The organism is Hassallia byssoidea VB512170 (assembly GCF_000817785.2).
In the GTDB taxonomy this organism is placed as follows: Bacteria; Cyanobacteriota; Cyanobacteriia; order Cyanobacteriales; family Nostocaceae; genus Hassallia; species Hassallia carrinoi.
Window position 1 is genome coordinate 1 of sequence record NZ_JTCM02000046.1, and the last position, 49,131, is coordinate 49,131.

Annotated in this window: 46 protein-coding genes, 2 pseudogenes and 1 riboswitch; of the genes and pseudogenes, 28 read left to right on the top strand and 20 right to left on the bottom strand. The window is 42.1% G+C overall.

Annotated elements, in window-relative coordinates:
• The coding region (locus PI95_RS36050; protein ID WP_236117113.1) for a GxxExxY protein at positions 1–252 on the top strand (252 nt) is incomplete at its 5' end.
• Between the two features lie 180 nt (positions 253–432).
• On the opposite strand, the gene PI95_RS19160 is transcribed toward PI95_RS36050, so the two are convergent.
• Positions 433–2,391: an NACHT domain-containing protein gene (locus PI95_RS19160; protein ID WP_052324634.1), complete on the bottom strand. Its 1,959-nt coding sequence runs from the start codon at positions 2,389–2,391 to the stop codon at positions 433–435.
• Between the two features lie 260 nt (positions 2,392–2,651).
• Positions 2,652–3,074, bottom strand: coding sequence for a hypothetical protein (locus PI95_RS19165; RefSeq protein ID WP_039737389.1), 423 nt, complete (start codon positions 3,072–3,074; stop codon positions 2,652–2,654).
• 721 nt (positions 3,075–3,795) lie between these two features.
• Here PI95_RS19165 and srmL point away from each other — a divergent pair.
• Complete coding sequence (srmL, locus tag PI95_RS19170) at positions 3,796–4,797, top strand: PheS-related mystery ligase SrmL (RefSeq protein WP_039737391.1); 1,002 nt, start codon at positions 3,796–3,798, stop codon at positions 4,795–4,797.
• 156 nt (positions 4,798–4,953) lie between these two features.
• On the opposite strand, the gene PI95_RS19175 is transcribed toward srmL, so the two are convergent.
• Positions 4,954–6,213: an FGGY-family carbohydrate kinase gene (locus PI95_RS19175; RefSeq protein ID WP_039737392.1), complete on the bottom strand. Its 1,260-nt coding sequence runs from the start codon at positions 6,211–6,213 to the stop codon at positions 4,954–4,956.
• Between the two features lie 169 nt (positions 6,214–6,382).
• On the opposite strand from PI95_RS19175, the gene psaM reads away from it, so the two are divergent.
• From psaM to PI95_RS19205, 6 genes and pseudogenes are all read left to right on the top strand, one after another.
• Entirely contained in the window at positions 6,383–6,481 is a 99-nt protein-coding gene (gene psaM, locus PI95_RS19180) for a photosystem I reaction center subunit XII (RefSeq protein WP_163519007.1), read from the top strand.
• Between the two features lie 340 nt (positions 6,482–6,821).
• Complete coding sequence (locus PI95_RS19185) at positions 6,822–7,229, top strand: slr1601 family putative cell division protein (protein ID WP_039738222.1); 408 nt, start codon at positions 6,822–6,824, stop codon at positions 7,227–7,229.
• A gap of 734 nt (positions 7,230–7,963) precedes the next feature.
• The gene (locus tag PI95_RS19190; protein WP_052324692.1) at positions 7,964–8,995 is read left to right on the top strand and encodes a CobW family GTP-binding protein; all 1,032 of its coding nucleotides are present in this window, start codon (positions 7,964–7,966) and stop codon (positions 8,993–8,995) included.
• A gap of 27 nt (positions 8,996–9,022) precedes the next feature.
• Positions 9,023–9,719, top strand: a pseudogene (locus tag PI95_RS19195) (FAD/NAD(P)-binding protein); the annotation flags it as partial.
• Positions 9,713–10,111, top strand: a pseudogene (locus PI95_RS19200) (metallophosphoesterase family protein); the annotation flags it as partial. The pseudogenes PI95_RS19195 and PI95_RS19200, both read left to right, overlap by 7 nt.
• A gap of 167 nt (positions 10,112–10,278) precedes the next feature.
• Positions 10,279–11,022 (top strand): metallophosphoesterase family protein, encoded by a 744-nt coding sequence (locus PI95_RS19205; RefSeq protein WP_039737393.1) that lies wholly within the window; start codon positions 10,279–10,281, stop codon positions 11,020–11,022.
• A 186-nt stretch (positions 11,023–11,208) separates the two neighbouring features.
• On the opposite strand, the gene PI95_RS19210 is transcribed toward PI95_RS19205, so the two are convergent.
• A complete protein-coding gene (locus PI95_RS19210) occupies positions 11,209–11,757 on the bottom strand; it encodes a protein-tyrosine phosphatase family protein (RefSeq protein WP_039737394.1) in 549 nt (182 codons plus the stop codon).
• A 158-nt stretch (positions 11,758–11,915) separates the two neighbouring features.
• Positions 11,916–12,089, bottom strand: a complete 174-nt coding sequence (locus tag PI95_RS19215; RefSeq protein ID WP_163519006.1) for a hypothetical protein — start codon at positions 12,087–12,089, stop codon at positions 11,916–11,918.
• Between the two features lie 101 nt (positions 12,090–12,190).
• Between PI95_RS19215 and hemB the strand changes: the two genes are divergently transcribed.
• The 5 genes from hemB to PI95_RS19240 all read left to right on the top strand — a co-directional run bounded on the left by hemB (position 12,191) and on the right by PI95_RS19240 (position 19,180).
• Positions 12,191–13,189: a porphobilinogen synthase gene (gene hemB, locus PI95_RS19220; RefSeq protein WP_039737395.1), complete on the top strand. Its 999-nt coding sequence runs from the start codon at positions 12,191–12,193 to the stop codon at positions 13,187–13,189.
• A 99-nt stretch (positions 13,190–13,288) separates the two neighbouring features.
• Positions 13,289–13,434, top strand: a riboswitch (cobalamin riboswitch).
• 267 nt (positions 13,435–13,701) lie between these two features.
• Positions 13,702–15,750 carry a TonB-dependent receptor plug domain-containing protein gene (locus tag PI95_RS19225; protein ID WP_052324635.1) on the top strand — a complete coding sequence of 683 codons (2,049 nt, stop codon included), beginning with the start codon at positions 13,702–13,704 and terminating at the stop codon, positions 15,748–15,750.
• 112 nt (positions 15,751–15,862) lie between these two features.
• Positions 15,863–16,735: a (2Fe-2S) ferredoxin domain-containing protein gene (locus tag PI95_RS19230; RefSeq protein ID WP_039737396.1), complete on the top strand. Its 873-nt coding sequence runs from the start codon at positions 15,863–15,865 to the stop codon at positions 16,733–16,735.
• A gap of 79 nt (positions 16,736–16,814) precedes the next feature.
• Positions 16,815–18,026, top strand: coding sequence for an ABC transporter substrate-binding protein (locus PI95_RS19235; protein WP_039737397.1), 1,212 nt, complete (start codon positions 16,815–16,817; stop codon positions 18,024–18,026).
• Between the two features lie 95 nt (positions 18,027–18,121).
• The gene (locus PI95_RS19240) at positions 18,122–19,180 is read left to right on the top strand and encodes an iron chelate uptake ABC transporter family permease subunit (protein WP_039737398.1); all 1,059 of its coding nucleotides are present in this window, start codon (positions 18,122–18,124) and stop codon (positions 19,178–19,180) included.
• A 233-nt stretch (positions 19,181–19,413) separates the two neighbouring features.
• On the opposite strand, the gene PI95_RS19245 is transcribed toward PI95_RS19240, so the two are convergent.
• Together PI95_RS19245 and PI95_RS19250 are read right to left on the bottom strand one after the other, a co-directional pair.
• Positions 19,414–20,292 (bottom strand): metal ABC transporter permease, encoded by an 879-nt coding sequence (locus PI95_RS19245; protein WP_039737399.1) that lies wholly within the window; start codon positions 20,290–20,292, stop codon positions 19,414–19,416.
• Positions 20,292–21,020, bottom strand: a complete 729-nt coding sequence (locus tag PI95_RS19250; RefSeq protein WP_039737401.1) for a metal ABC transporter ATP-binding protein — start codon at positions 21,018–21,020, stop codon at positions 20,292–20,294. The genes PI95_RS19245 and PI95_RS19250 overlap by 1 nt, the downstream gene beginning before the upstream one ends.
• 80 nt (positions 21,021–21,100) lie before the next feature.
• On the opposite strand from PI95_RS19250, the gene PI95_RS19255 reads away from it, so the two are divergent.
• Positions 21,101–22,093 carry a metal ABC transporter solute-binding protein, Zn/Mn family gene (locus PI95_RS19255; protein WP_236117114.1) on the top strand — a complete coding sequence of 331 codons (993 nt, stop codon included), beginning with the start codon at positions 21,101–21,103 and terminating at the stop codon, positions 22,091–22,093.
• A gap of 56 nt (positions 22,094–22,149) precedes the next feature.
• Here the strand turns inward: PI95_RS19255 and PI95_RS19260 are convergent, their stop codons facing one another.
• Positions 22,150–22,860, bottom strand: coding sequence for a tetratricopeptide repeat protein (locus PI95_RS19260; RefSeq protein ID WP_039737404.1), 711 nt, complete (start codon positions 22,858–22,860; stop codon positions 22,150–22,152).
• Between the two features lie 503 nt (positions 22,861–23,363).
• On the opposite strand from PI95_RS19260, the gene PI95_RS19265 reads away from it, so the two are divergent.
• Both PI95_RS19265 and PI95_RS19270 read left to right on the top strand, forming a co-directional pair.
• Positions 23,364–23,828: a hypothetical protein gene (locus tag PI95_RS19265; protein WP_039737405.1), complete on the top strand. Its 465-nt coding sequence runs from the start codon at positions 23,364–23,366 to the stop codon at positions 23,826–23,828.
• A gap of 12 nt (positions 23,829–23,840) precedes the next feature.
• On the top strand, positions 23,841–24,392 hold the full coding sequence (locus tag PI95_RS19270; RefSeq protein WP_039737406.1) for a glutathione S-transferase family protein: 552 nt from the start codon (positions 23,841–23,843) through the stop codon (positions 24,390–24,392).
• Between the two features lie 128 nt (positions 24,393–24,520).
• Here the strand turns inward: PI95_RS19270 and PI95_RS19275 are convergent, their stop codons facing one another.
• The 6 genes from PI95_RS19275 to PI95_RS19300 all read right to left on the bottom strand — a co-directional run bounded on the left by PI95_RS19275 (position 24,521) and on the right by PI95_RS19300 (position 28,572).
• Positions 24,521–25,012: a YajQ family cyclic di-GMP-binding protein gene (locus PI95_RS19275; protein WP_039737407.1), complete on the bottom strand. Its 492-nt coding sequence runs from the start codon at positions 25,010–25,012 to the stop codon at positions 24,521–24,523.
• Between the two features lie 211 nt (positions 25,013–25,223).
• Positions 25,224–25,619: an MAPEG family protein gene (locus tag PI95_RS19280; RefSeq protein ID WP_039737408.1), complete on the bottom strand. Its 396-nt coding sequence runs from the start codon at positions 25,617–25,619 to the stop codon at positions 25,224–25,226.
• Between the two features lie 251 nt (positions 25,620–25,870).
• Complete coding sequence (locus PI95_RS19285; RefSeq protein WP_039737410.1) at positions 25,871–26,374, bottom strand: DNA-processing protein DprA; 504 nt, start codon at positions 26,372–26,374, stop codon at positions 25,871–25,873.
• Between the two features lie 227 nt (positions 26,375–26,601).
• Positions 26,602–27,696, bottom strand: a complete 1,095-nt coding sequence (locus PI95_RS19290; protein ID WP_039737411.1) for a DRTGG domain-containing protein — start codon at positions 27,694–27,696, stop codon at positions 26,602–26,604.
• Positions 27,697–27,902: 206 nt separating this feature from the next.
• Positions 27,903–28,277 (bottom strand): type IV pilus biogenesis protein EbsA, encoded by a 375-nt coding sequence (gene ebsA / locus PI95_RS19295; RefSeq protein ID WP_039737412.1) that lies wholly within the window; start codon positions 28,275–28,277, stop codon positions 27,903–27,905.
• Positions 28,278–28,314: 37 nt separating this feature from the next.
• Complete coding sequence (locus PI95_RS19300; RefSeq protein WP_163519008.1) at positions 28,315–28,572, bottom strand: hypothetical protein; 258 nt, start codon at positions 28,570–28,572, stop codon at positions 28,315–28,317.
• Positions 28,573–28,720: 148 nt separating this feature from the next.
• Between PI95_RS19300 and PI95_RS19305 the strand changes: the two genes are divergently transcribed.
• The 3 genes from PI95_RS19305 to PI95_RS36885 are packed head-to-tail and all read left to right on the top strand — an operon-like array spanning position 28,721 to position 31,201.
• Positions 28,721–29,695, top strand: a complete 975-nt coding sequence (locus tag PI95_RS19305) for a radical SAM protein (protein WP_039737413.1) — start codon at positions 28,721–28,723, stop codon at positions 29,693–29,695.
• Positions 29,649–31,103, top strand: a complete 1,455-nt coding sequence (locus PI95_RS19310) for a glycosyltransferase family 2 protein (RefSeq protein ID WP_039737415.1) — start codon at positions 29,649–29,651, stop codon at positions 31,101–31,103. The genes PI95_RS19305 and PI95_RS19310 overlap by 47 nt, the downstream gene beginning before the upstream one ends.
• Positions 31,067–31,201, top strand: coding sequence for a hypothetical protein (locus tag PI95_RS36885; RefSeq protein ID WP_268896795.1), 135 nt, complete (start codon positions 31,067–31,069; stop codon positions 31,199–31,201). The genes PI95_RS19310 and PI95_RS36885 overlap by 37 nt, the downstream gene beginning before the upstream one ends.
• Before the next feature lie 74 nt (positions 31,202–31,275).
• Here PI95_RS36885 and PI95_RS19315 read toward each other — a convergent pair whose 3' ends face one another.
• Positions 31,276–33,171 carry a DNA polymerase III subunit gamma/tau gene (locus PI95_RS19315; RefSeq protein WP_039737416.1) on the bottom strand — a complete coding sequence of 632 codons (1,896 nt, stop codon included), beginning with the start codon at positions 33,169–33,171 and terminating at the stop codon, positions 31,276–31,278.
• 295 nt (positions 33,172–33,466) lie between these two features.
• On the opposite strand from PI95_RS19315, the gene PI95_RS19320 reads away from it, so the two are divergent.
• The gene (locus PI95_RS19320; protein ID WP_039737419.1) at positions 33,467–34,186 is read left to right on the top strand and encodes a hypothetical protein; all 720 of its coding nucleotides are present in this window, start codon (positions 33,467–33,469) and stop codon (positions 34,184–34,186) included.
• Here PI95_RS19320 and PI95_RS19325 read toward each other — a convergent pair.
• On the bottom strand, positions 34,180–34,398 hold the full coding sequence (locus tag PI95_RS19325) for a hypothetical protein (RefSeq protein ID WP_039737421.1): 219 nt from the start codon (positions 34,396–34,398) through the stop codon (positions 34,180–34,182). The two genes, PI95_RS19320 and PI95_RS19325, sit on opposite strands and share 7 nt — an antisense overlap.
• Before the next feature lie 110 nt (positions 34,399–34,508).
• On the opposite strand from PI95_RS19325, the gene PI95_RS19330 reads away from it, so the two are divergent.
• On the top strand, positions 34,509–38,285 hold the full coding sequence (locus tag PI95_RS19330) for a CHAT domain-containing protein (RefSeq protein ID WP_063842286.1): 3,777 nt from the start codon (positions 34,509–34,511) through the stop codon (positions 38,283–38,285).
• Between the two features lie 159 nt (positions 38,286–38,444).
• Here PI95_RS19330 and PI95_RS19335 read toward each other — a convergent pair whose 3' ends face one another.
• Positions 38,445–38,984: a hypothetical protein gene (locus PI95_RS19335; RefSeq protein ID WP_039737422.1), complete on the bottom strand. Its 540-nt coding sequence runs from the start codon at positions 38,982–38,984 to the stop codon at positions 38,445–38,447.
• Positions 38,985–39,033: 49 nt separating this feature from the next.
• Between PI95_RS19335 and PI95_RS19340 the strand changes: the two genes are divergently transcribed.
• On the top strand, positions 39,034–39,459 hold the full coding sequence (locus PI95_RS19340; protein ID WP_039737423.1) for a DUF3574 domain-containing protein: 426 nt from the start codon (positions 39,034–39,036) through the stop codon (positions 39,457–39,459).
• Positions 39,459–40,100 carry a DNA-3-methyladenine glycosylase family protein gene (locus PI95_RS19345; RefSeq protein ID WP_039737424.1) on the top strand — a complete coding sequence of 214 codons (642 nt, stop codon included), beginning with the start codon at positions 39,459–39,461 and terminating at the stop codon, positions 40,098–40,100. The genes PI95_RS19340 and PI95_RS19345 overlap by 1 nt, the downstream gene beginning before the upstream one ends.
• Before the next feature lie 19 nt (positions 40,101–40,119).
• On the opposite strand, the gene PI95_RS19350 is transcribed toward PI95_RS19345, so the two are convergent.
• Positions 40,120–40,824, bottom strand: a complete 705-nt coding sequence (locus tag PI95_RS19350) for a class I SAM-dependent methyltransferase (protein ID WP_039737426.1) — start codon at positions 40,822–40,824, stop codon at positions 40,120–40,122.
• 121 nt (positions 40,825–40,945) lie between these two features.
• Between PI95_RS19350 and gatB the strand changes: the two genes are divergently transcribed.
• The 5 genes from gatB (at position 40,946) to PI95_RS19375 (ending at position 46,508) form a co-directional block, all read left to right on the top strand.
• Entirely contained in the window at positions 40,946–42,421 is a 1,476-nt protein-coding gene (gatB, locus tag PI95_RS19355; RefSeq protein WP_039737427.1) for an Asp-tRNA(Asn)/Glu-tRNA(Gln) amidotransferase subunit GatB, read from the top strand.
• Positions 42,422–43,119: 698 nt separating this feature from the next.
• Positions 43,120–44,433: a bifunctional ornithine acetyltransferase/N-acetylglutamate synthase gene (gene argJ / locus PI95_RS19360; protein ID WP_039737428.1), complete on the top strand. Its 1,314-nt coding sequence runs from the start codon at positions 43,120–43,122 to the stop codon at positions 44,431–44,433.
• A gap of 41 nt (positions 44,434–44,474) precedes the next feature.
• Positions 44,475–45,350, top strand: a complete 876-nt coding sequence (locus tag PI95_RS19365) for an RpnC/YadD family protein (RefSeq protein WP_039737429.1) — start codon at positions 44,475–44,477, stop codon at positions 45,348–45,350.
• Complete coding sequence (locus tag PI95_RS19370) at positions 45,347–45,898, top strand: NB-ARC domain-containing protein (RefSeq protein WP_039737430.1); 552 nt, start codon at positions 45,347–45,349, stop codon at positions 45,896–45,898. The genes PI95_RS19365 and PI95_RS19370 overlap by 4 nt, the downstream gene beginning before the upstream one ends.
• Complete coding sequence (locus PI95_RS19375) at positions 45,891–46,508, top strand: Uma2 family endonuclease (protein WP_039737431.1); 618 nt, start codon at positions 45,891–45,893, stop codon at positions 46,506–46,508. The genes PI95_RS19370 and PI95_RS19375 overlap by 8 nt, the downstream gene beginning before the upstream one ends.
• A 198-nt stretch (positions 46,509–46,706) precedes the next feature.
• Here PI95_RS19375 and PI95_RS19380 read toward each other — a convergent pair whose 3' ends face one another.
• The gene (locus PI95_RS19380; protein WP_039737432.1) at positions 46,707–47,393 is read right to left on the bottom strand and encodes a PHP domain-containing protein; all 687 of its coding nucleotides are present in this window, start codon (positions 47,391–47,393) and stop codon (positions 46,707–46,709) included.
• 324 nt (positions 47,394–47,717) lie between these two features.
• The gene (gene purM / locus PI95_RS19385) at positions 47,718–48,746 is read right to left on the bottom strand and encodes a phosphoribosylformylglycinamidine cyclo-ligase (protein WP_039737433.1); all 1,029 of its coding nucleotides are present in this window, start codon (positions 48,744–48,746) and stop codon (positions 47,718–47,720) included.
• Positions 48,747–49,131: the final 385 nt, after the last annotated feature.

Below are 49,131 nucleotides of genomic sequence, written 5' to 3' on the forward strand. Positions count from 1 at the left end.
AATAAAGAACCCCACCCCGCATTTGAAGAGCGCAAACGCTCCCCTCCCCGCAAGCGGGGAGGGGTTGGGGGTGGGGTATTAGGGAATGAGTGCAAGAGGTCTATTGAATTGAAAGCCGTTCAAAACCTAGCCCCCATCCACGAATCTCAAGTAATGTCCTACCTGAAAATGACCAAACACCCCCTTGCCCTCCTCATCAACTTCAACGTCCCCATCCTCAAACAAGGCATCAAACGCATTATCCTCTTCTAATCTTCTCTTGGCGCTCTTGGCACCTTGGTGAGTCCAGCCCCCGTCTTCTCCCAAGGGGAGACGCTAAAAGCGAAGGCGGTTTCCGTCACGATGGGGGACTGGCGAACCCAAAGGGCGGTTCGTTCTTACTAAACTTAATCAATTTATTCATATGTATATTTTGTCTTTTTATCAAGATGATTAAATACTCATGTCAGCAAAGTGGTCGAGTAGCAAGCGGTGGATAAAACGATAGCGACCACCGATTTGTTGGATAATCCGACGTTCTGCCGCACGACTAAGGAATTTGGCATAATTCCAGGGAATGTAGTGGTTATACCGAAGTACCAAGCGGAGGGAAAAATGTTGTATACAGGCAAGTCCACCACCATACAAAAATGCCAGAACAACTATCAAAGCTTGAGAACCACTTAAAATTATAGTGACTTCAGTTGCTGAAATAAATTGAAGTAAAAATGGTTTTAACCAAATTTGTCCAAAGAGAAAAATAAAGCTAAATAAAATTGTCAGCACAACCATATTTTTAGCAGAAGCCCTAATACCTTGATTGGGAATTGATTTGTTTACAATCTCTCCTTTTAGCCCAGAAATTAGCCCTAAAATCAGCCCTAAAATCAGCCCTATAATCAGCCCAAAAATCAACCCATAAATCAGCCCAGAAATCAGCCCTATAATCAGCCCTAAAATCAGCCCTATAATCAGCCAACCAATAAAACTTTTAATAAATTTTATGAATGTCGTAACTGTAAATGAAAATTGAATTGTTTCCACCATTTCAATACTACTTTGCCCAATAATCAGCCCTATCAGCCCAAAAATCAGCCCAGAAATCAGCCCAATAATCAGCCCTATCAGCCCAAAAATCAGCCCAAAAATCAGCCCAAAAATCAATCTTTGCCGACGATTCTGCAACCAATTCGGCTGCATATTCTCAATTAAAAACTCCGTTTGTGTTCCTCGCAATCGTTTCGCTAAAAACACCAAAAAATGCATAATCTTCTTGCGCTGTGGTTCCCCTTTCCCTACAGGCAACAACTCAAATCTACGCTCAATATAGGCATCAAATAATTCTTCCTTCGTCTGTATTGCCCTTCCTTGATAGGCAACCAACATCATCGACAATAACAGAGGAGTCCTTGCCAACTCCAAAAACTCCGCATTATTTTGAATACTTTGCCACAAATCCCCTCGCTGCAACTGAGTTAAATAATTTTGAATTTGTCCATCTAATAATTCTTGCAAACATACCGCACCATGTAACCTCGAAAGTATTTCCTCCCCCGCAAGATATTCCTCCTCCCGACAGCAAACCACTAAATCCCGCGTTGCATCTTCCTGCAAATATTGATTAATTGCTCGAATACATTTTCTCTGTTTTTCCAAACCCAACTCATCCAACCCATCCAACAACGGTAAAATCTCACCCTGTTGTAACCAAACCCGACTTATCCCTGGTGCGAGGTTATATTCCTGCTTGATTTGCAAAATCATCCAATCTAAAATACTCACACTATCATCCCGCCAAGTCGAAAGCTCAAAAATCATCGCTATCGGTTGATTGTTGTCCTGTTTGGCTATATCGAGTAATTCCTTTGCCAAATTCAACAAAGTCGTAGTTTTTCCGCCTCCCGGTTGCCCTAAAATTAATAAACGTCCGCTAATATCACCCCGTCGCAATACATCCACCATCTTGTCGAGTACCTGGGGCTGACTCGTAGTATTGTTAACCGAGACTGTATACAAAGTTTGTAACGGCTTTCTACCAACTTGTTGGGGTTGTTCCTCCCGCATCAAATCCAGCATCAACAAATTATGCAAGGAATCGTCCAACCGTTGTTTTACCTTGGTTGCTTCCGCTTCGAGTAACCTGGGACGAATTGTCGGATCGATATTTGCAGGTGCATCTTCCGGTTGTTGCTTTATTTGCTGGTAGGTGAGCCAGATAAACACCAGCCCGATGATAATAAAAGCAGCGATCGCAATCTTGTTTTCAGCGAAGATTTTTGCAACATCCTGGGAATTCTTTGCTTGCAGTAAATCTTTCAGCGCTGGTAATTGGTTGCTGATATAGCCAACGATAAGGGTAGCGATCGCAATACTAATAGCTAAAAATGCTGGTTTTTTAAGCAGCTTTTTCATGTAGGAGACTCAAGAGCAGAGCTTACTTGGATTAATTATTACCACATTTCTCTATTAGTACCCTTTGAGTTAAGCATATTTCGAGAATCACTGATTTATTTATGCCCTAAACCCCAATACTCACTAATTACGCACTTCGATCGCTGATACTTTGTGCGATCGCCAAGTGCGTAATTACAGCTTCTCATCAAAGCGATGTCTACGAAAAGCTCGCCTACGCAAGATTTGCACTTTACAAAATTTGTGTCATAGTGTGCATCCTAGCTTGTCGCTACTCGTTTGTTTCCATTTCTGTTACCGTCTACACTGGCAATAAATGACGGTTGCTGTGAACTAGAAGACTCACCTCGCAGTCCTTTGCGGCGTTGGGTCTTAGGAACTCCTCCCGCCATGCCATATTCTATACTGCTTTTGCCATATTTAGCACCAACTCCCATCAGCATGTGCTCTGTCATATCTCCCAATTCACGCTCTGTTTGGAGCATTTCACTGTACAATTTATCCACGTTAGAAAGGGCGCTGTTGTATGCGTTCTCCTTAGTTCGCATCGTCTCAATTAGAGTTGAGAAAGCTCTTAGAGTGAGTCCATTGCCCACATCTAAATTTCGCTCAATTGAGTTCATACCAGCCGCACGCCGCACTGCTTTTTCTAACACCGGAGAGCTTCTTTTTCTACGCGCCATAATATACACCTTGTAACATAGTACCGTTAACATTCTTTACCTTAAAAAATATCCGTACGATCAGCCTGAGAGAATTCCGGCAAATCTACAACGGCTTTTGCTACAAGCGATCGTTGTTATAAATGCGCGAATTACTGAAATGAGAAAGCATTTAAGCCAAATGAATAAGCAAACTCCGGTTTGCTTGCGGAAAACACTAAAATGAGAAAGCATTTAAGCCAAATGAATAAGCAAACTCCGGTTTGCTTGCTGGAAAACACCTTTAGGAGAAAGTAATTAGGCATTTTGAGAAAGATTAATTTTGGGGGCTGCGAGATGCCCGACGAAAGGAAAGGTGGGCACTCTGTACGATCGCATTTCTGATGATGGGGTTGATATAGGCGATCGCACGCTTCGCAACTGTGTCAAATAAGCGATGTAGCAGCGACAAGAAGCAGTAGATGCATTTCAATAAAGGAAAATAGAAAGAGATGGTTGTGAAACAAAAATTTCAGCTTGACAAATTAAATAAAATGTGATTCAAGCATATTTATTCGAGCTAACTCTTTTATTTAACCTACAATTTACTACTCATCTGCACCATATCCAAGTTATCCAGGCTATTAAAAAGCCATATTCACGTTAATTTAGGAATTTTGAATAAGCGCATGTAGTATAGTTATAATACAAAAACATTTAACGAGAGGCAAAAAATGAACCACCTGGACTTCTAAAACCGGACTTGACGAACCCGGCAAATGGCATTCATGTCATAAATCTTATCGTCTACAAAATAGCCGAAGTTCTTCAAGCGTCCGGATATGCACAACCAACAATTTGGCAATCTTCTCCTATCACCACAGTCGCCAATAACTTCGACAAGCTTTATATCCCTGCTGAAAGTTTGTCTCGTTCCCCAAAATACACGCGCTACCTTAGTGATGGTAGGCTGTTAAGAACTCACACCAGTGCAATCATACCAGAGTTACTTCCCCATTTAAAGGGGGAACAACTGATTATCCACCCAGGTATCTGTTATCGTCGCGATGTGGTGGATAAACGCCATGTGGGTGAACCGCATCAAATGGATGTTTGGTTGATAAACTCATGTAACGTCTCTACAGTTAAATTCATCGAAAGCATTCTTTATGCAGTTCTTCCAAACGTAACTTACCGCTTGAATGAAACCGCACACCCCTACACTCGCAATGGTGTAGAAATTGAGGTGTTAGTTAATGGTAACTGGTTAGAAGTTGGAGAATGTGGGGAAGTTCACCCAGGTTTACTGCAACCAGGTTACAACGGTTTAGCATCAGGTTGGGGATTAGATCGTTTGGCGATGTTAATAAAGGGGATAGATGACATTCGCTTATTGCGAAGCACCCATCCCCAAATTGCTAACCAAATGACGAACCTGGAACCCTATTGTTTGGTGTCCAATCAACCCACTATCAACCGAGATATGTCGATTGTCACCCGGAGAGATACTGAATTAGAAGACATTTGTGAAAAGATAATTGAGGTGTTGGGTAATGATGCTGAACTATTAGAGTCAGTGGAAATATTAAGCGAAACTGACTATCAACAACTTCCCGAAAAGGCAATTCATCGCTTGGGTATCCAACTTCATCAGAAAAATCTTTTAGTGCGGATGACTCTGCGAAGTTTGCACTCGTCAATTACGAATCAACACGCTAATATCTTACGCGATTTAGTTTATCAGCGAATTCATCAAGGTGAATAACGCAAGTAGAAAGATACTCTCGTTCTCTCGTTCCCACGTTCCACCTGGGAATGCCTACAAGTGGGCTGCTGCCTCCTGTATGCTAGAGGCAGAGCCTCTAAGAATCTGTTCCCAGGCTGGAGCCTGGGAACGAGTGAAACTCCTAACTCCTAACTTTTAACTTTTAACTTTCTCCACTCCTCGCATCGCTAAAAGCGCTGTCCCATAGGCTGCTTGCGTATTTACCGAATACGGCATGTCAACTTGCAAACATTCTGCTCTCATCGCCGTCCAAGTGTCATTTGCCGCACCACCTCCAGCGGTGTAAACACGCTTTAACTTATCTGCTCCAAGCCGCTGTAATAATTCATACGCCCGCGCCTCTATTCGTGCCATACTTTCCAACAACCCATGTAAAAATTCCACCGGATTATCTGGACGCGGTTCTAATCGCGGTGGTAAATTCGGGTCATTAATTGGAAAGCGATCGCCAATTTTCAACAACGGATAATAATCCAACCCGCTTTCTTCTTCTAAATCAATTTCACGACTGTATTTTTCTAACTCAGCATCCGTGAAAAATTGCCGCAACACTGCACCCCCAGTATTGGAAGCACCCCCAGTTAACCACAAATCCCCTAAACGGTGGCTGTAAATTCCATACCTTGCATCTTCAACGCGAGTACGACTCAACAGCTTTAACACCAGCGTCGAACCCAGAGAAGTCACCGCATCACCGGGTAATTTTGCACCACTGGCGATAAAAGCGGCGATACTATCAGTTGTACCAGCACATACTAAGCAATCTTCTCTTAAACCGAATTTAGCCGCAATTTCTGGAAGTAATTGAGCGATCGCACTCCCAGGAGTTACTACTTTTGGTAGATGAATTGGTATTTGCAGTTCTTCTAGCCATTCCGGGTATCGAAAATTTTCCACGTCATAACCCAACTTCAAAGCGTTGTGGTAATCGCTTATACCCAACTCCCCATGCAATAAAAACGCCAGCCAATCTGCCTGATGCATGAAATATTTAGCTTCTGTGAAAGATGGTTGTAAAGACATCCACAGAAGTTTAACTAAGCTGGAAGTAGCGCTTAATACGGTATGATTTGCGGGTGCGACATTTTGCAAGCGTTCCAGCATGACTGCACCCCGCGCATCATTGTACAACAGCGGTGCGTCTACGGGCTTTCCAGCGGCATCGCACAGCATGACGGTAGAGGAAGTTCCATTGATGGCGATCGCCTTTATTTTAAGGCGCAATTCTGAGGGGATTTGTTCTAACAAGGTAAACAAAGCCGTTTGCCAGCAAGTCGTCTTACCTTGATTTGACATTTCCCAAGGATACCGCACCTCTGAAAGTATATTCCCTTCAAAGTCAATCACCACAGCCCTAGCACCAGAAGTCCCAAAATCGATACCCAGATAAAACATATATTAATTTTTTCTAAAAAAGCTTGACTTTTGACTTTTGACCTTTGACCTTTGACCTTTGACTTTTGACTACTTTTTGTAACAAGTTATTCCCCAATCTTGGCAAAACAGGGAAAAGTAGTAAACGAACCGATCAAAATTCCGATTCTATTTGGAGGATTCGATAGAGATGCATATATCAGATGTTCAAGTCTACATAGCTCTAGTTGTGGCGCTGTTTACAGGGATTCTGGCTTTGCGTTTAACAACAGAACTTTACAAATCTTAAGTTGCCTGATATTGGGACTGTAAATTAGGGATTAAGAAAAAATACCATAAATTTTTCATCATTAATCCCTAATCGCTAATATCCCCATCTGCCATCCCAGGCAAAGTATCAAAAAGCTAATAATCCTGGCAGTACGAAAGCAGTTTCCATCTTGCGGCTTGATACCGTGGATTGTCGGCAACTGACTACTTACGTTTGCCAGGTTTATTTTTAACTATTAACATACGTGTAGCAATCTCGAAAAAATGAAGTAATATGACAGCTAAATAAAACCGTAATTAGTCTTGGTTAGATTTTTACGGTCAGTATGACAGCAGAGCGCGAGGTTATTTTTAATACTATGAATGCATTTCAACCTTCCAGACCCCCACTAGAACCTATACAAAAACGTCGGGTTGCTCCAAGACCACGCCGACATCTAAGACAACGTTCTTATCAGGTAATGGCATTGGAAACTACGGTAAAAATAGGGGTTAATGTTGTCATTTCAGTCGCCGCAGCATCTGCCTTGGTACAACTTTTGCCTTACCATTGGTTACAGCAAGACAAATTAAGAGAAATTGGCACTGAAGTCAAGTTGATGGAAGTACGTGTCAACACTTTAAACACAAAATTTAGCCGTAACTTCGATCCGCGCGAAAATAAAACTATTATGCAACAACAATCTTATCGATTTGACCCCAGCCAGCGTCAGGTCGTGATTATAAATAAAGATGGCTCAGAAGTCGAACAATTACCTGATCGCTAATCACCAACAGTTAATAGTTAATAGCTATTAGTTTTAAAACTATATAGTTATTATCTATTAGCTGTTAGTTCAATATTATTGCTTTGTTATTATTAAAAATTAGCAAATTGTTTGGAAATTACTTGCACCCACATCAACTTATTTTTTCTTTCACAAGCAAACGCAATTTAAGTATAATATGCTATGCGACGTGCTTTGAAAATTAATAGATTTTTGAAATACACGTAGGGTCCGGCTTAAAGGAGTGTGGATGTTCCTCCCCCTTTAGAGTCCGTTGTGCGAGGACGAAGTCCGTAACGCACCAAGAGCTATTGATGGTGCGTTAGGCTCTGAAGAAAGCACCCTACAAGACTACTAAGTATAATATGCGACGTGCGGCAAAATGAATAGACACGCTCTATTAGACATAAAAGTCGTAGGGACAATTCATGAATTGTCCCTACAAAGGAATTCGGGCAACGCATAATTGTTTTCCACGACGTTTGTCTATTGCACTTCGGTCTCATCTAAAACGATCGCAACTTTTTAGCAATCCCTAGCATAAAGCGATCGCTATTACCCTAAACATCGCATATTTACATCATTTTACAATTTGCGGTTTTTTAGTTACAATGATAACCGTTATCATTAAAGTTCGGCATTCGCTTTTGCAACAAGCGATTGATGAAAAGACTCGTTTATCACTTCCAGAGTACAAATTTAACTCACTACACCTAAAGGAAAAAGCAGGAAATATGACTAACACAGCGATTAAAACCCAAACTGATACTGAAGTACTCGACATTCCTAAGCAGGGAATGCCAGTCACAATTATTACAGGATTTTTAGGTAGTGGTAAAACCACGCTGCTTAACCAAATTCTCAAGAATAAGCATGACTTAAAAGTTGCCGTCCTCGTCAACGAATTTGGGGACATTAATATAGACAGTCAGTTGCTCGTATCAATGGATGAAGATATGGTAGAACTGAGCAATGGCTGTATTTGTTGCACAATTAACGATGGCTTAGTTGATGCTGTTTATCGAGTTCTAGAACGAGAAGATAACATCGATTATCTAGTGATTGAAACGACTGGTATTGCCGATCCACTGCCGATTATCCTTACCTTTCTCGGTACAGAACTTCGAGATTTAACTAAAATCGATTCTATCATAACTGTGGTAGATTCCGAGGCGTTTACCCCAGAACATTACGAAAGTGATGCAGCATTAAAACAAATAACTTATGCAGATGTAATTCTGCTGAATAAAACTGACATCGCAACTCCAGAAAAGTTGGAGGAATTAGAAGCTTATATTCAGGATGTGAAAGGGGGAACCAGAATTTTGCATACTAGATATGGGGAAGTAGCGTTACCTTTAATTTTAGATGTGGAGTTGACTCCAATAGATGAGTATACTTCTAAAGTGTCAGAAGATACTCACGAGCATCATCATCATCATGACCATGAGCATCATCATCACCATCACTCCAATCATTTAGAAAATGATGGATTTGTATCTGTATCTTTTGAAAGCGATCGCTCTTTTGATATCCACAAATTTCAAACATTTCTCACCGAACATTTGCCGCAAAATGTCTTTCGTGCTAAAGGTCTACTTTGGTTCAGCGACAGCAACTTAAGACATATTTTTCAACTTAGCGGATCGCGTTATCAATTAGATGCAGATGAATGGAAAACTCAGCCGAAAAATCAATTGGTTTTGATTGGTAAGCATCTGGATAATAGCAAAATTCACTCTTTACTAAACGAATGTTTAGTATAACCTTGTAATGATTATCATTATCTACAAATGGAAAATACTCCGCCGTCCTTACCGAATAAAATTGACTTAGCAATTATCGGTGCTGGTCTTCATGCATTAACATTGGTAACTCACTTGCTGCAAAAGCGGCAAACTATGCAGGGTAAGTTTCTCGTGTTTGACCCTAGTGGTAAGTGGATGAGTCGGTGGCAACATCAATTTGCGGCTTTGGAAATTCCCCATTTGCGTTCGTGAAACGTGCCGAAGGCAATCGCCTGCCGTTCATCATCCCGACCCAAATCATTTTGGCTTGCGTAAATTTGCTGAGAATCGCTCAACTGAATTACACGTACCTTATGATTTACCGGGAACTCAGCTATTTGCAGATTTTTGTCAGGATGTAATTCAGCGCTTTGCATTGCAACAGCGAGTAATTCCCGGTTTGGTAACTCGCATTGAACCTTTGCCTCACCTAATTCATCCTCGCTTGCGTTTGTGGTTGCAAGATGGACAATCAATTATTGTGCGGCGGGTGGTACTGGCAACCAATAGCGCTAAAATTCAGATACCCGATTGGGTAAACCAAATTGAGTCAGCGTATCCTGAAGATAGACTTTGCCACTCAAGCCCCGTAGATTTACGCAAGTTAACCTTAACGGGTGAAAAAGTATTAATCGTCGGTGGTGGGTTAACCAGTGGACACTTGGCTGTAGGTGCCATTTCTCGTGGTGCAAAAGTTCACTTGTAGCATTAGAACGAGTACTTTCTTCAGGGGCAGATGTACTATTTTGCGGTCATACTCATGTTCCTTATGTCCGTACTTTAGATGCGGGAAACTTACAAATTCGTGTTAAAAGTGAAGGCAAAGAACAGGAAATTAGTTTTAACGCACCTTTAAAGCGAATTGTCAACGTTGGTTCAGTGGGAGAACCCAGACATGGGCGATGTTTGGCAACTTATGTAATTTATGACACCGAATCTCAACAAGTAACCCTGCGAGAAGTTCCTTACGACTACCAAAAAACTTGTGCAGCGATTATCGGAAAAGGCTTACCAGCAATTTTCGCATGGCGTTTAGCGCAAGGCTTAGAATATGCAGAAAAAGCTGACGATCCGACTCATGTTTGTAATCGGTAATGGGGAATGGGGAATGGGGAATGGGGAATGGGTAATGGGTAAGTAGTATTTTAACAACCATCAACTATCAACTATCAACCATCAACCATCAACAAATATCAACTATCAACCATCAACCATCAACAAATATCAACTAACAACTAACAACTATCAACTATCAAAATAATATGAAATGGGCGATTTTAAGTGGAATCGAAGGTAATCTAGCGGCTTATGAAGCTGTGCTGGCAGATATTAAACGTCAAAGTCGCTCTTATGAAGCATTGTATATTCTTGGTGATTTAGTCGGACCAACACCAGAATCTGAAAAATTGGTAGAACGGGTGCGTAAACCCTTCAGGGGAGAATTAGAACCTCTCGTTTGTAAGGGATGGTGGGAAGAGCAATGTTTAATTTTACACGGTCTTGGTGCTAATGGAGAACCGACTGAGTTGTTAGAGAAATATGGAGGAGAAACGGTAAAACTATTATGGGAATCTGTTTCACGTCAGACAGTGCAATGGATTAGAAACTTAGATTTTGGCTTCTTTGAATTGGATTGTTTATTAATTCACGGAACAAGCGTATCTGTGAGCGAAAAATTAACACCTGAAACTTCGCCAATTATTATGTGCGATCGCCTGTCCCGAATGCAAGCCAATAACTTATTCTGTGGTCGTTCTGGTTTATCCTTTCAATACCAACTACAAGCAGGTTCCATCACCACAGCAGTTACTACCCTCGATAGTCAAGCTTATAGTAAAACCATAAAAATGACCCAAAGTCAAATTATTGGCGTAGGTAACGTAGGACGCACTCCTGGAGAAGCAACCTACACCCTCTACAACCCAAACGCAAATCAAGTCGAATTCAAAACTGTGCGCTACGGGCAAAGCAAAGGTTTTGCAGTCAACAAAATTAAAGCAATTTAAAATTAGATAAACACGTAAACAGTGCAAATCCGACAAACACCTATAGCAATCCTAAATAAAAGCGTGAAACTCTCTCCTTCCTCTTCCTCTGTGCCGCGCCAGTCGCTACAACGGGGGGAACCCCCGCAACGCGCTGGCTTCTCTGTGTCCTCTGCGGTTCGTTTCTCAAAAGCCTTTTTTCACAAATCAAATAGAACTGCTATAAATAGCGTCACGACAACTATCCAAAAGTGCGTTGAGTTTCCTTTTAACTTTCCACGGATTTCGACCTATTAGCAAAGCCACAATCACAGCTTCATCAGGATTTCTCCCAGTCCGCTTCACAGACGCGATCGCATCAAAATTAGATAACCCTCGACTGTAGACTAACCAAGCAGCAAGTACATGTCCCGTGCGTCCAACTCCACCAGAACAATGGACAACTACTTTCTCACTTTCTTGATTTGCTATGGCTAAAAATGGTAAGATTTTATTAGTCAAAGTTTCCAACTCAGCAAGCTGGAAATCCTCAATTGGTGTCCAACATACTCGCTCCATACCAAATTCAGACTGATATATCTCTAGCAGATTTTCATAACGAGCCAACTGAGAATTTGAAAGCAAACAACAAACTCGTTGAATGCCTTGTTGCTTCATAAAGTTAATCCAATCAGAAACTTGCTGCTGAGATTTTCCAGGCTTCGCTGCACCGAATACAATCATCTCATTCTCGTCAGCCGCAGCAAATTTGTACATATTGTGCATTCACATTTCCAACAATCATCCTTCTTTGTAGATGCGACCTGCACGCCCATCGACGAACATAGCGATCGCCAATTTTCAAGGGACCAGATTTGTGCATCTGGACACCGAGCTTCAAGACGCATCGAGGCACTGACTTCATTGATGTCGATTTACCATGCACCCGTCTCAATGTCGATCGCCACAATCTTACCATGATTGCCTGCAACAAATGCGCGATCGCACGCTCGAAAAGTAGATTTCATCACCGCGTCTCGCAAATTCTTCTTTGCTGTAGCGGGGTTGTCGTACTGCCATAATCTTGTTCGGTTAAGCGTGAATGGCATCAAAATTACTTCTATTTTATTTCATGCTGCTAACTAAAACCAAAAATATTGTATGATAACGATTATCATTATACTCAAGCAAAAATCACGCATCCAATCCCATGTCATCAGAAATCACTACTACCACCCCAATTCATCGTCCCCGTCGTCTGCGTCGCACTGCTACCCTACGTCGGTGCTGTGTGGAAACTACGCTGACTGTCGATGACCTAATTTATCCCATGTTTGTGATGGAAGGAGAGGAACAGAAAGTTGAAATCGCTTCGATGCCTGGGTGTTACCGATATACTTTAGATTTGTTGCTCAAAGAAATAGCAGAAGTTTATCATTTGGGGATAAATGCCGTTGCCTTATTTCCCGTCATCCCAGAAGCTAACAAAGACGACACTGGCACAGAAAGTTACAACCCAGAAGGCTTAGTACAACGAACAGTCAAGGCAATCAAGCAAGCTGTGCCAGAGATATTAGTAATTACCGATATTGCCCTTGACCCTTTTACTACCCACGGTCACGACGGCATCGTTGATGAAAACGGCGTAATTCTCAACGACCCTACAGTAGAAGTTCTGGTGAAAATGGCAGTTTCTCAAGCCGCTGCCGGGTCAGATATGGTCGCACCTTCTGATATGATGGATGGTAGAATCGGGGCAATTCGCAAAGCATTAGATGCACAAGGTTACATCGATGTGCGAATTCTGGCGTACTCTGCAAAATACGCTTCCGCATATTACGGACCATTTCGGGATGCATTAGATTCGGCACCCAAGTTTGGCGATAAAAAGACGTATCAAATGGATGCGGCAAATGCCAGAGAAGCTATCAAAGAAGTTGCTTTAGATATAGCCGAAGGTGCAGATATTGTTATGGTAAAGCCTGCCTTAGCATATTTAGACATCGTTCGCCAAGTTAAAGATTACACGAATTTACCTGTAGCTGTCTACAACGTTAGCGGTGAGTACGCAATGATTAAAGCTGCGGCTCAAAATGGCTGGATTGATGAGAAAAAGGTGATTTTAGAGACTTTAACCAGTATGAAAAGAGCGGGTGCTGATTTGATTTTGACTTACTTTGCTAAGGAAGTGGCTTTAATGCTCAAATAACATCCATTTTAGTAAGAATATTTCTTATTAATTGAGGGTGTAAAATTCTAGCGATCGCCAAATTTGAAAAAATGTAGTGTAAATGTGAATAAAGTGGTAAGCTACTTTGATGCGATCGGTTCTGATGGAAAGCCATCAGACGCAAGGGGGAAAGTTCGGTGTAAATCCGGCACTGTCCCGCAACTGTGATGAGACGTGGAATCTAGCCTCAGAGTCAGAATGCCCGCCGATAGTAACATTAAACACACATCTGCGAGGTACGGATGATACATCAGAATTTTCGATTTGCAAGCTACAGGTATCAGTTCCAATTCAGGCATTACTTCCAATCAAATACTGTTTTGATTTGTTAAGAATTATTCTTATTAGTTATTTAGTGTCTTGGTAATTATGCTTTGAAGCATTAAGACACTAACAGTCATTATCGTCATAAGTCTGCTTTATCGAAAGCAGATTGAAATTTTGTTTGCGAATTAGCCGAATAACCTTCTTAACTCACAGCGAGGAGTCTGATGTATACTTTTCGTGCAAATATTTATTGGGAATTTTTCTTAATACTCAACTTGATAGCTATATCTACAATATTCAACGGGGGGAAGGTTTCTGCACAGAATACCCCATCAAATGAAATACCGACACCGGAAAAAGAAGCAGACATTGAATTAAACGTCATCGACAAGCTACTGAATCAACCAGTCTTCTCTCCCTTCCGTACTGAAGGGACAGTGAAAGACTCAACCCGTCCTGTGTACGTGATTACAGGTCAAGAAATCGAAGCGCAAGGTGCTAGAAATGTCCGAGAAGCGATACGATTTCTTCCCGGAGTTCTTCCTGATGGAACCGTTGGTACGGAAGTTCAAGCATTCAGCGGTCAATTCATTCGTGGTTCTAACAGCAGTCAAGTCTTGATTCTGTTGGATAGTAAACCGATTAATAACCTGGGTTCCGGTGGGTTTGACTTGTCAGAAATTCCCAGCAATATCATCGAACGCATAGAAGTATTACCGGGTGGTGGTTCTACCTTGTATGGTTCTGGTGCGATCGGTGGGGTAATCAATATCATCACCCGTCGTCCGACAGACAAACCCACTACCGAAGTCAAGGTAACTGCTGGTGCTTATGGATTGAATCAGCAGAGTATCCAAACTACCGGAAAAGCTGGGAATCTGGGATATTCTATCGGGTACAACCGCACTCAAGCTGAATACAATTATCCTTATTCAATTCCGGAAGCAAATTTTGAGGGAACAAGAAAGAATAATGATGTTCTTGCTAACAATTTCAACCTCAAACTCCAAGCAGATTTAGATAAGCGCAATACCCTGACATTTTCCGCGCTTTATTTGGGTAAAGAACAGGGAATTCCCGGAGGTGTCCCCATTCCCCTACCTAGATTTGGTCAGGGATATTTTAACAGCTTGACTGACAATAATCGCAAATACACCGACCAAGTTCTCACAGATTTAACTTGGAATTCTAAACTTGGACAAGGTGAAGATTCGTTACTTACCGCCAAATTTTACGCTGATTTTATCAACAGTAAATCTGAGAATCTGACATTACCAGCTTCATCCCAAAGGAGGTTTGATAATCAGCAAGATTCCTATGGAGTTCAAGTTCACCACAACTGGAAATTTGCCAGAAATCAAACTTTAACTTATGACTTTGATTATCGCAGCGTTGCCGCAAAAAATAGCACCTTCAATTATTCCACAAATCTCAACAGCATTACCTACAACGATAGTATTGAGCAAGGTGCAATATTTGCTCGTTATGAAGTAGATTTAACACCAAATTATAGTCTTAACTTTGGTTTGCGACAAGATTTTAGCAGCTTAACTAACGGTTCATTTACCTCACCATCTGTCGGTACAAAACTTGCACTTTCTGATACCACCATCCGCGCTAACTATATTAGAAATTTTCAAGCACCCAGCCTTTTCAACTTATACGCAAACGGTGGTACTTATGTAGGCAATCCCAATCTTAAACCAGAAAAAGGTGATAGTTACGATATTGGAATTGACCAAAAATTAGGTAAATTTGGCTTGTTGCGTTTGACTTATTTCAACAACACCATCTCTGACTTAATCGCTTATAACTTCGCAGTTCCCGTAGCGACTTACGAAAATATTGGCTTAGTCCGCACACAAGGAATTGAGGCTTCATTAAATCTGCAATTAGCCAATAATATCTACGCATTTGTGAATTATACGGCAAATGACCCCCGGATTCTCGAAAGTACAAATTCTGCGGAGGAAGATAAAGAATTAAGATTTGCCGATGCAGATAGTATCAATGCGGGTATTTCCTATGAGAATTATAAAGGATTATATGCAGGGTTCCTCATGCACTCATTAGGTGCATATCCGACGAATAACACCAACACTGAATCACTATCAGGGTACACAACATTTGATATAAAATTGCGAATACCTTTGAGTGAACAATTAACAATTAATGGTAACGTAGATAATATCTTTGACCAAAGATATCAGTTATTTGCCGGCTATCCTGATGCGGGGAGAGTTTTTCAAGTCGGATTTCACTGGAAATTTTAAGTTGTTTTTACTTTTTCTCATGTTTTAGCAAAGAAATTGTCATAAAAACTCCGCGTTACTTTGCGCTTACCTTAGCGTCCCTCTGCGTTTAAATCTTCTCCTTGAAAAAATCATGAATGAATTCCAAACCTGGGTAACACCATTAAACAACATCGTCACTGAAACTACTTTGACTGGCTGGAAAATTGAATACGAACACTTTGATTGCAATAGTGATACTCTCGCTTGTTTACTTTACACTTTATTCCAAGAAAATTGGCATCAAGTAGGGTTAGGACATATCGAACAAGGTAGCGTATTAGAATTAGAATTTCACGAAGCACCAAAAAAATGCGTTCTTTACGATGGATATCTGACAATCATCGCTAATGATTGGCACTTTCATTTATGTATTGAAGAAAATTTCGGTGGTCCAAATTCGGAAACACCTATAGAACTACGACAACAACGTTTAATTAATAAAGGTGCATTTTATCGTCGTCTTAACCCTGAAGGAACACCAAAAACATGGGGAATTCAACTTTGGAATGGTGCGGGAGAACAAGCGATGACAATTTTCTTACCCAATCCTTACGTTGAAGATGAAAATCTCTTACCTGAAGGGAAAGCTAATTTTACTAAATTAGAACTTTATCACGAACTTAGGGACATTTATGTATTAGGTAAAAAATCGATACCATTTGATAAAAATCCACTCAAATGTCCTTATATTGCAGTTTGTACTTCCGGACGCTGTTACCCTTCCCGAAATTGGCAACCTATATTTGAAGCGTTAAAATCAGCACTAACCAAAGCAAAGTTAAATATTGATGTGAGAACTTCTGGTTGTTTAGAAGTTTGTCAACTTGGTCCTGTAGTTTATCATTCAGTTGATAGAACTTGGTACACTCGGGTTAAACCAGAAGTAGCAGAAATAATTGTTAATGAACATTTAGTTCAAGGTAATAAAGTTACTCAACATATATATCCACCAGATTCGGTTTAGGAATTATCTCACGCAAAGTTTTCTCAACTTTTAGTGTTGAAAACGGGAGAAATTTTTACTTAGTACATTCTTTCATATAATGACTTTAAAAATTTGCCTAGGTCAATGGAGTATCTTTTTTTCTTTAATTTTATGTGTAGCTACTTTCATCGTCTCCTGTAACAATATAATCAATCCTCCTGAGAAATTAGCAGATGCAAAAACTTGCCGGCAAAACTATAATCCAAATACTGATTACTTCCCGAATAAGTTGACAGTGAATTACGCCATCGGTTTTACTGTAGAATATAATAAAAATTATAAACTTATTACCGTAAAAAATCCTTGGCGCGATGCTAAAACTAGTTTTCAATATGTTTTAGTGCAATGTGGGACACCTGTACCAGCAGGGTTTGATAAAAGTCAAATAATTACTGTTCCCGTAAATTCGGCTATCTCGCTTTCCACAACTCATCTACCTCACTTTGCTAAATTAGGAATAGCCGATAAACTACTTGCTGTCAGCGATACTAAAAAAGTGAATACACAAGCAGTACTTGAGAATATCAAAGCAGGAAAAATCGCTGAAGTCGGGAGTAATGGTAATTTGAATATTGAGCGAGTTTTAGAACTTAACCCTGATGTAGTGATAACATATGGTACAGGGAACCCTCAAACAGATAGTCATCCCAAATTGTTAGAAGCCGGTTTAAAAGTAGCGATAAATGCTGAGTATATGGAAACTTCTCCGTTGGGACATGCGGAATGGTTAAAGTTTACGGCTTTATTGTTTAATAAAGATGAGATTGCAGAGAAAGTTTTTCGAGAGACATCGCAAAAATACAAAGCTGTAGCTGCAAAAGTAAAATCTCTCAAAAAACGTCCCACCGTCTTTACTGGATTTAACTTTAAAGGGACTTGGTATGCACCAGGATGTAAAAGTTATGCTGCCAAATATTTAACTGATGCAGGTGCTGATTATCTTTGTGTAGATAATTCCTCTGGTAGTATACCTTTATCGTTTGAAGATGTATTTGCACGCGCTATCAAAGCAGATTATTGGTTAAATGTTAGTCAGTCATGGCAAACTTTAAAAGATGCAATAACCGAAGATAATCGCTATGAAGAATTCAACGCAGTTAAAAAGGGTAATGTTTATAATAATAACCTTCGCGTAAATTCTAATGGTGGTAATGACTATTGGGAAAGTGGAACTAGTAACCCCGATGTAGTTTTATCCGATTTAGTCAAAATTATGCATTCAGAACTATTACCAAATCATCAACTAATTTATTACCAAAAATTGAATTAACTCTCTTTCTTCTCTTCTCTGCGTTCTCCGCGTTCTCTGCGGTAGCCTGCGGCAAGCCACTTCGTGTCTACGTTTTCCTAATTCTCAACAATTTAATGCCCAAAATAAAAAATAAATTTAAAACCCATATCCCTGTAATATTCCTCGGTTTAACTAGCATATTAATTCTCGCATTTCTACTCGATATTGCCTTTGGTTCCGTCCAAATTCCGCTCAAAGAAGTCATCACCATCTTACTTGGTGGAGAATCTTCCCAACCCACCTGGACAAATATTATCCTCAAATTTCGTTTACCTAAAGCATTAACTGCAACCTTTTCTGGTGCTGCTTTAGGTGTCAGCGGTTTACAAATGCAAACATTATTTAGAAATCCATTAGCAGGACCATTCATATTAGGAATTAGTTCTGGTGCTTCCTTGGGAGTCGCTTTAGTTCTCCTCACCGTTAGCGCAACTGGTGGAGGTTTATTATTCAAAAATTCCGGGATACTCGGTGATTTAAGTTTAGTAATAGCTGCTTCTTTTGGTGCTGCTGTCGTGTTGGGAATAGTGTTAATTGTCTCGCAGCGGGTATCAGATACAATGACGTTATTAATTTTAGGATTATTATTTGGTTACGCAACTTCTGCCATTGTGAACATTTTACTAAATTTTAGCGATCGCACTCAAATTCAAAGCTACTTAATCTGGACTTTTGGTAGTTTTTCCGGTGTCACTTGGAGACAACTAACAATCCTTATACCCATAATCATTTTCGGTTTATTAATAGCATTATTGCTATCTAAACCTTTGAATGTTCTAATTTTAGGTGATACCCATGCTCTCACTCTCGGTTTAACTGTCCAACAAGCACGATTCTGGATTATTACCAGTGCCTCTATCTTAGCAGGAGCGATTACTGCTTTTTGCGGTCCTGTGGCATTTTTAGGTGTAGCTGTTCCTCACTTATGTCGCAGTCTATTAAATACTTTAGACCATCGGGTGTTGGTTCCAGCAGTCACAATTATGGGTGCAATTTTAGCATTAATTGCAGATTTACTAACGCAATTTCCCGGAAGTCAAACAGTTTTACCTTTGAATTCAGTTACTGCTTTGATTGGTACACCGGTGGTAACGTGGGTGATTTTGCATCGGAATTCGCGATCGCACTTGTGATTTATATAAGTTAGGACTTACGCAAAAATCGCTTATAATCTTAATTTATCGAACCGCCAAGACGCCAAGAACGCCAAGGAGTAAGAGTTTGAGAGAGTTTTTGCGTAAGTCCTATAACTTTTAAGAAAGCAAATTATAAGAAGACCATTAATGGTGCGTTAAACTACCCTTCTCCTGTCGGAGACGCTCCGCGAACGGGTTCCGCGTCAGCGGTACGTTATAACGCACCCTACTTATTCTCCTCGTTTTAAAGACCGAAAAATTCTTGCTGAATTTTTGACAGTATTTGGACGAGTCAAAATTCCTTGAGAGGGACTCAATAGCAACGCTAGAACAAATAAACTAGAAACGACTAATACAATCGCTGCCCCTGATGGCACATTTAAATAGTAGCTGATATACATCCCCGCTATACTGCTAATTATACCAATAATTGCTCCTAACATCATCATTTGGTGTAATTCTTTAACTAATAAATAAGCTGTGATAGCTGGACCAATTAACAAGGAAACTACTAAGACCACACCCACAGCTTGCATACTCGCAATGATAGTCAGGGTGATGGCAGAAATTAAACCAACGTGAATTAAGTTTACGGGTAATCCGATAGCTTGAGCCGCTAAAGAGTCGAAAGTGTAAAATAGCAACTCTTTGTAAAATAACTTTACGCCCAGCAAAACAATAACAGTAATAATTAAAGTTCGCCAAACATCAGATTCAGTAACTCCTAAAATATCACCAAAGAGAAAGTGATGTAAATCAAGTTTGCTTTTTAAGAGAGTAATTAGCATAATTCCCAATGCCAAAAACCCAGAGAAAACCATTGCCATCGCGACATCTACTTTGACACGCGATTGAGATTGAATCCAAGCAATAATCAAGGTGCTAAATGTCCCGGAAATAAACGCACCTAGGAAAATATCGACACCAAAGAAAAAGGCGATCGCTAAACCTGGTAAAACTGCATGAGCAATTACATCTCCCAGCAAACCCATGCGTTGCACAATCAAATAACTACCGACAACTGAACACAAAACCCCCAACATAATCGCTGTAAATAGCGCATTCCGCATGAATTCAAAATCAAGCGGTTCTAACAGCAAATTAAACATCAAATTATTTCCCTTTGCAACAAAAATACTCCATCTCCATAAGCTTCTTGAATATTCTTAGCAGTAATTACCTCAGAGCGAGAACCATCAGCAATAATTGTTTTATTTAATAATAAAAATCTGTCATATCTTCGCGAAGTTTCACCTAAATCATGACCGACAACCAGCAAAGTTTTACCTTGCAATTTCAATTCGTTAAAAACTTCAAAAATTATCGCTTCCGTTTTTTTATCAACTCCGACAAATGGCTCATCAAAAAAGAATAACTCAGCTTGTTGAGCAAGCGATCGCCCTAAAAATACCCTTTGCTGCTGTCCCCCCGACAACTCCCCAATTTGACGCTTTCGCAACTCCCACATTCCAACTCGCTCTAACGCTGTTCTCACTATTTCTTGAGATTGACGAGAGTGCGAGCGAAACCAACCTGTATGACGAGTCCGAGACATCATCACCACATTCTGCACTGTTATCGGATAATCCCAGTCAATTTGACTTCTCTGAGGTACATAAGCAACTTGTGCCAGATGCTGTTTCAAAGAACCGTTACGAAACTTAATCACCCCACTTTCACAGGGAATCAAGCCCAGAATTGCCTTCACCATCGTGCTTTTACCCGCACCATTCGGACCTATCACACCGACGATTTGCCCAGGTTCCAAGCGAAAACTGACATCATCAACCGCAGAAACACCTCTGTAGTTGACAGCTAGATGACGAACTTCTAACATGATTATCCATGTGCATGATAATCATTATCATAAGCTAAAAAAATCGTCTACTGGCATCAAAAATGTTAAAAAATCTACACATGAAAAGTATTGCTGTCTTGGCACTTAGCCTCGGCTTACTTGGATGCGAGACTACCCCGCCAACAAGTCAACAAAATAATACCACGTCTGGTGATGCTTCTAGTGTTCCCACATCCACCCCAGCATCTACATCTAGCGAACTTCCGTTAGTTGTCGCAACTAACACTGTAGTGTGTGACTTAACAAAGCAAATTGCTGCGACTACCGTTAATCTTAAATGTTTGATTGACCCTGGTGCCGACCCCCATGTTTACCAACCCAAGCCAGACGATCGCAAAGCAATAGAACAAGCTAAGTTGATTGTATACGGCGGCTATGACTTTGAACCTGAGTTGATTAAGTTAATTAAAGCAACTTCCAACTCAGCTACGAAAGTCGCAGTCGATGAACTTGCGGTTCCCAATCCGCTTTCATTCGAGGAAGACGGCAAAACTGTCATAGATCCGCACGTTTGGCACAATGCCCAGAATGGTGCAGCGATGGCGAAAGTAATTGGTGACAACTTGAGTATATTAAAACCGGAAAATACTCAAAATTATAGTGATAATACGCAAAAGGTAATCGGGGAAATTAGCCAAATAGACACTTGGATTAAATCGCAAGTTGCCACAATTCCCCAGAAATCGCGCAAGCTGATAACTACTCACGATGCTTTAGGTTACTACGCTTCATCTTACGGAATTCCTGTAGAACAAGCGCTAGGAGGCATTAGTACCGAAGAAGCACCAACAGCAGCACGAGTCAGTGGATTAGTAAAAGATATCAAAAAAGTCGGTGTACCAACGATTTTTGCGGAAACAACGATTAATCCCAAGCTAATTACAGCGGTAGCCAAAAACGCAAATGTTAAGGTTTCACCACGAGAACTATACGCCGATGGTTTGGGTGAAAAGGGCAGTGAAGGCGAAACTTACCAAAAAATGTTAATTGCCAATACCCAAACGATTGTTGAGGGGTTGGGAGGCAAATACACCCCGTTTGCAGCTAAGTAATTTGTAGTAAGCACTCGTGTGTGCTTAAAATAGGCGTTAAAACGCCTACTACGAATTTAAGAACACAGCAACTCACCCAACCAATTTTCGACTTTTAAACGCAAACGCGAGCTACGTTCATCCTTACGAGTGCTTAGGAGTGGTAGTTGATTTAAAGCACGGCGATAATCAGCGATCGCACAATTCCAATCGCCCCACAGATGATAAGTTCTGCCTCGTTCAGCTAAAATGTGGTCTTCAAGTTGACCGAAAAGTAGTGCTATCTCAAAAGCGTCAATTGCTTCTTCGTATTGTCCCAAATCCCGTAAGGTAATGCCTCGGTTAATTTGTGCCCGAACATGGCTGGGGTGCAAATCAATCGCCCGATCGTAGTCGGCGATCGCCGATGTTAATTCTCCACAAGCTGCGTAGTAATTTGCGCGATTGTTATAAGCGCTGGCTAACTTGGGGTTGAGGTGTAGTGCTTTGTTGTAATCCCAGAAGGCTTTTTGTCTTTCACCACTTTGAAAATAAATCAGCCCCCGGTTATTGTAGTCTACGGCATTGTGGGGATGACGGTTGATTAGTTGACTTAACAGGGCGATCGCTTCGGTGTAATCTCCTTGTTGGGCTAATCTCAAAGCACAAGAGCGTAAGTAACTGTCTTCATTAGCAGATTCCCCGCTACTGTTAGCCTGATGCTGTTGAGCATAACTTGTGTTTTTTAAAACAGCTTTTTTTAAGTAAGTTTGCTCACTCTCAGATGCTAAAAATGGGTTTGTATTCATATTTTCCTGCCTGAGCCTCTTGCTCTGTAAGATCAACTTATAATTTTCTTGTCAAGAGTGGTTTCGTCCCTGTGTCACTTGTTAAGGTGTCTATGAGTACTTGGGTACAAGTATCAAGAACAGGTGGGAGTGTTCGCCCTATACCAATAATTGATGCTTCAACCTGATAATAGATACGTCATCCCCAAGTCCAATTCCAGAAACAGCTTTTTATCAATCCAATAGACTAGTCAACAAGTGAGAGCGACAACTTGGTAGAATGCCAACAAGCCCTTAACTAGGGATTGAGGGGTACTGGGGAATGTGAAAACTCCGAATCGAACTTAAGAACCCTTCTTTTTCAACGGCTTTAGGCGAACCTCAAAACCTCGACGGTTTATTATTCCCAAAAAATTTGCGAATTTTCACATCAATGAAGAAATTTTTGCTTTGAAAAGTAAGAATTTTCTTGACAGTACCCAATTTCTGAATCTGACTTTTAAATTAAGAGCGAAGATTTTCTTATGACAACTGCAATTTCCTACGCCAACGCTCCCGATTTAGTCGGTGATGATTACATCGTTATCGGTTTGGCTACGTGCTTCATCAAAGAAGATGGAGAAGTTCATCAAGTCGAAGTTATAGAACCTATTCCCTCTGCGGCTTTAGAAGCGATTTTTAAAGGTATTCCCACTTCCTATAAGTTGGCTTGCGGAACAACTTTGGCATCTGTGTTGGACCAAGATACGCAATATTTACCAGATGGCTTTCCTGCCAACGCTCAATTTGGAGAGGAATTTGTGCCCAGAGCGTTTGCAGCTGCTCGCACTTACAAGCGTCGCGAAACCGCAAAATCCCTGATTCCTCTAGGTACAACTTATACAGAGTTCAAGTATTCCACCGAGCGCAAGCGGGTACTAAATGCCAAACGAGTTGTTAACAAGGAAGATAACGTTAAACAACATTCCCACACGCACAAAGTTCTTTAATTTTTGGTGATTATGTTGAAGCTTTACGGTGGCGATCGCAGTCGCGCATCAATTGTCAAGTGGTATCTAGAAGAACTAAGTATTCCCTACGAATTTGTCAAGCTTGATATGCAAGCTGGAGAACACCGTCAGCCCGAATTTCTGGCAATCAATCCGATGGGGAAAGTCCCGGCAATTGTAGACGGAGATTTTCAGCTTTGGGAATCAGGAGCAATTTTGCTGTATCTCGCCGAAAAGTATGGCAAGCCACCTTCAGTAGAGGAACGCGCAATAATTGCCCAGTGGGTGTTATTTGCCAATTCCAGCTTGTCTACAGGAGTTTTTGTCGAAGCTAATCGAGAGCGAGAAATGCCGCGCTTGATGACTCCCCTGAATCAAATTCTAGAGCAGCAACCTTTCATACTAGGCAATGAATTCACCGTTGCTGATGTAGCAGTCGGTTCTATTCTGGGTTACATTCCCATGATGCTCAAATTAGATTTGAGCGCTTACCCAGCTGTGTTGAACTACATCAAGCAGATAGCTCAACGTCCAGCATTTCAAAAAAGCATCGGGGGTGGATAGTGGATAGTGGATAGTTGTTAGTGGATAGTGGTTAGTGGTTAGTGGTTAGTGGTTAGTGGTTAGTGGTTAGTGGTTAGTGGTTAATTGTTGATTCCCCCCATTACCCATTACCCATTACCCATTCCCCATTACCGATAGTTCGTAAATTGTAGAGCCACCGGGTAATCTTCTTGCTTCAACCGCTGAATTACAGTTTGCAAGTCATCTTTATTTTTAGCGCTAACTCGTACAGCGTCACCTTGAATTGACGCTTGTACTTTTTTGAATTCGTCACGAATCAATTTAGAAATTTGCTTGGCAATTTCCTGGCTAATGCCTTTTTGGAGTTTGATTTCTTGACGGACGCGGTTTCCGCTGGCTGATTCAACTTTGCCAAAATCAAAGATTTTTTGAGAGAGACTGCGCTTGGCGGCTTTTTCGCGCAGGATGGTGTGTACAGACTCTAAGGTAAACTCGCTGTCGGTGCCGATGGTAATGTTGTCTTCGCCCAGTTCGACAGTAGTTTGAGAGTCTTTAAGATCGTAACGGCTTTTAACATCTCGGACAACTTGATCGACGGCGTTGACCAATTCTTGTCTGTCAAAATCGCTGACAATATCAAAGGAATAGGTAGAAGCCATAGAACATTTTGGATTTTAGATTTTGGATTTTGGATTGGAATGGTTAGTGGTTGGTGAACCACTGCGCTATCGCGCTCTGCCGACAGTCACGCAAGTGGTGAACCCGAAGGGTTGATAGTTGTTGGTTGATAGTTGCTGGGTTGGAAAAAGTACGCTCCCGCTAACTATGCTCCCACTAACCACTAACTACCAACCACTAACTATTACCAAACTAGCCATTAACTTGAATGATGCTGAGGGCGAAAAGAGTACCCCAACTGAGGGAGCCAACAGCAAACATGAGCGATCGCAAAAGGGGTATATTCAAAATATAAAAGATTGAGTATAGCAACCGAGCCGCAACGAAAGCGATCGCTGCGACTACTGCGATAGGAGAATTCACATTCGTTACGTATGCCATCAAAGCTGCGGCAGCAAAAATCATAAATCCTTCAAAAGAATTTTGATGTGCCCAGGTAGCTCTTTGCGCGTAGGCTGGTAGCTTATCAAACATAGCGCGGGGAGCAGACTGATCGTATCCCACACGCAAACGACTATAAGCCACCACCAAAAACGGCAGATAAATTAGCACCGCAGCGGCTGCGATAGAGTACAAAAAAATAGTCATTGGTTATTGGTCAAGAGTCATTAGTCATTAGTCATTAGTCAAGAGTCATTGGTGAGCCAGTGCGTTGGGGAGGCAGTGCGGTCTTGGGGTTTCACGCCACTCCCCTCAAGTCGGGAAACCCGCCCACGGGGGTGGCTCCCCAAGTGGAGCATCTGCCGTCGGCTGTGCCGACTTGAAGCACCTGGCGAACCCCGAAGGGGTCAGTGGTCAAAAATACACATACCAACGACACTCGTACAAATAACTAATGACTAATCAAAGTAGAACAATGTCACCACTTTTCTTTGTTCTTCTGCCTCACCACAAGTTTGCAACAAAGTGCGACTGTCGTGAAAAGCAAAACAAATTAATTGTTGACAACGAGAAACAATTTCCTTGTTACACAGGTAACTAGCTTCAGCAAGAGACAGATGATCGTTACTGGGATTTTCAACCAGATGCATTACCTGTTCTAATTGCTGTCGCGATTCATTGGGCTGGCGTTCCAAGCTTTGGGGTAGAATCACCGTTAATAAATTAGCATCAGCCCGCATTGCTCCCCGGATGGCAGCTGAATTGGTACCTGTGGCACCAGAGGTGATGATTCGATTCCCTGATAAAACCAGGGCATAAGTCATCATCTCAATGAGGCTCTGATGCGTAATCGGAACGTGGCGCGAACCTAGCAAGGCGATTCGTTTAGAACCTGTTTGCTGGATAGTTGCCAGTTCTTGGGCTAATGTATCGAGGTTAATAAGGTCTATGGACTGACTCAAAGATGGACAGAATCAGATTAAACAACCCAGATATTCTACCAAACAGAGTGTAGATACGAATGGCTTGTGGTGAAACATTAATACAATTTTTTGCTTGCTGAATTTAATAGCTGGATGGTTTGGGGTTGGTAACTGTTACCAAACCATCCTCAATACTTCATAGATAACGCCATTCAGGAGGATTTTACCTTGTCTTCCATCAGCCTAGCTGCGTTCTTACACTAGTTTCACTGCATTGCCACTGCGGGATTTAAGCCGAGTTGAGACAACAAGCGGTTAATATCGAAATGTTCAGCCATCAATTGGCTAATGCAGTGAACTTTAATCGGTTCGTGGACGCGCACTTGACCGAAAGTGCGGTCAACAATTTCTACAGTGGTGAGGGTATCCAAATCAACTGACAAAATGGGTATTTCTAGTTCTTCAGCGCGATTGAGGATGAACGAAGGTGGTGGGAGTTGTCCGGTAAGGATAAGACATTGAGTGGAAGTTTCCAAAGCAGCTTGTTGAATTTCCACACGATCGCCTCCTGTAACTACCGCCATATTTCGCCGTTTGCGGAAATACTTCACTGCGGAGTTGACATTCATCGCCCCAATTGCTAAACTCTCAACCATTAAATCTAGGCGATCGCTACCACAAAGAACTTGGGCATTTAACTGCTTTACCAATTCGCCAACGCTAACACTGCGTAGCAAGTCGTTTTTCGGCAACATTCCCAGTACGGGAATACCTTGTTGTTCCAAAAACGGACGCAACTGAGCATCAACTTCTTCTATTTGGGTTCCGGGGATGTCGTTGAGGACAACACCAATTAAGCGATCGCCTACCCGCTGTTTCGCTCCTAACAGTGCCTCAACTGAAAGCAGCGATTTATAACGACATACCAACAACACAGCTGCATCAACAACATCAGCCACTTGCAGCAAAGACAAGTCAAATAAATTGCCTTCTGACAAATTGCCAGGACCTTCTAACAATACCAAATCGCCGCCAAAAATTGGTAAATATTGCTGTCCTAAAGTGGCACGATAATCAGTTTTGTCTTCTCCACGCAAGCGTTTTTGTATAGCTACTTCATCTAAAGCAAGCATTGTCGGTGCAATCCGGTTTGAAGGTAAATTGAGGCTGTTGGCAATAAATTGCACATCTTCCTCAACTACGCTTCCTTCAAATTCACTTAAACTTGTACCTAACGGTTTACCGTAGGCAATATCTAGTCCTTTTTGCTGTAACTGATGCGACAAACCTAAAACTGTAGCAGATTTGCCACTGTAACTTTCAGTTGAGCCAATGAGCAAATACTTAGCAGATTTTGGCACACATGCACTCCTTATTTCAAAAGAAAGTAGAATCCAGCTAGATCCTAATTCTAGGTCGAAGTTCGCGTTCAAGGTTGCTACCAAACTGATTGACTGAAGCGATCGCCCAAATTTAAAGGATACTTTCTAGCTTGAAATCCTACCTTTTTTGGGCGAAGTTGCTAAAACCGAGAATTATTGAATTATATTTCCCCGCTTTGCTTTGTTTATTCCTCTACACGCAGCAGTTTGCGGTAAAATGCTTGTGAAAAATCAGTTATGCGATAGCGCTTATAATTTTCCATCAGTTCAATTAAAAAATTAATAAACTCGAAACTTGCCATCATCAGTTCATAACTTAACTCCGCGTCGCCATCAAACTGCAATCGGCAACGAGTTAAGTCTGAGGGTAGGGTGGCAATATTCCAAGTAGCGACAAAGGGAACGTGTTCGCTGCCCTCTATTTTGCGTTTTCCCTCCAAAACGCCTTTTTGATAAAGACCAATGGCATAACGCAAAAAATCGCGTTTGCTGCCTTGAACGTAAGGTAAGTACACACTTGCTTGTTGTTGAGTCGCTGGCTGGAGTTGCTCAAAAGACATAATTTAATACTCCTCTAGTTAGTTGACAACCGGAGATTTAGGTAGCTTTGAATAGTGTTCCCAAAAAATTGTTATGCATAACTATGGGGGAGTGGGGAATGCGGAGTGGGGAGTGGGGAGTGGGGAATGGAGAGTGGGGAATGGGGAATGGGGAGTGGGGAGTGGGGAGTGGGGAGTGGGGAATGGGGAATGGGGAATGGGGAGTGGGGAGTGGGGAATCGGTAATTGGTAATTGGTAATGGGTAATGGTTGTAGAATAACCACTAACAACCAACAACCAACCACTAACAACCAACCACTAACAACCAACCACTAACAACCAACCACCAACAACTAACCACCAACAACTAACCACCAACAACCAACCACTACCAAAAGAATGTTGACTGTTGGTTAACTACGTTTAAAGATGTCTTAAGGAAAACTTTTAGTGGGTTTACACTATGGCTCCGCTGGTTGCAAATTATTACTTGACGTATCGCTGTAATGCCCGCTGTCACTTTTGCAACATTTGGGCATTAGAACCGGGAAAAGAAGCTGATTTTGAAACGATTAAGCGTAATTTAGAAGATTTACGCCGTTTGGGGACTAAATATGTAGACTTTACGGGTGGCGAACCTTTATTGCGACATGATGTCGGGGAGATTTATACAGAGGCAAAACGTCAAGGTTTTTATACCAGCATGACGACGAATACCATTTTGTATCCGAAAAAAGCCAAGGAAATTCAAGGTTTAGTAGACTTTTTGAATTTCTCTTTGGATGGTGCGGATGCGGAAACTCACGATCACTCGCGTGGTGTGAAGATTTTTGACAATTTGGTAGAGTCGGTAGCGATCGCTCAATCATTAGGAGAGTACCCGGTACTAAATCATACCGTTACTGCCCAAAATTACGATCGCATTCAAGAAGTCGCAGCATTAGGACAAAAACTAGCTGTTCGCGTCTGGCTGAACCCTGCCTTTACTGCCTATGACCAATACAACTCTAATAAGAATCCCACCCCGGAAATGGTAGCGGCAATCGAAGCTGCTGCAAGGAAATATAAAAATGTCGGCTACAATAAGGCTGCATTGGCTTTTATTGAAGCTGGGGGCAATGATACCAAAAATCCCCGCTGTAAGGCGGTGGATGCCGTGATTGCGATTTCTCCCAATGACGAGCTGCTATTACCTTGTTACCATTTTGCCCAAACCGGAGTTCCGATTAACGGACGACTTTACGACCTCTATCGTGAGTCTGAAGAAGTGGAACAGTATCGGCAATCTCAAGGTAAGCTAAAAGTGTGTGAAGGTTGCACAGTTTGGTGTTACCTGATACCCAGCTTCTTTATGGGTGTAGACAAATACTGGTTATTGAATCAAGTAACTTATGCCAGCGAATTCCTGGCCCGAAAACGATTCTTACAACGAGCTTGATCCGCTCAACTCTTTATTTTCTGATTTATCGGGAGATGACGAGTTGGAGATAGAAGAGGTAGAAACCGATCCTGTGTTTCTACCATCCCGGTTTCAAGGTCGGAGAAAAAAAGCCGCTCTAGTTTTGACTGTTGTCTGGAGCGGCACGATCGCTTTACATTTAGTTTCTTGGGGTTCTATTTTTATCCTAGGATTGACCACTATCCTAGGAATTCATGCCCTGAGAATCGTGTTTGCTAGACCGGGCAAAGAACACTTAGTAGGGGAAAGTAATTTCTTCCCCTACCAAGAGGAAATGCTGGGTGATTTACCAAAAGTATCTGTATTAGTGGCGGCTAAAAATGAAGAAGCAGTTATTGCCAATTTAGTCAAGAATCTTTGTAGTCTAAAATACCCGCAAGGTAATTACGAAGTCTGGATAATTGACGATAATAGCAACGACACAACGCCGCAGTTATTAGCACAACTAACGGAAAAATACAATAACCTAAAGGTATTAAGACGTTCAGCAGAAGCGAGTGGGGGTAAGTCAGGGGCATTAAATCAAGTTTTGCCACTGACGCAAGGGGAAATTATAGCGGTGTTTGACGCTGATGCGATTGTGTCGCCAGACTTGCTGCTGCGGGTAATACCCTTGTTTGCCAAAGAAAAGCTGGGGGCAGTGCAGGTGCGAAAAGCGATCGCCAACGCAAAAGAAAACTTTTGGACAAAAGGTCAAATGGCAGAAATGGCAGTTGATGCCGTTTTCCAAAAGCGGCGGATTGCCATTGGTGGAATCGGCGAACTGCGGGGAAATGGTCAATTTGTCCGGCGCGAAGCTTTGGAATGCTGCGGTGGCTGGAATGAAGAAACCATCACCGATGACTTGGATTTGACATTCCGCCTGCATCTAAACGACTGGGATATTGATTGTGCTTTTAATTCAGCGGTGGAAGAAGAGGGCGTGACAAATGCGATCGCTCTTTGGCATCAGCGCAACCGTTGGGCAGAAGGCGGATATCAGCGCTATTTAGATTACTGGGATTTGATTCTTCGCAACCGCATGGGGAGAAGTAAAACCTGGGATTTGCTGATGTTTTTGCTGATTATGTATATTTTACCGACAGCAGCAGTACCAGATTTATTGATGGCGATCGCTCGGCATCGTCCACCAATATTAAGTCCAGTCAGCGGCTTGACAGTCACCATGTCGATGGCGGGTATGTTCGCAGGTCTAAAGCGGATACGTCAAGATAAAGAGAAAAAATTTCGCGTTTCTAGCTACTTTGTGCCCCTGCTTCAGACATTACGCGGAATTATATACATGTTCCACTGGTTTGTAGTCATGAGCAGCGCCACTGCCCGCATGTCAGTCAGACCAAAGCGCTTGAAATGGGTGAAAACACTGCATCAGGGGACTGGGGATTAGGGACAAGGGGACAAGGGAGACAAGGGGGACAAGGGAGACAAGGGGACAAGGGGACAATTTCTTTCTATTACCTATTCCCCATGCCCAATGCCCCATGACGGCAGATGCTTCAAGTCGGCAGAGCCGCCCAACGCACTGCCTCCCCCATGCCCAATGCCCCATGCCCAATTCCCTAATCTTCTTCCGCTTCTTCTAACAAATCAGGTGCAGTTGTATCTGACACTTCTACAGCTTCTTCTGTGAAGCGGATAATTTGACCATCAAAAAATTTCGCGAGACTTCGAGCTGAATTCGCCACTTGATCGGCATTTTCCATATCAGCGACGGAGAAAGGTGGTGCAGGCGATCGCGGTGGAGGCATTTGCACTGCTTGCCCAACTGAGTCCGATTCCGTTCTTGCGGATCGGTTTTTTGCTGGCTGGGAAACTTCTGCTGGCGGGGTTATATTATCGCTTTGATTATTAATTTGAGAACTCGGCGGAGGTTGCGCTTTTACGCCGTTAGGCTTTGGGGGAGTAGAAGGTGGTGACGACCCGCTGATTAATTCTAGATTTACTTTTATCTGACGCTGGAAAGCCTTTTCAAAGGCTGTGGCAATTATAGGCTGTTCTGTCTGAAGCCTTTTATACCAAGCTGGTGATTTAATTCCAATTCGGGCAACATTACCATCAAACTCAATCAGATGGCACATTTGACGCAGCAATGAACCTGTAGAAACTGGTAGGTAAGTCACTACCTTTTGCCAAGTTTCTGCAAGTGAAGCATCGTTGGATTCTGGAGGGGTTTCTGCTGGAGGAGTGGGGGAAGCGTGATGTGGGGGAGATGGGGGAGATGAGGAAGATGAGGAAGATGAGGGAGTGGGGGGAGATGGGGGAGATGGGGGAGTGGGGGAGGATGGGGGAGTGGGGGGACGATGATTGCTTGGCGATGCTGTTGGGGTAGTGATGGGTGCTAGGCTTGGGGCTGCGGATTGGGTGTTGGCGCTGGGTAATAAGCCTAGCAATGTGACTTCTAACCACAAACGCGGCTGAGTGGTGTTTTTGATTTGCACTTCAGCGGTTCGCAGGTGTTGCTGTCCTGTCAAGATTGTAGTTATGTCTAACTGTTGGGCGAATTCAACGATCGCTTTCCAAGTTTGGTCTGTACAAGTAACTAAATCTTGGCGTTTGGGCGCAGTTTTGGCGATGAGTAAATCGCGGTAGAATGCAGCAAGATTCTGAAGAATAGTTAAAGGTTCGCGACCACGGTCAAGGATTTTGCGGGTGCTGTCAAGAACCGCTTCGGGATTATTTTGAGCGATCGCGTTCACCAATACCAGTAAATCTTGTTCGCTTACCGAACCGACTAAATCCCAAACTCGCTCTGGTGTCACTTCACCGGATAATAGTGCTAATTGGTCGAGCAAACTTTCTGCATCGCGCAATCCACCTTGAGCAATTTGGGCAACTAATTTTACAGCGTCATCAGAAATATTGATATTTTCTCGGCTGGCGATCGCTTTCAAATGCTTCACCATCGCCTCTACCTGAATTCGCCTAAAATCAAACCTTTGACAGCGAGAAATAATTGTTGGTAAAACTCTTTGCGGGTCTGTTGTCGCCAAGACAAAGACAACGTGTCTCGGTGGTTCTTCTAATGTCTTTAGTAGCGAATTGAATGCCGCATTACTGAGCATGTGACACTCATCAATGACATAAACCTTATAGCGACATTGAACCGGGGCAAACTGCGCCTTTTCAATTAGTTCGCGGATATTATCGACACCAGTATTGCTGGCGGCATCGATTTCTATTACATCTAGAGAATAGCCTTTAGTGATTCCCTGACATACATCGCAGATGCCGCAAGGTTTTGCTGTGGGTTTGTCACTATTAAGACAATTGAGGGATTTGGCGAGAATTCTCGCACTAGAGGTTTTCCCCGTACCTCGCGGACCAGTAAATAAATATGCTGGGGCTATTTTAGCTGTACGAATGGCGTTAGTGAGAGTCAAGGCGATCGCCTCTTGACCCACCAATTCAGCAAAACTCTTTGGGCGATACTTGTGGTGCAGCGGTTCGTAAGACATGCAATTGAAACGTCAATGCCAAGAAGATTGGTTAATTAGTAGCACTCAATCATAGTTTGCCATAAAACTATTTTAAACTTACCGCCCTTTATTGTGGATAGCGAAATTGCCGCTTCTAATTGTCTTCCTTCTAATGGTTGATTTTATCGTCTGCATCAACATAAAAATTCATATAGACTGTTAAAATTTATGAATTTTTAATTTATAATTTCTAATTCGCAAAGCGCTTAAGCGATCGAGTATGTCGTAGACATCGCTACAATCTTAAAATAATCAACACTCAGGGGTGCAGCAGATGCTCAATAGGCTCCTTCACTGGCTTAAAAGGTTTTTTCAACGCTTGTTTGGTAAAAAACAGACTTCATCCTCATCAGTGGCTGACGTTCAAAAAGAACCCGCTCCACCCCTGAGCGATACGGATCTAGAATTTCTCTTCAGCGAACTTTTAGAAGGAGTACATCAAGCACGAGGGCAAGCTTGGGCGCTGAAGTGGCTGCATAATATTGAACATCGCATCTCGACTCAACGTTGGCTGGAATGGTTACAGCGCTTTAGTGAAAAATTGCTTGCATCATCAGCACCTAATAATGAATTAGCATCCCGGATGGTGGATCTGGGTGAGTTGGAAGTCGGCGAAGTCGGCGATGCTGCCTATGATATTGGAATGCGACTGTTGACACGCAATGTCAGCGAACCAGTATGGGAGTATGAGGGACCAGATACTATCAAGACCACTCCTGGACTCGAACAAACCACTTCTGCGCCAACAGCACCAGCAGTAGGAGAAGAAAACCCTCCGAAAAAAGAATTATCAACCGATCCTGCACCCGCAGCAGAGTCAGAAACTGTGCCGGAGGAAGAATTGCAAACCGTCACCCTAGACGAGTTGTTTGTGATGTTGCAGCAGGATGAAAGCTTACGCCAGCAAATTTCCCAACAGTTAGGAATTGAGACAGACGATCCGCAATTAATTGTCCAGGAATTGTTTAATCAATTTCAAGCTGCGAATCAATAGGACTGGGGAATAGGGAATTGCGAATGGGTAATGGGGAATGGGTAATAGAAAGAAATTGTCTCCCTTGTCCACGCCAGATGCTTCAAGTCGGCAAAGCCGCCCAACGCACTGGCTCCCCTTGTCCACGCCAGATGCTTCAAGTCGGGAAACCCGCGCAACGCACTGGCTCCCCTTGTCCCCCCACTCCCTATTCCCCACTCCCCATTCCCCATTCCCCATTCCCCATTCCCCTTGATAATCTACTAGGTTTTTAAGTAATGCTTACTTTTTTTAACACAGCGCTCGTTAAAATCTATGAGAAACAACATCCAGAGTGCGGCAGATGCTCAAGCGGCTAGTTCAGTGGCTTAATAAATTTTGGAAACGCGCCTTTGGCACGAAACGGACTCGTTCTCAAAACCGTATAAAAAGACAAAATGTGGTGCATCAAGCACCGGAATTAACAAACGCCGATCTTGAAGTTTTGTATAACCAACTGCTAGAAGGCGTACATCAGGCACGAGGACAACAGTGGGCGCAGAAATATCTGCAACGAATGGAAAATAGAATTAGTGTTGACCGCTGGCTTGATTGGTTGCTGAGTTTTGGCGAAAAATTGTTAGCATCACCCGCACCGAATAATCAGTTAGCAACGCGAATGGTGCAACTGGGTGAACTTGGTGTGGGCATAATTGGCGATCTTTCTTATGACATTGGTATCCGGTTGTTGACGCGGAATTTAGGAGAAATTTATTCGGACGAAAACGAGGAAAATGCTGAACCTACAACGTCTACAGCAATTCTCACTGCTATTGAAGTTGGGGATGCGGAAAACTTTGAAGAACTCGAATGGCAGTATGAAGCGCCAGAAACTGAAACTAGTACTGAGGATGTGCCAAGCGCTGACGCAAATCGGGAAATACAAAACGGCGAATTAGTATGGGAGTTTCAAGCGCCATCCGCTGAAAGTATAACGCCGACACCAGAGGAAACTCAAAGCGAAGAAGAATTGATAGAAAACTTGAGCGAACTGGTATGGGAGTTTCAAGCGCCAGAAGTTGAAAGTATAACGCCTGCACCAGAGGAAACTCAAAGCGAAGAAGAATTGACAGAGAACTTCGGCGAATTGGTATGGGAGTTTCAAGCGCCATCCGCTGAAAGTATAACGCCTGTTGTGGAAGAGGTATTACCCGTTAGCCTTATGTCTGTTGGCGAAACGTTGGTCGAAAACAGCCCAGAAGCATCTACACAAACAACTTGGGATGAGTCGCTGGCAAATTTAGAACCAGATGTAGCCCAGACGCTAGATGAGTTGTTGGTCAGATTAGACCAAAGTACCAGCTTAGTCCAGCAACTCGCTTCCGGATTGGCAATTCCAAAGACTGAACCACCACTATTAGTTAGTACTGATACTCAGGCACAAGAATGGTTTTATCAAGGACTTCAGCAAGCCAAGACTGGTGATTTGTCAGGTGCGATCGCTTCTTACAATCAAGCTTTACAAATTAACCCGTCTATGTATGAAGTTTGGTTTAATCGAGGTTTGACATTATTTCACTTAGGACATTTTGAAGATGCGATCGCCTCTTATGATAGAGCCTTAGAACTTAAACAAGACTTTTATAAAGCTTGGTACAATCGAGGCGGCATCTTAGGCGAATTAGGACAATTCTCGGAAGCGATCGCCTCTTTTGATGTCGCACTGGAAATTCAGCCAGACTACGAAGAAGCTTGGGCTAGCCGAGGTTTCGCCCTGCTGAAATTAGGAAGGTTATCAGAAGCGGTTTTTAGTTACGACAAAGCACTCGAATTGCAACCAGAAGACCCGCAAAACTGGTATTACCGAGGAATTGCCCTCGCCGTAGATCAACGAAACTCGGAAGCGATCGCCTCTTACGACAATGCATTAGAAATTTATCCAGATTATCCCGAAGTTTGGATCGACCGAGGCGTAGTGCTAGGACAATTAGGACAATGGTCAGAAGCAATTGAGTCTTGGGATAAAGCTTTAGAAATTCAACCGCATTTTTACTTAACTTGGTTCAATAGAGGTATTGCCTTAGACAATTTAGGACGGCGAACAGAAGCGATCGCCTCTTATGACAAAGCGATAGAAATCAATCCGGAATTTCACTTAGCTTGGTACAACCAAGCTTCTTCGCTGTTTCATATCGGAGAATTTGTAGAAGCGATCAAAGCTTATGATGGTGCTTTGCAACTTCAACCAGATTATTGGGAAGCTTGGATTGGTCGAGGTACATCCGCAGGAATGGCAGTAAATCCGATTTTGAAAGAAGGCGATTATGATGCAAAATTGATCAGTTACGAAGCTGGATTGGACTATGTTCGCCAAGATACACACCAAGAAGGTTGGGGAAGATTGCATTTAGCGATCGCCAACGCACACTACGACCGAGGAAAAAGACATCCCGCACCCCGCTATTATTGGCGTGAAGCCGTATCAGAGTACGATCGGGCGCTTTTAACCCTCACACAAGAAGACTTTCCCCAACTGCATCTAGAAGTATTGCAAAACTTTATCAAAGCGCTTTTAGGTTTGGGGGAAATCACACTAGCCCAAGAATTATTACAACACGCTACAGATGCATGGCAACGTTTATTAAATGAACCAAGTTCTGAAGAAAGTAAAAAACAACTAGCTTTGAAATTTGCTGGTTTTGGACAGTTAGCAGTTGATTTAGCCATACAATCTGGCGAATGGCGACAAGCTTTAGAAATCGCCGAATACAACAAAAATGCTTGTTTAACTTGGCTGATTTTTGGTTGGACTGATGACATCTCTTCACCTAATTATCCAGAAATTCAACAACTTATTAATCCGACAACCGCAATCATTTACTGGCACATCAGCCCTTACGCTTTACGCACCTTCATAATCAAAGATAATGCCCCAGAACCCATCCCCGTCTTTACACCCATAATTAGTGCCGCAGTAAGTGATGAATTTCCCCTACCTGAAGCGGTGCAAATTTTGGTGGAATTAGAAGATTGGTTAGACGATTGGAATCAACAATATCAGGAATATCGCACTTTAGATCAAGACAAACAAAGCAAAGATAATCATTCCTGGTTAGTGGATATGGAACAGAGGCTTTTGCATCTGAAAAATATCCTTAATATTTCCACCATCGAACACGAACTTGAAGGCATCAACCAATTAATATTAATTCCCCACCGCGACTTACACAGATTCCCTCTTCATGCCCTTTTCAATATTTCTTCTGAGTCAGAATCGCCGAGAAATGCAAATTACACAATTACCTATTTGCCAAGCGCTCAAATCGGCTTATCTTTAAATTACCAACTAGAACCCCAAGCAAATGAAGAGAAATTATTAAGTATTGAACATCCCAACAGTACAGATTATCCGCCACTAAAATTTGCCAAACTTGAATCGGAAACTATTAGCCAAATGTTTGATAATCCCAAACGATACCAAGGAGCGCAAGCTACTAAAAATGTAGTAGAATATGCCATATCTTGTGATTACAATATATTTCATTTTACAGGTCATGGAATCGACAATTTTATTGACCCGAAAAAATCACAACTGGTATTATCAGGTGAAGATAAACTAACCTTAGAAGAAATCTGCCAAAAGACACTTACAAGCTACAATCTAGTTACTCTCTCAGCTTGCGAAACTGCTATTACTAGCAAGCAAACTATTAGCAGCGAGTATCTAGGTTTAGCGAATGGTTTTTTAAGTCGTGGTTCGGCTCATGTAATTAGTACCTTGTGGACTGTAGAATCAACAGCAAATGCCTTATTGATGATTGAGTATTATCGACGACGACAGCCAAACAAATTAGAAGCAACAGCCTTAGCAGAAGCGACAAAATGGCTAAAAGAACTAACAGTTGGAGACTTGAAAAAATGGTATGAAGATTTGCTAAACACTTTGCCCGCCGATGAATTCAGAATTAAGGCGTATTTAGCGACAGAAATGTATAGAACTAGAAAACTCGCAGCAGATGAAAAGCTGTACAATCATCCTTACTATTGGGCAGCATTCACAATTGCAGGTAAACTAATTGCCAAAGCGAAATCAGACGACCTAGAAAATTTTTACACCCTAATACTCGACCAAGAATTTTAATAATTTCTTCTTCGTAGTGAGCCAGCGCGGTCTTGGGGGTTTCCACGCCAGATGCCTCAAGTCGGGAAACCCGCCCACGGCACTGGCTCCCCATGAGCGACTGGCGAACCCGAAGGGTGAGCGATTCATCGCTCAATCGCTCACTACAAGATTAAATCTCTAATACAACGGTTTTTTTATCTGCAAGTGTGCCAGTAGTTCTGTGGCTGATCTGCCAATTCCAAAACCCACTGGATCATAACCCTCTCCCCCAGAATTGACTTGCCAATGAACTAAAGTAACTTTTGGTGACTGCGCGATCGCTACAATAAGTGAAGTGCCAATTTCGTTATGCGTGCTAGTTATCCCACCATAACTACATTCAATCCCAAGTTCGTTACCACAAACACTAATGATATTCAACTGTGAGTGTGGACAAGTAATTTTATGTTTGCCACTTTCTAGAGGCGATATAAAATCTTCAGAATAATTATACTCGTCAATATACAAATCGTAAGCACCTTGATAATTGCAGCCTCCACATGGTGCATTGATTAAGTTGCCAACAAACTGGCAATGTACAAACCCAGATAGCGAATGCTGCCGCACCAAATTAACAAGGCATTCAGCATCAGACAAAGCAAAAGTGGCATTGAAGTAGTAGTGAGGACCTTGCCCGGATTCTTGAATTTCCCAGAACCAGTTTTGATATTTACTCATATAAAAGCATGATTTCCCTTAAAGACATGCACAAAGGCATAATGATTGTATGTCTATCATTATTCTTACAAGCTTACTTTTTATCGTCCCCGTTCACACAAATACATTTGTTCGCGCTCAGTCACCACAGACATCTACTCAAAATTCCACTGAAAAGATTTTCACCAAAGAGGAGTTATACTTTGGTTTATCCAAACCAGGAGGAAAGACAATATCAGAGTTAGAATGGCAGCTATTTTTGAACCGCGTAATTACACCCCGCTTTCGTGAAGGACTAACTGTAATAGACACCCACGGGCAATATTTAAATAGTTCTGGCAAACTAACCAGAGAAAAGACCAAGTTAGTCATTTTGATTTACGAAAATAGCCGTACTAAAAATCAGATGATTGAAGAAGTGATAGCAAGTTATAAGCGAAAATTTCAACAGGAATCTGTTTTGCGGGTAACTAGCACTGTTAAGGTATCTTTCTAATGATATTCCCAAAAATTTTAACTGAGGATAATTTTGCTGATGGTTTGAACTTTCTGATATCACGAGATTCAGACTTGGCGGAAATTTTCACTCGCTTTGGTAAACCACCGCTTTGGATACGCGAACCCGGTTTTTCTACACTTATTCAAATTATTTTAGAACAACAAGTTTCTCTCGCATCAGCAAAAGCAGTTTATACTCGTTTGCAAGCAGCTATATCTCCAATTACTCCAGAGTTATTTCTGCAACTTGATGATGTGGAAATCAAACGAATAGGATTTAGTCGGCAAAAAACTCTTTACGCACGCACATTAGCACAATCTATCATTGCAGGACAGCTTGATTTATCTAGCCTCAGCACGATGGATGATGAAGAAGTACGCAGTATCCTGAAAAAGCTCAAAGGTATCGGCGATTGGACAGTTGATATATATTTAATGATGGCACTCAGGCGACCTGATAGTTTACCCAAAGGTGATTTGGGTTTAATATTAGCTATACAGAAAGTTAAACGATTAGAACATCGACCTTCATCGGCAGAAATTGAACTTATAGCTGAAATTTGGCGACCTTGGAGAGCAGTAGCCACGCGCTTATTATGGCATTATTATCTCAGTGAGCGATTACTCCGACAGAAATAAAATTTTACTCATCCTGAAGCTAACGCTTTTGGCAAATATACTCAGCATATTCAGTTGTTGGGTAATCTTTTTCTATAATCTCAAAGCCACTTCGCGTTAACATACTTTCTAGAATCCAAGCAAAAGTGCTGTTTTCTTCACGCACATGCATTTCAAAGTCTGCTTTAGTGAAACCTTCACCCGCAGGTTTTGCTACACGATTTATCCAAGCGTCGATACTTGAACAATACTCGTTAGGTTTAAAAGAAAAAACTACATCTCGCAGATACAGCACTCCTCCCGGTTTCAACATTGACTGCATCCGCAACAATCCCACCATCTTCCAAAAATCGGGCAAGTGATGAAAGGCAAACTTCGTTACAATATAATCAACTGGTTCGCCTTGGTGTTCGTAAGTAAGAAAACCAGCACGATAAAACTCGATATTTTCAGCATTGGCAGCACTGGCTTTGTGTCGAGCATAAGATAACATAGCATCAGACACATCCACAGCATATACGTAAGCCCCTGCAACTGCTGCTTCAATGGCAAAAGTAGCCGTTCCTGTTCCTATTTCAATTACAGTATGTCCTTTTGAAATGCCCAGACGTTGAATTAATGCCTGATTGACTTCGGGAGTATTTGATGTTTGTTTGCGATCGTAGGATTGCACTTGTGCAGCATCCTCAAAATCAACGCCAATCTGTTGCAATTCATCATAATACCACCCAGGAATCATAGTCATTTGACTGCACCGCATTTTTTAACAGGTTTGGCATTCTCACCCCAATAACCGTCTTCAGGGCAAGTAAATAGCAGTCTACAATAGTAGCCTAAAGAAGGATTATGCCCAAGCAAGTGATTATATGACTTCATCTGCTCTTGTAAAAACTGAGTACGAAGCGATTATTGGTCTAGAAACCCATTGTCAGCTGAGTACTAACACCAAGATTTTCTCTAATAGTTCTACGGCTTTTGGTGCTGACCCCAATACTAACATTGACCCGGTTTGTATGGGTCTACCTGGGGTATTACCCGTACTCAACGAAAAAGTATTAGAATACGCTGTGAAAGCGGGTTTAGCGTTAAATTGCCAAATCGCTAAATATAGCAAGTTTGACCGCAAACAGTATTTTTATCCGGATTTACCGAAAAATTACCAAATTTCTCAATACGACTTGCCGATCGCTGAACATGGCTGGTTAGAAATTGAGTTAGTCGATGCTGATGGTAATCCAATGCGGAAAAAAATCGGCATCACCCGCTTGCACATGGAAGAAGATGCCGGAAAATTAGTTCATGCGGGAAGCGATCGCCTTAGTGGTTCTACTTATTCTCTGGTAGACTACAATCGAGCAGGTGTGCCTTTGGTAGAAATTGTCTCCGAACCAGATTTGCGTTCCGGACAAGAAGCTGCTGAATATGCTCAAGAATTACGTCGCATTGTCCGCTATATCGGCGTGAGTGATGGTAACATGCAAGAAGGTTCTCTCCGCTGCGATGTCAACATCTCTGTGCGTCCGATTGGACAAAAAGAGTTTGGCACGAAGGTGGAAATTAAGAATATGAACTCTTTTAACGCCATCCAACGCGCGATAGAATACGAAATTGAACGCCAAATAGCCGCAGTAGAAGCAGGCGATCGCATTATTCAAGAAACTCGTCTTTGGGAAGAAACTTCTCAACGCACTATTAGTATGCGCGTTAAAGAAGGCAGCAGCGATTATCGCTACTTCCCAGAACCAGATTTAGCACCGATTGAGGTAACAAACGAACAATTAGCATCTTGGCGTAGTACACTACCAGAGTTACCAGCAGCAAAACGCCATCGTTATGAATCTGATTTAGGACTTTCACCTTACGATGCACGAGTGTTGACTGAGGAAACTACTGTTGCTGCGTATTTTGAAGAAGCGATCGCACTTGGTGCAAATCCCAAACAAGCTGCTAATTGGATTATGGGCGATATCGCCGCATACCTCAATAAGCAAAAACTCAGCATCACCGAAATTGCCCTTACTCCTACCAATCTAGCAAAAGTCATCACCCTCATTGAAAAGGGTACCATCGGCAGTAACAAAGCAAAAGAGAAATTACCAGAGTTGCTAGCTGGTAATTCTCCCGATGAAGTATTCAAAGGTGAAGAAAAAATCTCTGACGCTAGCGTACTCGAACCGATTATAGACCAAATTATCGCCGCCAATCCCAAAGAACTAGAAAAATACAAAAGCGGTAAAACCAACCTCAAAGGCTTTTTTGTCGGACAAGTTCTCAAACAAACCGGTGGACGCGCAGATCCAAAACTGACTAACGAATTAGTAGACCAAAAGTTGAATAACTAGTGAAGGGGACGCTTGGACTGGGGATTGGTGACTGGGGACGCTTGGACTGGAAAAAGAATTATTACCCATTACCCATTCCCCTTTCCCCTTCATAAAAGATGGGTGCAACACCTCAGCCCCAAAATGCTATACTGTGATAATTAGATGCACCCTGATGATCTGGAGAGCTGCCCAAGTGGCTCTCCTTTTTCATTTTTGTGGTTTTCAGAGAAATTGCGTCGAACTGATTTTCCGAAAAAACTTGCTAGGGGGTATTGCACCTCACCCCAGATGTGGTATTATATGTTAAGTAGATGCACCCTGATGATCTGGAGAGCCACCCAAGTAGCTCTCCTTTTTCGTTTTTATGGTTGCCAAAGAAATTGCTTACACTTATATCTTGCACATACCACAGTCAACGCAGAAAATAGAAAGTGGTCTAATCGGTGTATGTGTAATTCCAAATCTCAAATCAAAAATAAAAAACTTTTTAGGGGGTATTGCACCTCACCCCAAATGTGGTATTATATGTTAAGTAGATGCACCCTGATGATCTGGAGAGCCACCCAAGTAGCTCTCCTTTTTCGTTTTTGTCCTAAACTTGCCAGCGTTGCAAATAGGCAAGTTATTAATAACTAACAAATTATCACTCTTTGGGTAACGAAGACTTGATATAATCGCCCCTCAAGCAAAGAGTAATAGTTGAAGGGATACGAATAATGAATGACTGGCAGGAAATTACTGGTGGTGTGACAGCACCTAGAGGTTATCGGGCAGCAGGAATTACCGCAGGTTTGAAACCTTCGGGATTGCCAGATTTGGCTTTGATAGTATCAGATGTAGAGGCGATCGCAGCTGGTGTATTCACCACTTGCCAAGTAAAAGCCGCTTGTGTAGATTATTGTCGTCAACGTTTGCAAGCAAAGCATAGCGCTCGTGCTATACTCTGCAACGCGGGACAAGCAAATGCAGCAACAGGTAACGAAGGCTGGTTAGATGCTTTAGAATGTGCGATGCTATTAGGGCAAGAGCTAAATATGCCTTCAGAATCGATTCTGCTTGCTTCTACAGGTGTAATCGGTCAGAGAATTAAGATGGAACCCTTGCGGAGTGGGATTGGTAAGCTGGTGGCAGCATTATCAGAAACAGGTTCAGATGCAGCAGCTGGGGCGATTATTACTACCGATTTAGTTACAAAATCAATTGCATTAGAAACAAGTATAGGCGATCGCCCGGTGCGAATTGGTGGCATTGCCAAAGGTTCGGGAATGATTCATCCGAATATGGCAACGATGTTAGCATTTGTTACTTGTGATGCCGCAGTTGCACCTACTCTGTGGCAACAAATGTTAAGTCGCGCAGCTGATAGAAGCTTTAATTCAATTACCGTGGATGGTGATACTAGTACCAATGATAGCTTGATAGCGCTTGCCAACGGTCAATCTCGCACCCCAGCAATTACGGAAATGGGTGCAGAAGCGGAAAAATTAGAAGCGATGTTAACAGCAGTATGTCAGCATTTAGCGAAAGCGATCGCTCGTGATGGTGAAGGTGCAACTTGTCTGATTGAAGTGCAAGTTAGTGGGGCAACCGATGAACAAGCAGCGAATCAAATCGCTAAAACCATCGCCGGCTCATCTTTAGTTAAGTCTGCCATATTTGGACGCGATCCAAACTGGGGACGCATCGCTGCTGCTGCTGGACGTGCGGGTATTCCTTTTGAGCAAGAAAACCTGCAAATTAAGTTAGGGGATTTCTTAATGATGGAGAATGGTCAACCTTTAGCTTTTGATCGCAAAGCAGCGAGTGCTTATTTAAAACAAGCAGCAGCGAATGCTTCTAAACCACAAGATATGATGGCTACGAATATGAGTAATGATTTGTCGGGGGATAGAAGTACAATCAAGGCTCAAAGTTTAGATAATCCGGTGATAATTGCAGTTAGCGTTGGTAATGGACACGGTTCGGGTAAAGCTTGGGGTTGTGATTTGAGTTACGACTATGTGAAAATTAACGCCGAGTATACAACTTAAGAGTAACGAACCGCCAAGGACGCCAAGGACGCCAAGAAGAGATGCCGAAAGTAGCAGATATCGGTGGGAAGCGTTTAATTAGTTTAGCGCCAGATGCTTGGGTAAAATGGGTAACGCAGTCCCCCGATGTCTTGGCTAGAGAAATTCTGGCTTCGGAATTTCAGTGGATTAGCCGAGAAAGCGATGTTGTAGTTAAAGCTTACCATCCGCAAATTAAAGATTTTTTGGTGTTGAATGAGTTACAATTGCGCTACAACACCCGCTTACCTCGGCGAATGCGTGCTTATGCGGCACTGGCAGAGGAAAGATATAATTTACCAGTTTACCCGGTACTGATTAACATTTTGCCTCCATCGGAGACAATGGAAATTGTCAGCGGCTATGAATCCCAGGTTTTAGGGTTACAAGCGCGTCAAGATTATCGGGTGATTAATTTGTGGGAAGTTGACGCACAGATTGTTTTTCAACAACCTTTACCATCCTTACTTCCTTTTGTACCTGTGTTGAAAGGTGGGGATGAGGTAGCGGTGGTACAGCAAGCTGTACAAGCTTTACGTGCTGATGAACAATTAAATGAACTAGAACCGCTGTTAGCCTTTTTTGCTAGCTTTGTATTGTCTAGTCCTTTAGTGCAGCAAATTATGAGGTGGGATATGGCTGTGTTACAAGAATCTCCTTGGTATCAAGAAATTTTGCAGCAAGGAGAGATACGAGGAGAAACACGAGGAGAAACACGAGGTTTACTCTCTGCTATTGAATTGGGTTTGGAACTGAAATTTGGCGCTGAGGGGTTACAGTTAATGCCAGAAATCTCTCAAATTACCGATTTAGATGTGTTAAAGACGATTCGCGAAGGATTGCGGACAATGAATTCTCTAGAGGAAATTAGGCAAATTTATACAATAAATGAAACATGAATTTTCTCGAACATCCGCAACGCATTTCTGTAGTTGGGACTAGCGGTTCTGGTAAGACGACTTTGGCGAAGCAAATTTCACAGCGTCTTACCATTCCTCATATAGAACTAGATTATCTGCACTGGCAACCGAATTGGGTGGAAGTGCCGAATGATGTGATGAGAGAAAAAGTTTCTCAAGCGCTGTCGGGCAATGCTTGGGTAGTAGATGGAAATTATAGCATGGTGCGCGATATTGTTTGGGGAAAAGCTGATACAGTTGTTTGGTTAGATTATTCTTTGTCGGTGGTAATAAGTCGTGTAGTTTTGCGGACATTTCAGCGGGTGGTGAAGCAACAAGAAGTCTGCAATGGCAACCGTGAAACTTGGAAAACTACTTTCAGCCGTGAATCAATAATTTTATGGGCGCTTCAAACTTATCATAAAAATCGTAGGCAATATGCGCTGCTATTGAAAAAACCTGAGTATGCACACCTTAATATTGTACATTTGCGATCGCCTGCATCTGCACAAAATTGGTTGTCACTAATTCCAACGTATTATGAGTAACTTACAAACCAAAATAGCGACTGATACATGGATACCCGCAACTTGGGATGAATACATCCAAGAAATTGAAAATCCGGCACGCGAAAAAGCCAAGGGTTACTACTACAACGGCAAAATGAGGATTGAAATCGAAGCAATCGGTAGTGACCATTCGCGAGACCATACAATTATAATTGTTACTGCTAGCAGCTACGCAGCTATTAAAAACATTCCCATGAATGGCAAGGATAACTGCACCTACCGAAAAACAAACTTTAATGAGGCGCAACCTGATGTATCTTACTACGTTGGTGAAAATGCTGATGTCATTCCTTGGGGAACTTCTATCATCAACCTCGATAACTATCCACCGCCAAATTTAGTCATTGAAGTTGCAAATACTTCTTTAGCAGATGATAAAGGTGAAAAACGTCTGCTGTATGAAGAATTAGGAGTAGACGAATACTGGATTATAGATGTGCGGAATGTCCAAGTTATTGCTTTTGCGGTAGAAAATGGCGGTAGTCGCAAAATTACTCAATCTCTGGTTTTACCTGGTTTAGCAATTTCTGTTTTAGAAGAAGCTTTCCGGCGTACTCGACAAATGAATCAAAGCCAAGTTGTAGCTTAGTTATTATCGCAATTTCAGCAATAATTTCTAAAAATTTATATTACAGCAATTTTCATTTTTTTAAACAATACTCTTACATTCTTCTCTGCGACTCTGCGCCTCTGCGTGATACAAAAAAGGTATGGTTCATTTACCTGAAAATAGCTGTAATAGTCCTTAAAACCGAAAAAGAGGCAATAAACCCCTTTTTCATCATCTTTATAATCGTTGCAGCAGACTTAAACCGTGGGTATCAGTACCACAAGTGTTGTAAAGATTAAATTCATTAGCTAGCTGTTGTACCTGTTTTGATTCTAAGGCACTTGCTCGCCAAGGATTAGGATTATTATAGGCGTAATACGTTTCCACACCATCGATACCAGCCTCAGCAGCAGCGGGAATTAAGTCGAAATGCGATCGCCTATAACGAGCTGGATGAGCGAGTACCGCTAATCCCCCAGCATTGTGAATCGCTGCAATCACGTTAGCTATCTGATAATCTTCACCAGTAGCAATCTTTCTTTGCAGATAGCGTTTTATACTGGGATGTTCTGGCTCAAAAGCATAACCCAAAATGTGAACTTCCACATTTAAAAGGTTGGCATTAATTTCTACACCACTCCACAGGTGAGGAGAATTTGCACCTGGGTTGTTCCACTTCCAGTCTTCTAACCAAGTTTGTGCTGCTTGGTAGCCGTTAATACTATGATGGTCTGTGATCGCAAATCCTTTTAAACCAATAGCGATCGCCTGTTCCATCAATGCAGCCGGCTGCAACCTGCCATCAGAATGGACAGTATGCATGTGAAAGTTAAAACACCTCGGACAGCTTTGTGCGTCGATGTTCTGGAATACTTCTTTTAAAAGTTCCCTGGAAGTAGAAGTCCGGGCAAAATTTACAGCCATAACCCCCTCTGAAAAGTATGCAATCTAACACTCCAACAAGATAGATTTACAGATGACAAATACCAGCACTGTAAATCAGTGTTGGAGCCGCTATTTTTTCAGCTTCATCAGCAAATTTTTTCAATATGTTAAGACTACGTTAGCAAATTCAAAGGCTAACGGTCATGAGTATTTTCGATGGTAGTTATGAAGAATTGTAACAAATAGAGCAATTAGTGTCCGTAAAAGACGCAGGTCAGATCGAGATTAAATCGTACTTCCGCATAGAGAGAAGCTCTACACTAATAAAAAAGTAATCAGTATATAGACAGAAAATCCTATATTTTAGTATGGTAATTCTAATAATTCGCCATTACCAGCAATTACTTGTGCGATCGCATAGGCGGAAATATCCTGTGATTGAAAGTAATTAATCGTCTGTTCTACTTGATTTGGTGGAACTAGCAAGACAAATCCAATCCCCATATTGAAAGTGTTATACATCGCTTCCGGACTAACTGAACCAGTTTCAGCTAGCCACTGAAATACAGGAGGAATAGTCCAACTATCAGGGTTAATTTTAATCGCTTGATTTTTCCCCAAGCATCGCGGTAGATTTTCTGGTAATCCACCACCAGTAATATGAGCCATACCGTGAATTTCTAAGCCTGCTTTACGCGCAGCAAGAACCGGTTTGACGTAAATGCGGGTAGGTGTGAGAAAAGTTTCGCCTAAAGATTGACCGTTTAGTAATTCTGGGCGATCGCTCCAAGATAAATTGCGTTCATTGATAATCTTTCTCACCAAACTAAAGCCATTGCTGTGGACACCACTGCTAGGGAGTGCGATCGCAACATCTCCTATTTGCACCTGAGAACCATCCAGCATCTGGCTTTTTTCGACAATTCCCACACAAAACCCAGCCAAGTCATACTCACCGACTTGGTAAAAACCTGGCATTTCTGCGGTTTCTCCTCCCAGCAAAGCACAACCAGCCAGCTTACATCCAGAAGCTATACCCGCAACCACCTGAGTTAATTGCTCTTTTTCTAACTTACCTGTAGCGACATAATCTAAAAAAAACAGCGGTTCGGCGCCAGATGTCAGCACATCATTAACGCACATCGCTACTAAATCAATACCAACAGTATCATGGCGATTAACAGCAGAAGCGATTTTCAGCTTTGTACCTACACCATCCGTCCCGGAAACCAAAACTGGTTCCTTGAAACCCCCAGGTAATTGAAAGCAGCCACCAAAGCCACCCAATCCGCCAATTACTTCCGGTCGAAAGGTGCTGTGAACCAAATTGCGAATTTGATCTACAAAAGCTCGACCAGCCTCTACATCAACTCCTGCATCCCGATAATCCATAACACTTAGTCAATAGTCACTGTTTCCACAGTAGATGAGTATAGAGTCAAAAGTACATAGTTGGTGAGTTTTTAACTAAGTAGATGGGCATAAATAAACGCTTCGTCAGGTAATATATCGAAAAAGTCCAATGATTCAATAGTTAGGCTGCTTCAGGTTACTGCTCTCGACAGTACTTGGAGGCTCGGCAGGTGAGGTGATTGATCCCTAACTGCTCACGTATCATCATGATTTGCCTTCCATTGTGTCGTCTTCCGTGCCAAGCTGAGAAATGCTCTTATTACTGGAGAGGAATCATGCTGCCGCCAAGCAAGATAAAGTCCGGTCTTAGGTGTCTGCTCTTGTAAGGGTCTGTAAATGACTCCGCTTCTGTGGAAATTTTGCA

Excerpts from the sequence above, each read along its gene's own strand:
- PI95_RS19160 (WP_052324634.1), bottom strand. The coding sequence starts at position 2,391 with ATGAAAAAGCTGCTTAAAAAACCAGCATTTTTAGCTATTAGTATTGCG.
- PI95_RS19165 (WP_039737389.1), bottom strand. The coding sequence starts at position 3,074 with ATGGCGCGTAGAAAAAGAAGCTCTCCGGTGTTAGAAAAAGCAGTGCGG.
- PI95_RS19175 (WP_039737392.1), bottom strand. The coding sequence starts at position 6,213 with ATGTTTTATCTGGGTATCGATTTTGGGACTTCTGGTGCTAGGGCTGTG.
- psaM (WP_163519007.1), top strand. The coding sequence starts at position 6,383 with ATGCATATATCAGATGTTCAAGTCTACATAGCTCTAGTTGTGGCGCTG.
- PI95_RS19185 (WP_039738222.1), top strand. The coding sequence starts at position 6,822 with ATGAATGCATTTCAACCTTCCAGACCCCCACTAGAACCTATACAAAAA.
- PI95_RS19190 (WP_052324692.1), top strand. The coding sequence starts at position 7,964 with ATGACTAACACAGCGATTAAAACCCAAACTGATACTGAAGTACTCGAC.
- PI95_RS19205 (WP_039737393.1), top strand. The coding sequence starts at position 10,279 with ATGAAATGGGCGATTTTAAGTGGAATCGAAGGTAATCTAGCGGCTTAT.
- PI95_RS19210 (WP_039737394.1), bottom strand. The coding sequence starts at position 11,757 with ATGTACAAATTTGCTGCGGCTGACGAGAATGAGATGATTGTATTCGGT.
- PI95_RS19215 (WP_163519006.1), bottom strand. The coding sequence starts at position 12,089 with ATGCCATTCACGCTTAACCGAACAAGATTATGGCAGTACGACAACCCC.
- hemB (WP_039737395.1), top strand. The coding sequence starts at position 12,191 with ATGTCATCAGAAATCACTACTACCACCCCAATTCATCGTCCCCGTCGT.
- PI95_RS19225 (WP_052324635.1), top strand. The coding sequence starts at position 13,702 with ATGTATACTTTTCGTGCAAATATTTATTGGGAATTTTTCTTAATACTC.
- PI95_RS19230 (WP_039737396.1), top strand. The coding sequence starts at position 15,863 with ATGAATGAATTCCAAACCTGGGTAACACCATTAAACAACATCGTCACT.
- PI95_RS19235 (WP_039737397.1), top strand. The coding sequence starts at position 16,815 with ATGACTTTAAAAATTTGCCTAGGTCAATGGAGTATCTTTTTTTCTTTA.
- PI95_RS19240 (WP_039737398.1), top strand. The coding sequence starts at position 18,122 with ATGCCCAAAATAAAAAATAAATTTAAAACCCATATCCCTGTAATATTC.
- PI95_RS19245 (WP_039737399.1), bottom strand. The coding sequence starts at position 20,292 with ATGTTTAATTTGCTGTTAGAACCGCTTGATTTTGAATTCATGCGGAAT.
- PI95_RS19250 (WP_039737401.1), bottom strand. The coding sequence starts at position 21,020 with ATGTTAGAAGTTCGTCATCTAGCTGTCAACTACAGAGGTGTTTCTGCG.
- PI95_RS19255 (WP_236117114.1), top strand. The coding sequence starts at position 21,101 with ATGAAAAGTATTGCTGTCTTGGCACTTAGCCTCGGCTTACTTGGATGC.
- PI95_RS19260 (WP_039737404.1), bottom strand. The coding sequence starts at position 22,860 with ATGAATACAAACCCATTTTTAGCATCTGAGAGTGAGCAAACTTACTTA.
- PI95_RS19265 (WP_039737405.1), top strand. The coding sequence starts at position 23,364 with ATGACAACTGCAATTTCCTACGCCAACGCTCCCGATTTAGTCGGTGAT.
- PI95_RS19270 (WP_039737406.1), top strand. The coding sequence starts at position 23,841 with ATGTTGAAGCTTTACGGTGGCGATCGCAGTCGCGCATCAATTGTCAAG.
- PI95_RS19275 (WP_039737407.1), bottom strand. The coding sequence starts at position 25,012 with ATGGCTTCTACCTATTCCTTTGATATTGTCAGCGATTTTGACAGACAA.
- PI95_RS19280 (WP_039737408.1), bottom strand. The coding sequence starts at position 25,619 with ATGACTATTTTTTTGTACTCTATCGCAGCCGCTGCGGTGCTAATTTAT.
- ebsA (WP_039737412.1), bottom strand. The coding sequence starts at position 28,277 with ATGTCTTTTGAGCAACTCCAGCCAGCGACTCAACAACAAGCAAGTGTG.
- PI95_RS19305 (WP_039737413.1), top strand. The coding sequence starts at position 28,721 with ATGGCTCCGCTGGTTGCAAATTATTACTTGACGTATCGCTGTAATGCC.
- PI95_RS19310 (WP_039737415.1), top strand. The coding sequence starts at position 29,649 with ATGCCAGCGAATTCCTGGCCCGAAAACGATTCTTACAACGAGCTTGAT.
- PI95_RS36885 (WP_268896795.1), top strand. The coding sequence starts at position 31,067 with ATGGGTGAAAACACTGCATCAGGGGACTGGGGATTAGGGACAAGGGGA.
- PI95_RS19315 (WP_039737416.1), bottom strand. The coding sequence starts at position 33,171 with ATGTCTTACGAACCGCTGCACCACAAGTATCGCCCAAAGAGTTTTGCT.
- PI95_RS19320 (WP_039737419.1), top strand. The coding sequence starts at position 33,467 with ATGCTCAATAGGCTCCTTCACTGGCTTAAAAGGTTTTTTCAACGCTTG.
- PI95_RS19325 (WP_039737421.1), bottom strand. The coding sequence starts at position 34,398 with ATGGGGAATGGGGAGTGGGGAATAGGGAGTGGGGGGACAAGGGGAGCC.
- PI95_RS19330 (WP_063842286.1), top strand. The coding sequence starts at position 34,509 with ATGCTCAAGCGGCTAGTTCAGTGGCTTAATAAATTTTGGAAACGCGCC.
- PI95_RS19335 (WP_039737422.1), bottom strand. The coding sequence starts at position 38,984 with ATGAGTAAATATCAAAACTGGTTCTGGGAAATTCAAGAATCCGGGCAA.
- PI95_RS19340 (WP_039737423.1), top strand. The coding sequence starts at position 39,034 with ATGTCTATCATTATTCTTACAAGCTTACTTTTTATCGTCCCCGTTCAC.
- PI95_RS19345 (WP_039737424.1), top strand. The coding sequence starts at position 39,459 with ATGATATTCCCAAAAATTTTAACTGAGGATAATTTTGCTGATGGTTTG.
- PI95_RS19350 (WP_039737426.1), bottom strand. The coding sequence starts at position 40,824 with ATGACTATGATTCCTGGGTGGTATTATGATGAATTGCAACAGATTGGC.
- gatB (WP_039737427.1), top strand. The coding sequence starts at position 40,946 with ATGACTTCATCTGCTCTTGTAAAAACTGAGTACGAAGCGATTATTGGT.
- argJ (WP_039737428.1), top strand. The coding sequence starts at position 43,120 with ATGAATGACTGGCAGGAAATTACTGGTGGTGTGACAGCACCTAGAGGT.
- PI95_RS19365 (WP_039737429.1), top strand. The coding sequence starts at position 44,475 with ATGCCGAAAGTAGCAGATATCGGTGGGAAGCGTTTAATTAGTTTAGCG.
- PI95_RS19370 (WP_039737430.1), top strand. The coding sequence starts at position 45,347 with ATGAATTTTCTCGAACATCCGCAACGCATTTCTGTAGTTGGGACTAGC.
- PI95_RS19375 (WP_039737431.1), top strand. The coding sequence starts at position 45,891 with ATGAGTAACTTACAAACCAAAATAGCGACTGATACATGGATACCCGCA.
- PI95_RS19380 (WP_039737432.1), bottom strand. The coding sequence starts at position 47,393 with ATGGCTGTAAATTTTGCCCGGACTTCTACTTCCAGGGAACTTTTAAAA.
- purM (WP_039737433.1), bottom strand. The coding sequence starts at position 48,746 with ATGGATTATCGGGATGCAGGAGTTGATGTAGAGGCTGGTCGAGCTTTT.